Consider the following 57671-nt stretch of genomic DNA (forward strand, 5'->3'; position numbering starts at 1 on the left):
AACAGCGCCTCGCCGCCTTTCTGCTCGATCTGGCTGCCCGTTTCAAGGCGCGCGGCTACTCCGGCACGCAGTTCAACCTGAAGATGAGCCGCGAGGAGATTGGGTGCTTTCTCGGCATGAAGCTCGAAACGGTGAGCCGCATGTTCTCGCGCTTTCATCGCGAGGGTCTGGTGGAGCCGAGCGGCAAGCAGATCCGCATCGTCGATGCGGCGGGTCTCGAGTGCGTGTGAAGCGCAGGTGAAGCACGCCTCGCCAGAACGGGATTTTTAACGGTGTTGGCAGTGCGGGCCCGCTTGTTCGGGGCACGTGTGTTTTGCGGCGCTCGCGCTTTCTGCGGGCGCTTTTTTTCAGCGTAGGCGTCGCTCGGCATGCGTCTTTCCCGCGCACCTGTCCCTCTCGTGTACTGGTTGACTCACGTCAACGGGGCCATGCACGCCGGTGAGAGCATGACATGACTGAAGACCGATTCAGCCTTCGAGGAGAGGATTCATGCCCCGCCGACGCATCGCCGCCGTTTTCGTCCGCCCGCGCTTGCCGGGAGGCTTTTTGCCCGCACGGACCACCTCCCTGAGAACGGTCGCGGCGTTGCTGTTCGCTGTCCAGGCCACCGGCGTCCTGGCCCAGCTTCCGGAACCGACGGAACTGGTCGATCAGCAGCACTGCATGTTCTGCCACACCCTGGACGCGCCATTTCTCGCGCCGTCGTTCCACCAGATTGCCGATCGCTATCGCACCGTGCCCAACGCGAGCGCGATGCTCGAAGAGAAACTCGTCCACGGCGGCAAGGCACACTGGGGCGACATGGCCATGCCGCTGCCGGAAGACCGGGGCGGCCCGCTCTCGCCCAAAGATGCCCAGACGCTCGTTCAGTGGGTGTTAAGCCAGTAGATCCCGTAGATCCTCAACCTCAGCCACGGAGCTTCATCATGCGCGTCACAGTTCATCTCGACGGTTTCGAGCAGATCGCGCCCTGCTCTTATGCGATCGTCTGGATCGACAAGGAATCCGGGACGTGGTCGCGCGAAGGCCACGCCGGTGTCCGGCTGCCGCAGTGGGGACGCTGCCGCAGCATACAAGGTGCTGCTTTGCTCGTCTCGGAGCCGGAAGGGACGGCGATCTGCCAGCTCGACGGGCTCGACCTCACCTCCGACGTGGGGCCCTTCGAAGGCGAACACGGCGAAGCGCGCTGGCCATGCACCGGGCCGGTGCCGATCGCCGGACACTGGCACGTGCAATGCATCGACCCGAGCACCGCAGTGGCCGAAGATAGTCTCTTTGCGGATGACGACGCGTCGAGCCAGTTGGAGCGGCCGGGCGTCGCCTGACCCATTCAATGCCATTCAATGGTCGCGCCGGACGCGGCCGTCCATGCATCGGGTGCCCGGAGCCTCTGCCATCTGCAGTTCATGCTCCGCGGCATCGAATGCCTCGCGCATGGCGACCAGCGGATCGTCGCTCGTGCGATGCTCGACCGCCTTGAGTTCGCTCGATCCGGAGAACAGGTCCAGCCGCACGTCGTAAGCCTCGCTGCGGCGCCCGTCGTGCAATCGCTCGATGGCGAGATGGCAGCCCTTCAGCAGCCCGGCGAACCGCTCCAGTCGCAACAGTTGAATGCAGGCCTCCGCTTCGATGGCGCGCGAACCCGCGAACCCCAGATAGACAATCTGCATGCCAAGTCCCATCGCCGCTGCTCCCCTGCGGGTTCGTCCGCCTCGCCGGCGTGTTCTGATCCGGATGCCCGCGCTACACCTGAAAAACGTGGTCGTTCTTCAGTTCGATCCATTTCATGCCTGCACGCAAGCCATCCAGTATCGCCTCCGCTTCGGTTTCGAAGGTGCGATAGTGGACAAAGGAGTGGCCGAACTCCTGCTCCGGCGCGCTCTGCGCAATGCTGATCTGGCAGAGGTACCCGCCATGCGGTGCCGGCGACGTCATCGCCTCTACAGTCCATGTGCCGGAATCGACAGTACCCCTAAGTGTCATGATGCGGATCTCCCTCTGCTGCGTGGTACCAACGGCTCACTTGCCGTAAATGCGGAATACGCCGCTATGCAGCAAGACCGGTGCGCCCCGGGTCGCTTCGATCAGTGCGGCCGCGGTCTCCTCGATAACGCTGCGGTGGGCACAGAACGCTTCGACGAGATCCGCTTCGCGGATCGACGGGGCACCGAAGTGGTCTTCGAGCGCCTCGGCGGTAATGCCGCACTGCATGGCCTTGCCGTTCACGTGGGCGGGGAAGAGCAGCGTATAGCGTTCCGAGTCGAACTCGGGCGCCACGCGAGGAAACGCTATGTCCATGATCTCTGCCCCTGCCCATTCGGCGCCATGCGGTGTCGTTGGCCCGTCGATTCAGAATAAGGTTCGTCAGGGGCCAGCCGTTGACGCATATCAACTCAATGCACGCCCCCCGGCGCGGCGTAGCCCGGCCACGGCGAGTTTCGTGGCACGAGCAGCAGCGGCAGCGCCGTGCGGCGCGCCACGTCGGCGACGAGGCGGCCCTCGTGCTGTGGCGCACCGAGGCGCTCTCCATACGTTCCCAGGACCACGAGGTCGGGACGCCAGCGCTGCGTTGCTGCGGCAATGGCATGCGAGGCGTCCTCGTCGGCGCTTTGCGTCTGGAGGACCACCGCGCTGAAGTCCACGGGATGCCGTGCCGCCGCCGGGTCGCATGCCAGATACCCCACCCGGACTTGCGCCCCCGGCGCGGCGGCAATCCGCGCGGCCTCGCGAACCGCGTAGGCGGACATCGCGCTGCCGTCGCTCGCGACAAAGACGCGCCGCGGCGGTACGCGGCAGCGGCGCCCCAACGGCAAGGGAAACACAAGGAGGGGACAATCCACGGTGACGGCAAACGCCGCCGGGCCGGAAATCGCGCCGATCACCAGTTCGGCCAGCGCGGCGCGCGCGGCGCGGGCGAGCGCGTCGGTCGGTCCCGTGAGCGCATCCGTTTCGACCATCTCCTTGTTCACCTCGAATCCGTGCCTTTCGAGCGTCTCGCAGGCGGCATCGACGGTTGCAATCATCGCGATCCGCTGCAGCAGCGACGGCGCCCGCACCAGGGCCGCCTCGTCGGTCGACGGCACGCGAATCAGCCCGGCAACATGAATGCGCGCAGCCGGCCGCGCCCAGCCGGCCACATAGCCGAGCAGCGAAGCGACAGATTCGCTCCCGGTCAAAAAAACAAAAATGCGCGAGTACGGTGCGACGACTGGCGTATATGTGGATTGATCAGGCCAACGCCCCATTTTCGACTCCCCGGTGCGGCATCCCGTGGCTTGCCGCGCGCCCCTGGATCGCCCTCCGTTCCATGCAAAAAGGCGCAGGGCATGAGCCCTGCGCCATACGGGCGACACCCGTGCAGCCCCGTACGGGACGATACGCCCGCCTCCCTTTCACGTGCTTCGGCACCTATTCGATCTGCAGCCGCTTTTGTTCTGCCGGCGCCTTCTTCGGCAGCGTCAGGGAAAGCACGCCGTCCTGGTACTGGGCGCTCGCGCCGGCTTCGTCGATGTCGCTCGCCAGCGAGAAGGTGCGCGCAAAGGTCCCGCTGTAGCGTTCCCGGCGCACGATTCGCTCACCTTCCTTCAACTCGGTGTTGCGCTCGACCTTCGCATTGATCGACACCACATTGCCGTCGATCTTGACGTCGATGTCCTTCTTGTCCACGCCCGGCAGTTCGGCCTTCACCGCGTAGGCCCGGTCGCTTTCGGTCACGTCCAGCTTCATCGGCAACAGGTCACTGTCTTTGGCCGCGAGCAGACTGCGGATCGGCAGAACCAGACCCTGAAACAGATCGGAAACCGGTTCGACGGAAAACGGATCGTAACGCGTCAGATTGCTCATCTTGATTCCTCCTCGGAGCTTTGGCGGCCCCGCGATTGCCATTCGAACCGCACTGCCGCCCCGGGCACCTGCCCGTACATTGCGCGTCCGGCATGGCGGTGCGCGCTGTTTCCAATTTAAAAAGCCGCGCCGTTTCCCGATTGATCTGCCTCAATCCCTCCGCTTGCCCGATGCGGATCGTCGTTTTCGTGGCCCCGTGCAGAAGCTTGATTCAAATCAAGAGTGCAAGGACACGCATTCGTAGACTCGAATCACTTCGTCGCCCGGGCCCGGTTGGGCCGCGATCGCCCCGAATCCTCCCGCAGGAGATCCGTCGTGACGTACAAGACCTTGATGGTTCATCTGGACCCGAGCGCTCGCGCGAACGCGCGGTTTTCGCTCGCCCTGAAGCTGGCCCGTACTTACGGTGCGTATCTGGACGGAGTGTTCGGCGCCTTCGAGCCGCGCGCAGGCGACTTCTACGTCATGGCGGGCACGTCCGAATACTACGAAGCCCATACCCAACTCCGCGCCGAACAGCGCGGCGCCATGGAAAGGCTGTTTCACGCCGAACTCGCGCGCGCACAGGTCAAGGGGCACTGGCACGCCGCCGGCGCGAATCCGGTCGCAGCGTTGATGCAGCGCAGCCGCACCGCCGACCTGACGATAGTCGGGCAAGCCGACCTGGACGATCCCGAAGCCCACGTTGCCGACAATTTCCCCGAGACGCTCGTGCTCGGCGCCGGCGGCCCGGTGCTCGTGGTGCCGTACGCCGGCCAGTTCGATTCGGTCGGCACGCGCGTGCTGATCGCCTGGAACGGCAGCCGCGAGGCGGCGCGCGCGGTTCACGATGCGATGCCGTTCATCACGCGTGCCTCGCGCGTCTCGATCGCAGCCGCATCGACCACCTTTACGCCCTCGTCCTCGCAGGCTTCGTGCGACGACCTGGCTGCCATGCTTGGGCGCCATGGCGCGCCGGAGGTGGACATCGTCCGCTTCGACCGCAGTGCCTCCGAGAGCACCGGCGAGGCCCTGCTCAGCTACGCTGCGGACGGCGGATTCGACCTGCTCGTCATGGGGGCGTACGGCCACGCGCGCGTGCAGGAACTGGTGCTGGGCGGGGCAACGCACACGGTTCTCGGCAGCATGACGCTGCCGGTGCTGATGTCGCATTGAGCCGCGGTACAGGGCACAGGTACAGGGCACAGGTACAGGGCACAGGTACAGGGCACAGGTACAGGGCACAGGCACGTGGCACACTAACCGCTTTGGCACAACGATTACGGAGACCCACCATGTTTTCCCGCATTCTCGTCGCACTCGACGGCAGCAAAACCGCCTCCCTGGCGCTCGACGCCGCAATCCGGCTCGCACTCGACAATAACGCGGAGCTGCAGCCCCTCTACGTGATCGACGTGCCGGTGATGGCTTATGACGTGCCGGGCTTCGATCCGTCGATCGTGCGCGATGCGTATGTGGACGAGAGCCGCATCATTTGCGCCGATGCCGAGGCCCGCATGAAGCGGGAGGGCGTGAAGGGCGCGCCCCGCTCGGTCGAAGTCGAACTGGGCACGAACGACGTCGCGCAGTGCATCGAGCAGGCCGCCGCCGCGTGGCATGCCGACCTGATCGTCATGGGCACGCATGGACGCCGCGGGGTGCGGCGCATGGTCCTCGGCAGCGTGGCGGAGCATGTGCTGCGCAGCGCGTGCCGTCCCGTGCTTCTGGTTCCCGCCCGGGCTGGCGGGGCGGAAGCCGGAACACCGTCGACGCATTCCGCGAGCGTTTCCGCCTGAGGCCGGCCAGTCCCGTCGCACACCAACGTATCGCCGTTGTGCCGCCCCCGGGCGCGCAATGCACCGGATACGCAGGGGTACGCCGTGCAGCATCGCGACTGCGCGAACAGAACGGCAAACCGCCCACCGGCCATGGCGAGCACCTCTGCCTGCGGTGCATGGCAGGACAAGCCAGAAACGGCCAGGTCGAAGCGTGCATGCGCAATCCCGGTCGTGCCGCACGCGTGCTGTTCGTGTTGTGCGTCTGCAGACTCGTTCGCGAACTCCAGCGCCTCAGGCTCCGATGAATGCCGGCCCCCCGCCCTCTCGCCCGCCGCCCGACAGCGGGCCGCCTGCACGGCAAGCCACTGCGAGCCCAACCCCGGCGCCCCTCGCGCAACGTGCCGTGCGCGCGTTTTCGCAGGGGCTCGCCCCCGGGCGCCGGTGGCGCGGCCCACTGTCCTGGGCAATCGGTCTTGTTTTCCTGCTTGCGCTGATTTTCGTGGTCGTGCGCGCCAGTTCGCTGGAGCGCAGCCTCGCACTTGCGCGCGCCGCACGCCCCGGCTGGCTGCTGATCGCACTCGGCGCGCAGATGGCCACCTACGTGAGCGCGGCGCTCGTCTGGCGCGAGGCGCTGCAGGATTCGGGCTATCCGCTGCCCATGCGCGTGCTCGTACGACTTGGCATCGTGAAGGTCTTCACCGACCAGGCCTTGCCGAGCGGTGGACTGGGCGGCAGCCTCATGGCGATTCGCGGGCTTTTGCGCCGCGGCGTCCCCCGCTCGATTGCGCTGACGGCGCTGCTATCGAGCCTGCTTTCGCGCGACATCGCCTTTCTGATCGCGGTGCTCGCAAGCGCAGCGATACTGTGGCTGCATCACGCCGCGGGAACCACGCTATTCGTTAGCGTCGCGGTGTTCCTGGTGGTGCTCCTGTTCGTCCCCGCCCTGCTCGTCATGCTGCGCCGCTGGAATCGGGACCCGCGCGTCGCCGCACTCGGCAAATGGCTGCATCTCTCGCGCCTGATCGAATCGTTCAACGACATCCCGCTCGATCTGCTGCTGAACCGCCGCCTGCTCGCGAGAACGGTCGCGCTGCAGCTCGCCATCTTTCTTCTCGATGCCGGCACCCTGTGGCTTTCGCTCGGTGCCGTCGGCGCGCCCGCGCATTACTGGGCGGCCTTCGCGAGCTTCGCCGTAGCGTCGATGGTGGCGACCATCGGCCCCGTTCCGCTCGGCCTCGGTACGTTCGAAGCCACTTCGGTGGGCATGCTGCGCCTGCTCGGCGTGCCGATCGAAGCGGCCCTCGCAGCCACGCTGTTGTTGCGCGCGTTCACGTTCTGGCTGCCCATGCTGCCCGGCGTCTGGCTGGCCCGCATCGAGCTGCGCGCCGGCCGGCGCAAGGGGCGAGCGACAGGCGAAGCCGGCTGTGCAGCCGCGCCCGGGCGCGACGACCCGACCGACGAGGGCCCCTTGCCACGCGCCTGACACCGATCGCCGGCGTTTCCGGTCGCCGGGCAAAGATTGATATGCATCAACCACCATCGTCCGTCTTCCCGGACCATGAACCGTCGTGACTTTCGGGGGGCATCGTGGAGCACCATGCCGAGATACTGGGCGGCGGCAAATGGCGCCCGCGCCTGCCGGGCTGGCGCGACCTCGCAGCCGTTCTGCTCGTGCTGGGCCTTCTGCTCCTGCTCGGCACGGGCGCGCGGCAGATGAGCGGCCCGCTCGTGATCGCCCGTCAAGCGGAGATTTCATTGTCTCCGTGGGCGTTGCCGGCCTATACGCTGCGCACGGTCATGCGCATGCTTGCCGCGCTTGCCGCCTCTCTCGTTTTCACGCTGACTTATGCCACGCTTGCCGCCAGGAGCCGGCGCGCGGAGACGGTGCTCATCCCGTTGCTCGACGTACTCCAGTCGGTGCCGATTCTCGGATACCTCTCCTTCACGGTCGCGTTCTTTCTCTCGCTGTTTCCGGGGAATATCTTCGGCGCGGAGCTGGCCGCGATCTTTGCCATCTTCACGAGTCAGGCCTGGAACATGGCGTTCAGCTTCTATCAGGCGCTGCGCACCGTACCGCTCGATCTGGATGAAGCGAGCCGCAGTTTCCGTCTCTCGGGATGGCAGCGGTTCTGGCGGCTCGAAGTGCCGTTCGCCATGCCGGGGCTCGTCTGGAACACCATGATGTCGATGTCGGGCGGCTGGTTCTTCGTGGTGGCTTCGGAAGCGATCTCGGTGGGCCATCTGCAGGTCGCGCTGCCCGGCGTGGGTTCGTACGTCGCGCGCGCCATCGGGCAGCGCGACCTGGCCGCCGTGGGCTGGGCGATTCTCGCCATGACCGTGGCGATCGTCCTTTACGACCAGCTTCTGTTCCGGCCCATCGTTGCCTGGGCCGACCGTTTCCGCTTCGAGCAGACAGCCGTGCAGATCGCGCCGCATAGCTGGGTGCTCGATCTCGTGCATCGCTCCGCGTGGATGCAAAGCTCGGCAAGACCCATCGGCACCGCACTGCACCGCGCCGCGCGTGCGCGCGTCTCCATCGCCGGGGGGTGGCGCCGGCCGCGCCTCGGCATCGGGCAGCGGACCGGCGACGTGTTGTGGTTCGCGCTGTGGGCAGCGGTTGCGATCTATGCGGCGTGGGCGCTCGTGCACGTTGCGAGGAACACCCTGTCATGGACAGACGTGACGCGCGTGGCGAGCAACGGTTTGCTCACGCTGCTCCGCGTGATGGTGCTGATCGCGCTGGCGTCCCTCGTCTGGGTGCCGGTAGGCGTGTGGGTCGGGCTGCGCCCCGGGCTCACCCAGTTCGTACAGCCGATCGCGCAGTTTCTCGCGGCCTTCCCGGCCAACCTCCTGTTTCCGGTCGCGGTGTTTCTGGTCGTCCACAATAGACTCGCACCGGGGGTCTGGTTGAGCCCGCTGATGATACTCGGCACGCAGTGGTACATCCTCTTCAACGTCATCGCCGGCGCCATGGCGTTTCCGGGCGATCTGCGCGAAGCCGCCACGAGCTTCAGAGTCCGGCGGGCCTCGTGGTGGCGCAAGGTCATGCTCCCCGGCATCTTTCCGTACTACGTGACGGGCGCGATCACGGCGTCGGGGGGTGCGTGGAATGCGAGCATCGTTTCCGAAGCCGTGAGCTGGGGGCCGACCCATCTGAGCGCAGGCGGCCTGGGTGCCTATATCGCGCAGATGACCGATGCGGGCGACTATCCGCGCATTGCGCTCGGCATCGCCGCGATGTCCGTGATGGTGATCGCAATGAACCGGCTGCTGTGGCGGCCCCTCTATGCGTTTGCCGAGCGGCGCACGCGGCTGGACTGAAACGCACGCACCCGGGAGAACCTCATGTCGAGCCTCGCGCACACCGAAACGCAAGCCGGTGCCCCGCCCGTCGAGCAGATGGCGCCCCCCGTCACGTCGCTCGAAGGCGTGGGCATGTCGTTCGCCAAACCTTCCGGCGAACCGATGCCCGTGCTCGACCATATCGATCTGGAGGTGCGCGAAGGCGAGATCCTGGGCCTGCTGGGGCGCTCCGGCTCCGGCAAATCCACGCTGCTGCGCATTGCCGCCGGACTCGTCAAGCCGTCTGCGGGGCGCGTGCTCTACCGCGGCCAGCCGCTGCGCGGCCCCGAGGAGGGGATCGCGGTGGTCTTCCAGACCTTCGCGCTTTACCCATGGCTGAGCGTGCTCGAAAATGTCGAACTCGGTCTGGACGCCCTGCACGTGGCGACGGACGAGGCACGCAAGCGCGCGATGGCGGCCATCGACCTGATCGGTCTGGACGGCTTCGAATCGGCCTTTCCCCGCGAGCTTTCCGGCGGCATGCGCCAGCGGGTGGGATTTGCGCGCGCGCTCGTGAGCGAGCCCACCCTGCTGCTGATGGACGAGCCGTTCTCCGCACTCGACGTGCTGACGGCCGAAACGCTGCGCACCGACTTCCTCGATCTCTGGATCGAGCGACAGTTGCCGATCAAGGCCATGCTGCTCGTCACGCACAACATCGAGGAAGCGGTGCTGATGTGCGATCGTGTCCACGTGCTGGGCGGCAGCCCCGCGCGCGTCGTGGCGAGCATGAACGTGCCGCTGCCGCATCCGCGCAGCCGGCTTTCCCCCGCGTTTCGCTCGATCGTCAACGAGATCTATGCGGCGCTCACGGCGCGCCTCGTCGAATCGACCGACGCGTCCGGCAACGCCTCGCGCGGCCTCGCGCTGCGGTTGCCGAACGTTTCGAGCCATCGTCTGGACGGGTTCGTCGAGCCCCTCGCTGCGGTGCTGCATGGCGGCAACGTGGAGCTCGCAAAGCTCACGGAAATGCGCATGCTGAAAGGCGACGAGCTGTTTCCCGTCGCCAGTGCCCTGCATATCCTCGAATTCGCCGAACTGCGCGACGGCACGATACGGCTGACCGCGGCCGGACGCGCATTCGCGCAGGCGAGCGACGAGGAGCGCCAGCGTCTCTTTCGCGAGCACCTCCTGCAGTTCGTGCCGCTCGCGGCGCACATTCGCGAGGTGCTCGACGAGCGTGATGGACACCGGGCGCCGCGCGAGCGCTTCGAACTGGAGCTACAGGACCATTTGAATCAGGGCGACGCCGATAGCACCTTGCGTACCGTGATCGATTGGGGACGCTACGCGGGGCTGTTCGGCTACGACGACGATACGCGGACGTTCGGGGATTGAAGTGGCGTCCGCGTGACAGCCTTGCCCGCCGCGATTTTTGTTCAGTCACCTCGTGGCGGCGGCATTAGGCGGGGCTCGAATCCTTTGGGACTCTCGCAATTACGGGATCGGACATGGAATACGAGCGTCCCGCCATGCCAGTCAGGTCGTGGTCTGAGACTCCCGCGTCGCGAAAGGCAGTCCAACCCCCACTGCAATCCCGGCAGCGACCTGGACAGATGCCACCAGATACAGTCCCCATGTCATGTCGCCGGTCGCGTGCATCAGCACTCCGAGAATCCATGACGACAGGAGACCGGAGATCTGTCCGAGGCTACTGATGACGGCAATCCCCATTGCCGCGCTGCTACGTGGCAGGAACCCCGGTGGAATGCTCCAGAACACCGCAAAGGCACCCGACTGGCCTGCGCAAATAACCGACAGCAGCAATACCGAGGCGGCCCAGCCAGGATGACATGCCGCTAACAGCACCGAGCCGAAAGCGACGACGCCAACGCAGACTAAAAAGTGCAGACGTCTTTCCCGACGCCGATCCGAATGCCACCCGACGCAGAGCATGGAAATAGCACCGGCAATCCCGGGCAATGCGCCCAGCAAACCGATGAGACGGATGTCGGTGAGATTGCCCGCCTGCTTGATGATCGTGGGTCCCCAGAAGTTGAGTACGCTGAGCGCCCAGGGATTGAACGAGTAGCCAATTGACGCCAGATAGATCCTCGGATCGCGCAACACACGCCAGATCAGCTTGCGATGCTCGTGAGTCCCGGCACCCCTTGCGCGGTGGTCCTCTTCGAGTTTAGCCAGAACGATGGCCTTTTCCCGGGCCGAAAGCCACGTGACGGACGACGGCTCGTCGTCGAGGAAATAGAACGTTGCGATGCCGATCAGGACAGCGGGCAGACCTTCGAGCAGGAACATCCATTGCCACGATCTGAAACCGGCCACACCTTCCATCGAATGAAGAATCATGCCGGTCAGCGGACCGCCGACCACGCCGGCGATGCATAGCGAGACCATCAGCAACGACGTGACGCGGGCCCGCCGCGCCTCCGGGAACCAGTAGGTGAGGTACAACACGAGACCCGGGAAAAAGCCAGCCTCCGCAATCCCGAGCAAGGTACGTACGACATAGAACTGCATCGGGGATCTGACAAACGCGGTGGCGGTTGATACTACGCCCCAGAGAACCATGATCCTCAACAGCGTCTTTCGCGCACCGATTTTCTCCATCAGGAGATTGCTCGGTACTTCGAACAGAATATAGCCCACGAAAAATATGCCGGCACCGAACCCGTAGGTGGCGTCGGTCAAGCCCACGTCGTTCTTGAATCGCAGATAGGCATAGCTGACGTTCGAGCGGTCGATATAGCACAGAACGTAGGCGATGAAGAGAAGCGGAATCAGGTGCCACGCTATTTTCCGGTAGATTCGCGCCTCCTCCAATACGCCTCGGCTACCGTCGCCGTCGGCGACCAGCGGAATCGCGCGGCTTTCGGAAAAGTTATTCATGTTCGTCTCTTCGAATCGCGATGATGAACGTGGCGCAGGCGGCCACGCTAACGGGGACACGGGTAAGGCGTTGCCTGCCGGGGATGCGGGACCGCGCCACGGGCGGGCGACAGAGCAGGCAAGGCCGAAAAACAGATATCGCCGAGCGCTTACTGGCCGCCGGTTCGCAGGAATTGCTGGAGGCGTCTCATTCCGGCCTCAAGCTGTAGCGGCTGCCGCGCGATATTGATCCGGATGTAGGGCGACGCGCCACAATCCGCTCCCGGCAACACCAGCACGCCGGTTTCGTTGAGCAACGCATCGGCGAAGCCGCGATCGTCCTCTGAAAATCCGGAAACGTCGACAAACAGGTAGATGCCACCGGCACCGGCTGCTATCCGGAGCCCATCCATCGTGCCAATCATATCGATGGCCATCTGCCGGTTCTGGGCCACGCGTTGGACAAGCGCGTCCCGTGCCGGCGCACCCTCGACGAGCGCGGCAAGCGCTGCTGCCTGCCCAATGCTGGAAGGCGACGACGTGATCTGCGATTGAACCTTGGACATTTCGGCAATCAGCTCCGGTGCGCCGATGCCCCAGCCGATACGCCAGCCCATCATCGCGTAAGACTTGGAAACGCCGCCGACGGTTAGCACCCGGTCCTTGAGCGCCGGGGCAACTGCCGGCAACCCCGGATGTGAGCCGCCGTTGCAGACGAAAGCCTCGTAAAGCTCATCCCACATGATCAATACGTGGGGATGTCTGATCAGTACTCCGGCTAGCGCAAGTAGATCATCGGCACCGTACACCGCACCCACGGGACTGGATGGGCTATTCAGGATGAGCCAGCGCGTACGGGGCGAAATGGCGGATTCGAGAGCATCCGCGGTGAGCTTGTAGCCGCTGGCGGCGTCACACGAAACGATGACCGGAGTGCAACCCGCCATGACCGCCATGTCGATATACGACGACCAATAAGGCGCGGGGATAATGACTTCGTCCTCGGGTTCGGTGGTAACGAAGAGCCCGTTGTAAAGCGCCTGCTTTGATCCCGTCGAAACGATGATATTGCTGTCGTGAACCGGTACTCCGTGTGCCGTGCAGAATGCGTTGGCGATTGCCGCTTTGAGCTGCCCTTCACCATCAACGTTGGTGTAGCCAACGGTCCCCGAGCGCGCCGCCTTCAGTGCCGCCTCGATGGCGACTTCGGGGGTGGGAAAATCGATGTCGCCCGATGCAAAATTGATCACATTTTTGCCTTGCGCGCTCAACGCGCGAGCTTTCTTCGAAAGCATCGTGGCGGGGCTTTCTTTTACCTTCAACATCCGTGATGAAAGATGCACGCGTGTCTCCTCATGAAATAGGCATTGCTGCGCCCGTGTCCGTTCAACAGGTGGCGGACGCCGGCGCGGCTCGCTGGCCGCTGCCATCGAGAGCGAACCTCGCGCTGATTTCCACCGCTGCGCCTTTGGGCAATTGCGCGACACCCACGGCCGTTCTTGCGTGCCGCCCCGCGCTTCCGAAAGCCTTCTCCATCACATCGGATGCGGCATCCGCCACGCTGCTGTGGTCGGTGAAAGCTGCCCCGCTGTTCACGTAGACAGTGAGTTCGATAACCTGCTCCACGGCATCAAGCGAGCCGGCCGCCATCCTGACGATGGAAAGTATTCGCAGCGCACATATCGTTGCGGCATATCTTGCCCTCTCGATGCTGACGTCGTCGCCGACCTTGCCGACGACTGCGACGGCCCCGTCTGCGCGAGGCAACTGGCCGCTGATACAAAGCAGCTTGCCGGAACGCACGAACGGAACATATTGGGCGACCGCTTCCACTGTCTCCGGCAGAACCAGACCAGCGGCATGTAAATCGAGTTCACGTTTCGAGGTCATCGCCCAATGCACTCCATGAACGTATTCCGGTCGACATTGCCACCTGAAAGAATCGCCAGAACGCCTGAAGGTCGATGCCTGAACTTACGGGTGAGGAGCGCCGCCAGCGCCGCTGCGCCACCTGGTTCGAGTACCAGTTTTAGATGCTCGAAGGCAAAGCGCATGGCGCCCCTGATGTCGTCATCCGACACGCTCACGCCCTCGACACCGCAGCGGCGCATGACGTCAAACGTCATCGCTCCCGGCGTCTGTACGATGAGCGCGTCGCAGATTGTCCCGGACTTCTTCGCGTTGGACACGCGCACGCCCTGTTCGAGCGAGCGTGCGGTGTCATCGAAACCCTCGGGCTCCACGGCATATATCCGGCTTTCCGGGATGAGCGAGCGGACCGTCGTCGCCCAGCCCGAGGTCAGTCCGCCGCCGCTGCAGCACACCATTGCGGTGTCAATCCAGCCGTAATCGCCGATCTGTTCGAACGCTTCGAGCGCACCGGTGCCAGCGCCTGCCATTACGTCGTAGTCGTCGTATGGCGGAACGAGCGTCAGGCCTCGTTCCTTGATCAACGCCGTGCAGATCTGCTCGCGATCGTCTTTTTCGCGGTCATACAGCACGACCTCGGCACCGTTCGCTTTGGCACCTTGTATCTTGATGTTCGGGGCATCCCGCGGCATCAGTACCACCGCATGAATCGAGAACTGTCTGGCCGCGACCGCCACAGCCAGTGCATGATTGCCCGACGAATACGCGATCACGCCAGCATTCCGTTGTTCGGCGCCCAGCGTCAGGATCTTGTTTGCGGCGCCGCGAAACTTGAACGCCCCGGCTTTCTGCAGGTTCTCTGCTTTCAGGAGTACTTTGGTGCCGGCGATACGATCGAGTTCGGCTGACTCGATGAGCGGCGTGGCGAGCGCGATGCCACGGATTCTTGCAGCCGCTTCGCGCACACTCTGCATCGTGATCGACATGCTCAGCCCTCCTCGTTCGCCGGGACCGGCCCCAGCACCTGGGCTGCGCGCATCAGTGCAGTTTCGTAGCGCGCCTGCTCCTCGGCAATTTCCGCTTCGGTCCAACTGCGCATGCCGTGTCTGGTCTTCATGCCGAGGTGGCCCCGAGCGACCAGTTCGGCTAGTGTCCGGCTCGGCGCGGTATCGTTGCACAGGGACGGATAGATCACCGTCGCTGCGGCATGCTGGGTATCGAAGCCGGCGAACTCCTTGAGCAAGATCGGGCCGGCAGCCGCGTACCGGAAGCCAAAGCCGAACTGCACCGCAATATCGACATCGCCGGCACTCGCGAGTCCGCTGTCGATCACCGAAAAAACCTCGCGCATCAGCGCGTGCTGGATCCGGTTCGCGAGGAAGCCCGGCACATCCTTGTTGACGCGCACGGGCGCGCGGCCCAGTTCGCGGAAAATGGCATACAGCGCATCGATGGTTGCCCCCGCTGTTTTTTCCCCTTTGGCGATTTCGACGAGCGGGACCAGATGGGCTGGTTGAAAGAAATGCGTGTTGGCCATACGAAACGCGGTTTCGCAGCGCTGTGCAACGTCGCTGATTCGCATGCTCGAACTGTTGGACCCGATGGGAACACCGGGCGGAACCAGATGATCCAGTGACTCGAAGAGCGCGCGCTTCGCATCCAGATTCTCGACGATGGCTTCCAGAACGACGTCTGTATCTGCCCAGTCCACTTTGCCGAGCTCCGTTCTGAAAACCAGCCTGTCGCGCTCGAACGATGCGCCCAACTGCCGTACCGCCGTCTCAATCAGCCGTGCGGCTTCCGCCCATTTCGCCTCATTGGACTCAACGACCTGCACGGTCCAGCTTCCGGCCAGAAAAATCGCTGCGATGTCGCGGCCCATGATCCCGCAGCCAATAATTACACTCCGTCTCTCTTGCATACACCCGCCTTTGTTGACTATAAAATTGCATACACCAATCGCCGAACAATCCCTTGAGCGCAAACTCATTCGTCGTTCAATGATGGGAAGCGTAGTGGTCGAAAACTGCCGCCACAAGGAGCTGTATGGAGAACCATGTTGCAGTGTACGTAGCCAACCACATGAAGACTGGCTATGGAGCGGCCTACATTCGCATCGTCAAAGCACTGGCTAGTGGCATTGAGTCAGGGGAATTAAGGACCGGTCTGCCGATGCCGTCCCAGCGGGAACTCGCTCGCCACCTGGGCCTGCATTTCACGACCGTGACCCGGGCGTGGACCGAAGCGCGTAAAAGAGGATTGATCAGCACACAACCCGGGCTCGGCACTGTGATCGCCGCAAGCGGGCTACGGCCAGACCCTCGCAGAGATAGCCCGGATGAAGGCTCGGGGGTCATCGATCTCTCCTCGGTATGGTCACCGGTGCTGAAGATTCCCTTCGATCTGTCGAGCGCGCTGGTCGCGCTGGGCGGCGATCAAGGCATCGCCCTGTTCTCCGCGCGCACGGGACGCAAGAATAATCGCGTGCCGCTTGCGGCTATCGAATGGCTGCAGCCTCGATTCTCGAAAGCGATCGAAGCACGCGTGGTGGCCAGTGCTGGCGCACGGGCAGCATTGATCGCCATGATGCGACTCGTAGTTGGCAATGGCGGGACGCTTCTGACCGAGTCGATGACCTGGCCGACGATACGGAGTATGGCCGGCATGCTCAATATCCGGTTGTCCGGTGTGACCATGGACAATGAGGGACTCGTTCCTGCCGCCCTCGAGCAAGCGGCGCGCGAAACAGGAGCGCGGGCCTTATATTGCGTACCGACCTCCCAGAATCCTACGAACGCGGTGATGTCAATCGGCCGCCGAAAAGCACTTGCGGAGGTCGCTATCCGACTCGGCCTCACCCTATTCGAGGACGACGCCTATGGCCAACTGGTCGAACATCCGTTGCCACCGCTCGCCGAGTTTGCACCAGCGTCCACGTACTATATCGCTGGCCTCACCAAATGTTTGTCGCCGAGCATGCGTGTAGCGTATGTCGTCGCACCGAGCGTGCGGGCAGCCTCCCAACTCGACGATTTACTCCGTACCACCATGCTGTGTCCCGCGCCAATCGAAGAGGCGCTGGTGAACCAGACAATGGCCGATCACTCCGCCTTGCGGCATATCACCAAAGTACGCGCAGAAGCGCGTCTTCGGATGTCGATTTCCGAGTCGGCTTTCGCCGAGTTCCGCGATCTCGCGCACGTCGGGCCGCTCTTTATCTGGTTGAAGCTGCCGGCTTACTGGCATCGCGCTCAATTCGTTGAGGCTGCCAGAACTCGGGGCGTCATCGTTTCGCCAGCGGATATATTCGCTGTCGATGGCGAACGCAGTGAGAACGCTATACGGATCGCGACAGGGTCCGCGCCGAATCAGTCGCGATTGTTTGACGCGCTTCAGATTATTGCCGATATTGTTTCTGCGCCTGGGGCGCTTTCCGCTTGTAGCAGTTGAGCCGACGGGTTTGCATCTGCGCGGTGGCCAGGCCGTTTGAAGCGTCCGCTCTGAGATAGCATTGCTACGCGTAGCACCGGAGCTGGACAGACTCGAGGTCATTCAAGCCGTGACTGAGGCGCAGCGGGTGCTGGCATTGTCGAGACCGGAGAATCGGTGCTCGCCGAGAACTTCCAAAGTACTCCTAACGCCTCACCTCAACCGCCCCCTTGCGATGGCGCCCCTCCCGCACATCCCCCGTCAGCTTGCTGCGTGCCGCAAAACCCAGCACCGTCTCGCGAAACCGCTCCACAGCAGGAGCCTGCGCATCGTGCTTCGTCACCAGATGCAGCGGCGCGCGAAACGCCTCGTCGCCGGCAACCCGGCAATAATGCACGCTTTCCTGCTGGTAGCGCCGCATCGAGGCCGGCACGAGTGTCATACCGCCGCCCGCCGCCACGAGGTTGATGGCGGTGACCATGCGCGGCACCTCGTCCACCACGCGCAACTCCACGCCCCGCGCTTCGCAGGCACGGATGAAGTCCGCATACATGCCCGGCGCCCCGGGACGGCGCACGAACACGAACGGTTCGCCCGCAAGGCGCTCCAGCCCGACCCTGCGGGCGCCGGCGAGCCGGTGCCCAGCCGGCACCACGAGCAGCATCGGTTCGTCGGCAATCTGCTCGAAGCGCAGTTCGGCCGGCATCTCGATGGGTTTGCGCAGCATGGCGACGTCCACCTGATCGCGCAGCATCATTTCGATGATTTCGGCCGCGTTGATTTCGCTAAGCTCGATGGCGATATCGGGGTTGTTTTCGCGAAACGCGCGAATCGCCGTGGGCGCAAGCGGATGAAACGCCGCCGAACTCGTGAGCGCCACGCGCACCTTGCCCACCTGCCCCTGCGCCACGCGGCGCGCCTGGGTCACACCCTGTTCCAGCGTGCGCATCACGGCGCGCGCGCACGCCGCGAACGCCTCGCCTGCCGCGGTCGGTTCCACCCCTCGAGGCTGGCGCCTGAACAGGGCAAAACCCAGTTCATGTTCGAGTTCCTGGATCTGCTGCGAAAGCGGCGGCTGCTGCATGTGCAGCCGCACCGCCGCACGCGTGAACTGCCGCTCTTCGCAAACCGCGAGGAAATACCGCAGGTGACGCAATTCCATCGTCCACTCCGCCATATGCAATGGATATGGGAACCAATCCCGATATGTATTTTACATTTGACGGCACACTTTGTACGCTGTGAAAAAACAGCACAAAGGCTCATGGAGACATATGGATTCGATCCTTGAAAGCGACGCCGGCGTGCGCGACGCACAACACCTGCCCGCCGCGCAGGTCCGCCGCGCGGTCCTCGCCTCGGTGATCGGGAACGGGCTCGAGTGGTTCGACTTCCTGATCTACGGCTACTTCGCCAATACGATCGCCAAGGTTTTCTTCCCGGTCGCGAGCGGCGCGCTCTCGATTACGCTCACGCTCGCCACGTTCGCCATCGGCTTCGTCGTGCGGCCGCTCGGCGGCATCGTGATTGGCGCGTGCGCGGACCGCTACGGGCGGCGCAGGACCCTCGCTGCGCTGATTCTGTTGATGGCGGCGAGCACGCTGCTCATGGGTCTCACGCCGGGCTACGCGTCCATCGGCATTGCGGCGCCGCTGCTCGTGTTGCTCGCCCGCGTGCTGCAAGGGCTTTCGGTGGGCGGAGAATTCGCCACGGCCGCTTCGATGCTGACCGAGTACGCGCCGCCCGGGCGCAAGATGTTCTACGGCAGCTTCCAGATGACCTCGCAGGCCGTCGCCCTACTGCTCTCCTCGGTTTGCAGCTACCTGCTCTCCACGCGGCTCGCGCCCGCGTCGCTGGTCGCGTGGGGCTGGCGCGTGCCCTTCCTGCTCGGCGCGCTGGTCGGCCCCGTGGGCTTCTATATTCGCCACAAGGTCGCCGAATCGCCGGAGTTCGTGCAATTGCGCAAACGGCTCGGGCACGCGCCGCGCCAGTCGCTGCGCACGTTCCTGCGCGAGCGCGGCGACGCTGCGCTCTGCGCCATCGGCGTGATCGCCATTGGTGCCGCGACCAACTATCTCTGGCATTCGTACATGCCGCTCTATGTCGAGCGGCAACTGCATCTGCCGCTCAAGAGCGCGCTGCTGGGCACAGCCGCGTCAGGGCTGATCGGCATTGTCGGCTATCCGCTCGCGGGCCGGCTTGCTGACCGGTTCGGCGCCTATCGGCTGTTCATTCCCGTCTCGCTCGTCTGGATCCTCGCCGCATGGCCGCTGTTCGCGTGGGTGCTTGCAGCGCCTACGCCCGAGCGCGTCTTCGTCGCGCAAATGGTCGCGACCGTGGTGCTGAGCCTGATGTCGGGCGCGCACCCCGGCATGCTCACGCAACTCTTTCCGACTTCGACGCGCTCCACAGGCGTCGCGCTCTCCTACAACATCGCCGTTACGCTGTTCGGCGGCATGGCCCCGCTGACCGTCTCCACGCTGATCGACCTCACCGGCTCGCGCATCGTGCCCGCCTGGTATCTGATCGTGGCCGGCGTGATCTCGTTGCTGCTGGTAGGCTTTTCGGCCTCGGGGCGGCGCCTGCTGCGCGAGCCCGATACGTGGCCAATCGAATCGGAGTCCGTATGAATGGAGCGCACGCAGAGACACGGCCAGCAGCGCCGGCCGCCCGCCCGCGCAACGAAACTCCCGTGGCCGAGATCGGTAAGGCCCTGTTGCGCGTCGAAACCGCGGACGGCAGCGGCAACCTGCCTCTCTACACAGGTGGATGCACCGATCCCGCTGCGACATCGCGGGCGGTCATCATGTTGCACGGACGCCTGCGCGACGCATACGCCTATCTGCACACGACACTGCATGCGCGCGCCGTTTCGTCCGCGCACGAGGACGGCACGCTGATCGTGGTGCCGCAATTCCTCGCAAGCGCCGACGTGGAGCATCACCGGGCCGATGCCGACTGCCTGCACTGGGAGTGGACTGCATGGATGGCGGGACTCGATGCGCGCGGGCCTGCACCGCTCAGTTCCTTCGACGCACTCGATGCGCTGGTCGAGCAGCTTGCCCGCGGCACGCGTTACCCGGCAATCGAAGAGATCGTCATTGCGGGCCACTCGGGCGGCGCACAGGTGGCACAACGCTATGCCATCCTGAGCAGTGCGCCCGAGCGGTGCGCAGCGCACGGCATTGCAATGCGCTTCGTCATTGCCAACCCTTCGTCGTACGCCTGGTTCGACGGTCTTCGTCCCCGCGCGGACGGCAGTCTGCATCTCGCGGATCGCGAGGCGTGCCCTGGCCTCGACGAATGGAAGTACGGCATGCACGGTCTCCCGCGCTACGCTGTCCTCCGTGACGCCGCCGCGCTTGAGCACCGCTACGTCGAGCGCGATGTGGCGTATCTGGCGGGCGAACTCGACTGCGATCCGGCGCACCCGGCACTGGACCGCTCATGCGCCGCCAACGCGCAGGGGCCGCATCGACTCGCGCGCGCGCGAGCCTACTACGCGTACCTGCGCGGACGGCATGCCGCGTTGCGCCACACCTGGCACGAAGTGCCCGGCGCGGGCCATAGCGCCGAAGCCATGTTTACGTCGATACAGGGCATACGCGCGCTGTTCGGCGACGACGCCTCGATCGCTTCGCAAAGGCCGTTCGTGGCCGCCGCGGGTGGGGCGAGCGAGTAGGCAGCCGACACCTCGGTGCGGTCAGTGAGTGCCCCTGGGTTTGCCGTGAATCGCATCGAGCGGCTTATGCTGCTCGTCGCCGAGCCCGGGAAAGAACGCGTTCCACACTGCACGTACGCCCACCGCTGCCGTCGCCGCGGCGTCAATCGTTTCGGCGTCGGCGGATTTTGCGGGATCCGAACTCAGGCCGCGCCAGTGGGAAAAGACGAGCGGCGGCTTTTCGGTCCACTCGCCTGAGGCAAAGTTCGCAAATGCCGTGTCCCCGCTCACCAGCCGGACCTCATACCAGCCCTCGCGCACGGGGTCATACCGCTTCACCGGAAACCACTTGGTCGATTGAACTCCCATGATGCCCTCCCAGATCCGGTAGATCGCCGGGAATCGACGCGCATTCGCCGTGCCCGAATCAGGCGTCGCCGGCTTCCCGAAGGTGAGAGGAAGCAAAGAACGAATACAACACGGGGCACAGCCCTTCAAGCCCGCTCCAGCGCCGCCATCGCCCGCACGATCACCAGCAGCACCGCAAGACTCACGCCGCTGGTCGCGCGCAATTCCGCAAGCAGATGCCCGTATCGTTCGAGCGCGGCTTCGTGCTGCGCGCACCACGCATCCACCAGCATCCGTGCGTCGGCGGTGTCGCTCGCTTCAGCGAGCGCGTTCGTCGTCAGCGCGCGCTTGAGGCGCGCCACTTCCGCAAGCGCCGCCGCGCGCGCCATCGTGTCCCAGTGCGTGGGCGTCGGCAGCGCCGCGGCTCGCTCGCCGATCCAGCCGAAATTCAGCCGCGTGTCCAGCGCGAAATACGCCGCCGCCACGTCTTCGAGCGGCCGGCCGCTGGCCGCGGCGACATCTGCAATGTCGAGCAACGCGATGGAGAGATCGCCGCTTGCCACGCGCACCGCCAGGGCACTTTCGACACCGGCGTTCACCAGCGCCGCCTGGCGCGCGGACAGCGCTTCGAGGTCGGCCGTCGGCAGCAGTGCCGGCAGTTGCGGGGCCAGCCGCTGCGCCGCATCGCGGCAACGTGCGAGCAGCGTGCCGCCGCCATCCACGGCGCCCGCCTGCAGGTGTCTCAGGAACCATAGCGCGGCCCGTTCGAGCAGCCGCGCAACATCGACGAACATGCGCGCCTGCACGTCGTCGGGCACGCGGTTGTCGAGCGCGTCGATATCGCGCCAGACGGCGTCCAGATCGAACACGTCACGCGCCATGATGCACGCGCGCACGATTTCGTCGGGTTGCGCGTCGGCTTCTTCCATCAGCAGGTGCACGAACGCGCAGCCCACCCGGTTCACGAGTGCGTTCGTCAGATGCGTCGCCAGAATCTCGCGGCGCAGCGGATGCCGTTGCATCGGTTCGAGAAAACGCTCCTGCAAAGGCTTCGGGAAATAGTCGATCAACATGCCGGTGACGAGCGGATCTTCCGGCACCGCCGATTCCAGCAGCGCGTCGTAGAGCCACATCTTGCTGTACGCAAGAAGCACGGCACGCTCGGGCGACGTGAGGCCGGTCTTTCTCGACGCGCGCCCGGTGATTTCCTCGTCGGTGGGCAGGAATTCGATGGCGCGGTTCAGGCGTCCGGCGCGTTCGAGCGAGCGCATGAGACGTGTCTCCGCCTCCAGCAGTTCCGCGCTGTAGCGGCCCGCGATCGAGAGCGCCTGCGTCTGGTAATAGTTGTCGCGCAGCACGAGCAGCCCCACTTCGTCCGTCATTTCCGCGAGCAGCGTGTTGCGCTGTTTCGTTGTCATCTCGCCGTCCGCCACCACGATGCCCAGCAGAATCTTGATGTTCACTTCGTGATCCGAACAATCCACCCCGGCGGAATTGTCGATGGCGTCGGTGTTGATGCGCCCGCCGTGTTGCGCGAACTCGATGCGGCCGAACTGCGTGACGCCGAGGTTCCCGCCCTCGCCCACCACTTTGCAGCGTAACTCGGCGCCGTTCACGCGTACGGCGTCGTTCGCCTTGTCGCCGACCTGCGCATGGGTCTCGTGCGACGCCTTCACATAGGTGCCGATGCCGCCGTTGTAAAGCAGATCCACGGGCGCGAGCAAAATCGCGCGAACGAGTTCAGCCGGCGTGAGCGCGGCCGAGTCGATGCCGAGCGCCCGCTGCACGGCGCCCGAGAGCGGAATCGTCTTCACGGTGCGGGGGAATACGCCGCCTCCCGCAGAAATCGCCGCGGGATCGTAGTCGGCCCAACTCGAGCGTTCGAGCGCGAAGAGCCGGCTGCGCTCCGCAAAGCTCGCGGCCGGATCGGGATCGGGGTCGAGAAAGATATGCCGGTGATCGAAGGCGGCCACCAGCTTGATATGCGGCGAGAGCAGCATGCCGTTGCCGAACACGTCGCCCGACATGTCGCCGATGCCCACCACGGTAAAGTCGGTCGCCTGCGTATCGACACCCATCTCGCGGAAATGCCGCTTGACCGACTCCCATGCGCCGCGCGCCGTGATGGCCATTTTCTTGTGGTCGTAGCCAACCGAGCCGCCGGACGCGAACGCGTCGTCGAGCCAGAAGCCGTACTCCTGCGAGATCGCGTTCGCGTAGTCCGAGAAGGTGGCGGTGCCCTTGTCCGCCGCGACCACGAGGTAAGGATCGTCGGGGTCGTGGCGCACCACGTCCGGCGGCGGCACGACGGCGTTGCTCACGAGGTTGTCGGTGAGGTCGAGCAGGCCGCGCAAAAAGGTCTGGTAGCACGCCACGCCTTCGCGCATCCATGCTTCGCGATCGGTGGGAGGCGGCGGATTTTTCACCACGAAGCCGCCCTTCGATCCCACCGGCACGATCACCACGTTCTTCACCATCTGCGCTTTCATGAGCCCCAGCACTTCGGTGCGGAAGTCCTCGCGCCGGTCCGACCAGCGCAAGCCGCCGCGCGCGACCCGCCCGCCGCGCAGGTGCACGCCCTCCACGCGCGGCGAATAGACCCAGATCTCGAACATCGGTTTGGGTTCGGGCAGCCCCGGCACTTTCGCCGGGTTGAACTTGAACGAGAGCGATGGCAGCAGCCCCCCGTCCGCGGCACGCCGAAAGTAGTTGGTGCGCTGCGTCGCCATGATGACGCCGAGGAACTGCCTGAGAATGCGGTCTTCGTCGAGATTGGGCACCTGGTCGAGCGCGGCTTCCACGGCCATCAGGGTGCGCGCTTCGCGCTCTTCTCTGCCCTCGCCGAGTTCGCCCGTCGCGGGATCGAAACGAATCAGGAAGAGTTCGACCAGTTGGCGCGCGATGGCCGGATTGCCGGTCACGGCGCGCTCGATATAGGCGTCGCTGAAGGTCGATCCGACCTGGCGCAGGTACTTCGCATACGCTCGCAGGATCGTCACCTCGCGCGCGCTCAGGTAGGCGCGCAGCACGAGGCGGTTGAAGTTGTCGTTTTCGATGCGCGCGCGCCATACGCCCTCGAACGCGTCTTCGAAGAGATCTTTCACGCGTTCGATATCGAATTCCGCGTCGTCGGCAAGCTCGAGCCCGAAGTCGTGCACCCAGGCAGGCTCGCAACCGGCCGTCTGGATCACGTAGGGCCGCTCTTCGTCCACCCGTACGCCGAGATGCTCCAGCATCGGCAGGCTGCGCGAAAGCGCGATGGCTTCGCCCGTGCAATACACCTTGAAGCGAAACGTGCGCGGCCCCGCTTCGATAGGCCGGTAAAGATTCATCGCGATGCGCCGCGTGCCCTGCACCCGCTCGATCAGTTCGATGTCGCGTACCGCCGTGCGCGCCGGATAGTCGTCCCGATAAGCCGCGGGGAATGACTCGGCATAGCGATGCAGAAGCCGTGTGCCCTGCTCTTCGCCGAATGCGTCGAGCAGCGCGTCGGCGAGATCGTCCTGCCAGCGACGCGTGACCTGCACGAGCCGTTCTTCCAGCTCGCGGGTATCGACGTCCGGCATCTCGCCGGATTTAGCATGGACAACGAAATGAATGCGCGCGATGGTGGACTCGGAAAGCAGCGGCGTGAATTCCACCGATGCCCCGTTGAACGCCTCCGTTAGCAGATTCGCGATCCGGCGGCGCAGATCGGTGTTGTACTTGTCGCGCGACACGTAAACGAGGCACGAGACGAAGCGCCCAAAGCGGTCGCGCCGCACGAAGAGCCGCGTGCGCTGATGTTCCTGCAACCGCAGCACGCCCATCGCGAAATCGAAGAGTTCGTCTTCGCCGGCCTGAAACAGTTCGTCGCGCGGCCAGGTTTCGAGCACCGTGACGAGCGATTTGCCGAGATGGCCTTTCGGCAGGAAGCCCGCTCGCCGCACGATGTTGGCGCACTTGCGGCGCACGATGGGGATTTCCGCGCTCGACACCCTGTAGGCCGTCGACGTGTACAGCCCGACGAAGCGCCGCTCGCCCGCAATCTGGCCGTCCGGCCCGACGAGCTTGACGCCCGCATAATCGAGGTAACCGGGGCGATGCACGGTCGCGCGCGAGTTCGCCTTGGTCAGGAAGATGGGCCATGCGCCGCCGATGATCTCGCCCGCTGCCGCCGGCAAGGGCGTGACCTCGGGCGTGCCGGATGCGCGCAGCGACTCGCGCAGGATGCCGAGGCCCGTGCCCTCCACGCCGCGCAGGCCAAAGCCGCCGTCGTGGGGCACGAGTGCATAGTCTCGCTGGCCGAGAAAGGTGAAGTGATCGGCCAGCATCCATTCGAGGAAAGCGCGCGATTCGACGTCTTCGGCACTGCTTTCGCGCGCCTTCATCGCCTTGACCGTGGCGCGCGCCACGTCGAGCATCTTGGGCCAGTCTTCCACCGAGGCGCGCACGTCGCCGAGCACCCTGGCGATCTCGCTGCGCAATGCTTCGAGCTTTGCTGCGTCGCCGCAGCGATCGACTTCGAAGTGAATGAACGAGGCGAGCTGCGACTGGCCGTCGTCGCTCCCCGCCTCGCCCACGTCCACGCGCGCAATCGCGCCGTCCTGGCCGCGCCAGATGCGAAAGACCGGGTGAATGACCGAGTGCAGCGCGAGCCCCAGCTTGTTCACGGCCATGGAAACGGAATCGACGAGGAACGGCATGTCGTCGTTCACGATCTCGATGGCGGTGTGGTCCGAATGCCAGCCGTGCTGCTCGAGAATCGGGTTGTAGACGCGCATGCGCTCGGCGCCCGGCACGAAGCGCTGCGCCGTTTGCCAGTGCGCCATGGCGGCGCCGTAGAGATCGGGAATGCTGCGGCTGCGCAGGTCCTCGGCGTCGACGAAATCGTAGTAGCGCCGCAAAAACGGCTCGACGATCTGGAAGGTGGGCTCGGGTAAACGTGTGCGCGCGAATGCCACGACATCGGAGAGCAGATGGGCAGCGTACTCTTCGTTCCTCACTTGCATGGCGAACTCCTGGAAGGATGGCCATCGAGTGCGTCGGCGGGCGTTCATTATGCACCGGCATGGTGACGGGACGGTGGCTGCGTGCGCGCCTCGGCGGCGTGGCCCGGTCTGCACTGCAACATGCGCCGTGCCGTCGATTTGCGGTGCGAAATGACTTTATCTCCGGCGATGGATCTGGTCATTGGCGTCGTAAAGTCGGGACCACTGGGGGCGCGTGGAAAGTGCGCCCGGGTTTCGGGAGCCAGAGGGTGGATTCGGTGAAGAAGACGATGAATCGGGCAGCGCCCCGGCGCGTACACGCAGCGCTACTGTGCGCCGCGCTGCTGGGCACCCCGTTCGCGCAGGCGCAGCAAGCCCCCGCCCCGGCCAGTGTGCCGGCCAGCATGTTCTTCAACGAAGCCAGCCTCGCCGCCCGGGCCGCCCCCGGTGTTGCGGGCAACGTCAGGACTGGCCGCAATTTCCTCCCGGCTCTTGCACCCGGCTCCGCCGACACCGTGTCGCCGCCCCGCGTAGTGCCTTTCTTTGAGGGCAGCTACGGACACCATCCGGCTGTCGGCGTCAATTTCCTGTTCGATCTCGGGTGACGGGCGAACCCTGCGCACGGCACACGATTTCAACCGCCGCGCCGACCAGGCAATCGCGAAGAGACGGCGGTCCGCATGGCATCGCAAGTCCGCCACGGCGCCCATTTCATCGAAAAGCAGAGTCACCCGAACGGGACGGCCCTCTATGCTATTGATTTCCCTGAATTTTAATTTCCAACTCTTATATAAGATATAAGACATTTGACAATACAGGCCGCTGGAACTAGAATCGCGTCCAAAGCCGCGCCCGGGACATCGCCGTCCCGGCGTGCGGGGAACGCCCCTCAAACCCATTTCCAGCAGGTCCCCCCATGCTTGAAAACTTTCGTGCTCACGTTGCTGCCCGTGCCGCGCTCGGCATTCCTCCCCTCCCGCTGACCGCCCAGCAGACCGCCGAACTGGTGGAGTTGCTGACGAATCCGCCCGCGGGCGAAGAGCAAGCGCTGCTCGACCTGATCACCCACCGCGTGCCCGCCGGCGTGGACGAAGCCGCTCGCGTGAAGGCCGGCTTCCTCGCCGCCGTGGCCAAGGGCGAAACGCCCTGCGCGCTGATCTCGCGTGCGCGCGCCACCGAACTGCTGGGCACGATGCTGGGCGGCTACAACATCGCCCCGTTGATCGAACTGCTCTCCGACGCCGAAGTGGGCACCGTGGCCGCCGACGCGCTGAAGAACACCCTTCTGATGTTCGACCAGTTCCACGACGTCAAGGAACTGGCCGACAAGGGCAACGCCAACGCGCGCGCCGTGCTGCAAAGCTGGGCCGACGCCGAGTGGTTCACGAGCCGTCCGGAAGTGCCGCAGAGCCTGACCATCACCGTCTTCAAGGTGACGGGCGAAACCAACACCGACGACCTCTCGCCGGCCCCGGACGCCACCACGCGCCCGGACATCCCGCTGCACGCACTGGCGATGCTGAAGAACGCCCGCCCCGGCATCACGCCGGAAGAAGACGGCAAGCGCGGCCCGGTCAAGTTCATCGAGTCGCTGAAGGAAAAGGGCCATCTGGTGGCCTACGTGGGCGACGTGGTCGGCACCGGCTCTTCGCGCAAGTCGGCAACCAACTCGGTGCTGTGGTTCACGGGTGAAGACATCCCCTTCATTCCGAACAAGCGCTTCGGCGGCGTGTGCCTCGGCAGCAAGATCGCCCCGATCTTCTACAACACGATGGAAGACGCAGGCGCGCTGCCGATCGAACTCGACGTGTCGAAAATGGAAATGGGCGACGTGGTCGAACTGCGCCCATACGACGGCAAGGCGCTCAAGAACGGCGAAGTCATCGCCGAGTTCAAGGTCAAGTCCGACGTGCTGTTCGACGAAGTGCGCGCCGGCGGCCGTATTCCCCTCATCATCGGCCGCGGCCTGACCGCCAAGGCGCGTGAAGCGCTGGGCCTCGCGCCTTCGACGCTGTTCCGCCTGCCGCAGCAGCCGGCCGACAGCGGCAAGGGCTTCTCGCTCGCCCAGAAGATGGTCGGCCGCGCGTGCGGCCTGCCGGAAGGCCAGGGCGTGCGCCCTGGTACGTACTGCGAACCGAAAATGACTTCGGTGGGCTCGCAGGACACCACGGGCCCGATGACGCGCGACGAGCTGAAGGATCTGGCCTGCCTCGGCTTCTCGGCCGATCTCGTCATGCAGTCGTTCTGCCACACCGCCGCTTATCCGAAGCCGGTGGACGTGAAGACGCACCAGACGCTGCCGAACTTCATCAGCACGCGCGGCGGTATCGCGCTGCGCCCGGGCGACGGCGTGATCCACTCGTGGCTGAACCGCATGCTGCTGCCCGACACCGTGGGCACCGGCGGCGACTCGCATACGCGCTTCCCCATCGGCATCAGTTTCCCGGCCGGTTCGGGTCTCGTGGCCTTCGCGGCCGCCACCGGCACGATGCCGCTGGACATGCCGGAATCGGTGCTGGTGCGCTTCAAGGGCAAGATGCAGCCTGGCGTCACGCTGCGCGATCTCGTCAACGCGATCCCGCTCTACGCCATCAAGCAAGGCATGCTGACCGTGGCCAAGCAAGGCAAGAAGAACATCTTCTCGGGCCGCATTCTCGAAATCGAAGGTCTGCCCGACCTGAAGGTCGAGCAGGCGTTCGAACTCTCGGATGCTTCGGCCGAGCGCTCGGCCGCCGGTTGCACGGTGCACCTGAACAAGGAACCGATCATCGAATACCTCAACAGCAACGTCACGCTGCTGAAGTGGATGATCGCCCAGGGCTACCAGGACCCGCGCAGCCTGCAGCGCCGCATCAAGGCCATGGAAGCGTGGCTGGCCGATCCGCAACTGCTGCAGCCGGATGCGGACGCCGATTACGCCGCCGTGATCGAAATCGATCTGGCCGACATCCACGAACCGATCGTGGCCTGCCCGAACGATCCGGACGACGTGAAGACGCTGTCCGACGTGGCCGGTGCGAAAATCGACGAAGTGTTCATCGGCTCGTGCATGACCAACATCGGTCACTTCCGTGCGGCGTCGAAGCTGCTGGAAGGCAAGCGCGACATCCCCGTGAAGCTGTGGGTTGCGCCGCCGACCAAGATGGACCAGAAGCAACTGACCGAAGAAGGTCACTATGGCGTGTTCGGCACGGCCGGTGCCCGCACCGAAATGCCGGGCTGCTCGCTGTGCATGGGCAACCAGGCACAGGTGCGTGAAGGCGCAACGGTCATGTCGACTTCGACCCGCAACTTCCCGAACCGTCTGGGCAAGAACACGAACGTGTATCTCGGCTCGGCGGAACTGGCGGCGATCTGCTCGCGTCTGGGCAAGATCCCGAGCAAGGAAGAGTACATGGCCGACATGGGCGTGCTCAACGCCAACGGCGACAAGATCTATCAGTACATGAACTTCGACCAGATCGAGGACTTCAAGGAAGTGGCCGACACCGTGACGGTGTAAGCGTGGTGTCGGGCTACGGCGCGACGTTTTTGCTGCTGTAGATTCGCGTCGTAGCACTATGGAATGGCGCCGCAGGCTGAATGCCTGCGGCGCCATTTTTTTTCGCGGCAACGAATACGCCGGCAGCCGTTCGGTTCCGGTTCATCAGCGGCCGGACTCCCGCCCTGGACCCTATACAGGCCATACATCAGCAGGCCATACATCAGCGCCCGGCTTGCGGCGGAAAGCAATTAACATTTCATGTCTTACAACCATCAGGTTTTCCCTTATAGAAGCAGACCGCAACAGCGGCTCATTTTTGCCCCCGAATGTCTTTTATCCTTTGTGGGCGGGCTTCTCCGGGAAGGCGGCGCCATCGCGCGCGTCAAATTTATTGTTTTACCTGTCAGTATGTTGTTTGACAAAAATTTTGAGGGAATCCTATGATTTGCAACCGAAGGTCGGTGTTGGGCACGCAATGCCAGGGGTACGGCCGTGACGTTCATAGAAAGATTTCAATTGGAGATGGGGATGATAGGGGTCCGTCATAAACTTTGTGCAGCCGGCCTCATGGCCCTGCTGCTTGCCGCGTGCAGCGGCGGAGGGTCGAATTCAGCGGGCGGCTCGACTGCCACGGCTGGTGGGTCGACTGCCGGCTATCAGGTCGGTCTGAATCCGGCCGATCCGAATCTGCCCGCGGCACCGGTTGCGCCGAGCGGGGCAACTGCGGTGAGCGCGTACGGTGCGGCGACCTATGGCATGGCTACGGCGTATAGCGGTCCCGCAGGCACGACGACAACGCAGAATCCGCCGGTGACGACATGCAAGATTCCCGCGAACTACTTCTCGTCCGGTTCCCCGGCGATTCCGACGCTGACCGCTAACGGGACCGAGAACGTCGATCAGGCGCTGGCGGCGAACTGGACGGGCCCGTCACCGATCGTCCCGGGCATGTCGTCGAAGGTCAATATGAACGGGAACGGCCTCAACGTACCGGACGGTTATCCGACGGCACCCGACACGAACCGCATTCAGGCCGCGCTGTTCGCCTGCGCAAACGCGAACAGCGCCTACGACTCGAACAACGATATCGCGAGCAACGGCGTGGTCGAACTCACGGCGGGCACGGGTGGGCAAACGGCATTCGTGTCCGGTCCGCTGTCGATGCCGGGCGGCGTGACGCTGTTGATCGACAAGGGCATAACGCTTTTTGCTTCGCGTGACCCGGTGCTATATGAATCGGCCACGACGGGCGCGCCGACCGGCACCTACTATGGCACACCGACCACGGCATCCACCGGTGCAATGCTGAGCACGGCCCCGAATCCGTCGACTGTGGCCACGGGTACTTACTACTGCGGCCAGATCTCGCCGAACGACGACGGCTGTAATCCGCTGATCAGCAACCTCGTTTATACCGGAACGTCACTGAAGCCCTCGACGATCCAGACCAGCAACAACGCGGTGATGGGACCGGGCACGATCGACGGCCAGGGCGGGCAGCCGCTCTATTCGCTGATGGCCGGCAAGGCCATGGCGGTCGGTTCGGGCAGTTCCGCGACCACGTGGACGCCCCCGTCGCTGATCATGCGTCCGACGGGTAACGTGGCGATGAGTTGGTGGGATCTCGGCTGGGAGGGCAACGAAGCGCTCTCGGGCGAAGACCAGAACAATCCGCGTCTGATCTACCCGCAGTACGGCTACAACTTCACGCTGTTCAACCTCACGCTGCAGAACGCACCGAAGATTCACGTCTCGCCGGCGGCCATTCCCGGTTTCACGGCCTGGAGCCTGCGTATCTTCACGCCGACCAAGGCGTACCAGAGCATGACGAACTACTGGGGCGCGAATTATGACTACGGCTCGGTGAAGAACACGGACGGCTTCGACCCGGAACTCAAGGGTTCGAAGAGCAGCCTGACGACGCCCGTAGCACCCGCGTTCGTTCCCGCTGCGGGCGCACCCTACCCGTCGTCGCCCTACATCGGTGACATGAGCAACATCGTGCTTGCGTACTCGTACATCAGTGACAGCGACGACAACATCGCGGTGAAGGGCGAGAGCGGCAATCCCACCTCGATCGCCAATGATGGTGCGCTGTACAACATGACCGTGGCGCACGATCACTTCTTCTACGGTCACGGCATGTCGATCGGCAGCCAGACCTCGGGCGGCACGGCAGTCGGCAAAAATAGCGCAGGAGTGCTTGCCAACACGACGCCGCTCTACTACACCGCGACCAACACGTCGGGCAATGCACTGCTGTATCCGGCCGTGTCCAACATCAACGTCTATGACCTGGTGCTGGACTACACGGACAACGGCGTGCGTATCAAGACAAACTGGAGCGAAGGCGGTCTCGTGTCGAACATCAACTACACGAACATCTGCCTGCAGGCCAACCCGTCGCCGAGCCCGGAAGATACGGCACCGCAGTCGCCGATCTATATCTACCCGTACTATTCGGCCACTAGCGACACCGGCCTGTATCCGAGCTACCAGAACATCACGGTCAACGGCATGCACGACGTCGGTTATCCAGGCGGCGGCACGGGTCCGGGCAATGGGCCCCTGACCTTCTACTTCGAAGGCTTCAATTCGGGCAGCTCACAGATGTCGGGTTCGGGCTGGGGCTCGCCGCTCGCTGCAAACGTGGTGAACCCGCTCGGTCTGACGCTGAACAACGTGGTCTCGGATACGCCGGGGACGGTAAGCGCGAGCGTCGCGAACATCGCACTGGGCTCAAATGTGAGCCTGAATAGCACTGCGCCGCTAGCGTCGTCGACGGCCAACAGCGTGACGGTCACGCAGAACGCGCCGGCCGTGGGGACTGCAACCGTCGATTGCAGCCAGGCGTTTGCGAATATTCCGGGCAACACGGACGCCAACGGCACCGCGATCAACTCGCCGTTCCCGGGTCAGCAGTTCCCCTGACGAGCAAGGCACTCGCTGCACCGGCGGCAAGCACCACTGCGGATGCAGTGGTGCTTGCCGACCCGAGACGGAACACCACATGCCGAACCTGGACCATTGAAAAATTCCACCATGAAATCGATAAAAAACCCGCGTGGGTTTGCTCGCCTTCTCGCGAGCAGCATGCTGTCGGTTGGCCTGGCTGCTTGCGGCGGCAGTAGCACGACTCCGTCGGGCGCCCCCCAAGCCGCAGCGCTCAATGTCAACGAAACCGTCTCCACCTCCGCCGTGACGGTCGGCAGTCCTGTGACCTGGACGGTGGCGATGAGCAACAGCGGCAATGCCGCGACGACCAGCGCGGCAACGCTGCTCATCAACGTGCCGACGGCCCTGTCCGGTTTGTCGGTCGTGCCGGCTGGCGCGAGTTGCAACGCCGCCGGCGGTACGATGACCTGTACGATCCCGGCCGGCTTCGCGGCAGGCGCGTCAGCGAGCGTAACGTTCTCGGGCACGACGACCGCCACCGGGACGCTGACCAGTTCGGTGCAGCCCTCGGGTGATGCTGCGGCGGCCTGCGACTCGACGGCCGACTGCAGTACGACGACCACTGTCAACGCGCTGCCGAACGTGACCATCAACTCTGCCGTCAATTCAACTAACGTACTCGTCGGCACGCCCGTCAACTGGACAATCACTGCGACGAACTCCGGCGGCCCGACGACCTCGCCGATCACGGTGACCGACACCTGGCCCGCGAGTGGTATCGGCATCGTCACGGTCACGCCGGCTGGTGCGAGTTGCGCCCCCATCGTCAATGGCAACACGCTGAATTGCACCATTTCACCCGGTCTGACTTCGACGAACGGCCCGGCGACGATTGCAATCGCGACGACGGCAAGTAGCGCCGGAAGCCTGGTCAACACGGTCAGCCCGGGCACCGGCGCAACCTGCTCGTCTGGAGCAGCATGCACGACAACCACCTCGGCCTCCGTCCCGGTGGCGCCCAATGTCACGGTTAGCAGTAGCGTCAACGAAACAAGCGGCCTCGTCGGCAGCGCGATCGCATGGACTCTGACGGCGACGAACTCGGGCGCCGGCGCTTCGACCGCGCCGATCACGCTGACCGACATCTTGCCCGCCGCGGACATTGGCAGCATCACGGTTACGCCGGCGGGTGCGACCTGTACCTCGATCACCGGCAACACGCTGACCTGCACGATCCCGGCCGGCCTTGCGGCCAACGGCGGTACGGCCAGCGTGGTCGTCGCGACGACGGCGACCGCTGTGGGTACGCTCGTCAATACGGTTGCGCCCGGTTCCGGCGCAAGCTGCACTAGCACCGCGAACTGCACGTCGACGACGACCATCAGTTCGGGCAGCCAGATCGCAGGGAGTTGTGGCCTGATGACCAACGCCACCACGCTAAACAACGACTTCGGCGGTTCGACGGGTGCGATGGTGGGCCTGACTGGCCTTGGCACGACTTCGTCTGCTGGTCCCGACAGCAGTAACTATCTGGTCGGCATGGGAACGTCGGGCGACCCGGTCACGATCGAAAGCTGGCCCGGTACGTATAACGGCCCCGCCAGCGGCACGATGGTCGTGGCACAAAGCGGGCAGTTCATTTGCGCAAGCCAGAACGCCACTAGCGCGTCGTTGACCGGAGCGAGCTCGACGGTCAAGTACACATCGGACCTGACGAACCCAACGTCCGGCTCGCCGACCAGCCTTGCCGGCAATATCCAGATATCCAAGGCTCAAAATAACCCTGGTTTTGTGATGTTCAATCTTCCCAGTCTGAGCAACTTCAGCTTCGAGTTCTTCCGCGCGGGATCGAACGGCTATCGGCTCGACTACTCGACCGACGGTACGACGTGGAACAACATCGTAACAACCTCGACTTCGCGCGCGGCGTGCACGAGCGATGTCTGCGATGAGACCGATCTCTTGACGACTTCACCATCAGGCGCGACGTCGTTTACGGCGACTACGCCAATTACAGTACCGGTGCTGTTGCGCCTCGAGAATATCAACACAAGCGGCACGATGGTCATCCAGAAACTCATGATCCAGCCGTAAGATGCCTTGGGGGCGATTGCCCCTTTCCCGGCCCCCTCTCGCTACCGACCCGCATGCCGGGCGATGTGGAAAGGGGGCAGTCTGATTACTGGAGTGCACCCCTCATCCAATACAAGTCTGAGTACTAGTTCGGAAGCAGTCCGGAGTCGATATGCAAGCCGACGATCTGCCACTTCCCGCGGTAACGCATCACGATTTCAACTTGCGCTGGACCGCCTGTTGCGAATTGCGCGTTGAATACGTAGCGCTGAATCATCCCGTCATGGGGTTCAGGCACCGTAACCGGAGCGGGATTCGCCATCGGGTTCTTGCCTGGGAGCGGCGGCCCATTGTCGCTGACCGGTGCGCTCAGCGTCTTGAGCTTGCCGAGCTTCGCATTAAGGCGCGCATAGCTGTTCGGCAATTCCTGGCGCACGAACGGCGTCAGGATTTCAGGCGCCGCCCGCTTCATCATCTCGCGCGCGTCCCACGTTCCGGCGATGGCGCGCACGCTGGCGGCGGCAAAGGCCGGTGCATTTTGATCGAGCGTGGCTTCCTTGTCCGAGACAGGCGTTTGCGTCAACGCTTCGGCAGTTGCGGGAACAACGACGGCTAGCGTCAGGGCCAGCAATGCGCCCGGAGCGGAGAGAAAAAACTGCTTCATGAAGGCATGCCCTGGAGTCGGGGTATCGGTTTGAACAAGCCTTTATTTTCCAATAAGCAGCGCTGCGTGGCGAGTGTTTCCGCGTTTCGAACGACAAGGCAAACCGATGCCGGAAACGGTCAGAACACAAGGCGGAGCAAAGCCGCGCTACTGTTCTGCAAAACTCGCTGCAACTCTATCTACATAGCCAGGCGCATGTATAAGGAGCGACACTGATTTTTTCGCTATTGCCGCTGACACTTTGCGCGAAAGCCCCCCCGGAGGGCTCGTAGTTCGGCCAGACTGAACATCCTGACGTGCGTGCAGCAGACGAAGTTTTGAGTACCCACTGGCGAGCAACGCACTGGCTATGGCCGCGCAACTTCCGGATCGTCACTCCGGGACGGCGAAGCCCGCCCCTTCCTGCTCGCGAACGCATCGTCGCAACAAGCCCTTCCCGCAGATCGCCTGACCGATCCCATCAGCGCCGGTGGTAACCACGGCCGTGCCGCTCTCCACCTGATCGCTCACTGCTCCCACGTACACCCGGCGCACCGCGATGCAAACGGTCGTTTAAATCTTGTTATAATTGGTAATAAGTTCCAGAGCAAAAGTTTGACTAATGATCAAACCGGCGGTCGAACACGCGGCGTAACGGCTTGCGCCTTCAGATATCGGAAGCTAAAGCTTTCGTTTTCCTTGCCGTTAGCTGTATGTAGGATTTCGAGCGCACCCTTTTTGATAAGCGGAGCACCCGCCCGTCCCGGTGCGAACCAGATCGCGTTCAGACAGGCCAACCATTACGCGGAGTTTTCATGGCAACCATCGGTGGAACCTCTTCCGTCACCAGCGGCTTGACCGCCCAGCAGGCGGCCGATCAGGCGAAGGCGGCAGCACAGAGCGCACTTCAACAGGCGGCGCAGTCCATCATCGGCGGATCGACGGGCAATAGCTCGATGAACGTGCAGGCGCTGGTCTCCGCGCTCGTGACCGCCAAGGTTGCCGGCCAGACAGCCACGCTGACCGCGAGAACCACCGCTGCCAACGCGCAGATTTCCGCCTTCGGCCAGTTGTCCGCTTCGCTTTCGGGCTTGCAGGTCGCGCTCGCCCCGCTCTTCAACGGTTCGATGCTCACGTCGTTTACGGCCACCACGAGCGGCACCGGCATCACGGCCAGCGCCGGCAACGGCGCCGTGGCCGGCACCTACGCGCTCGACGTGACGCAGATCGCGAGCGCGCACAGCCTCACGTCGAGCGCGTTCGACGCGAAGAGCGCCGCTTCGCTGGGAACGGGGGCGCTCACGATCCAGGTGGGTTCGCAGTCCATGACGATCAACGTCAACGCATCGAACAACAGCCTGAGCGGGATCGCTTCGGCCATCAATTCGGCGAACGACAACCCCGGGCTCAAGGCATCGGTCATCAACGGCTCGAACGGCCAGCACCTCGTGCTGACCGCCACGGCCACGGGCGCGGCCAACACGATCAGCGTCACGCCGAACGACACGTCGAGCGATGCGCTCAAGAGCCTCGCCGTCAAGACGACACCGGCGAGCAACACGACGCCCGACAGCAAGTCGACGCTCACGCAGCCCGGCTCCCTGTGGAGCCAGACGTCCTATGCGCTCGACGCGCAATTCACGGTGAACGGCGCCGCGGCAACGAGTGCCAGCAACAACGTGACGGGTGTCATCAATGGCCTGACGTTGAGCCTGACCTCGGCGGCGGTGGATACGAGCGGCAAGGGCACAAGCGCGCAGACGATCACGGTTGCAGCCGACACGGCGACGCAAGTCTCGAACATCAGCAGCTTCGTCACCGCCTACAACTCGCTGGTGGGCACCGTGAGCACGCTGACCGCATTCAACAAGGGCGCGGCGGCCGGCCAGCAGGGTTCCACGTTGCTGGGCGACCCGCTTGTGAACAACCTGCGGGAGGCGCTGGGCAATATCGTCGGCGGCTCGGTGGCCAGTTCCGGTGTGCGCAGCACGCTGGGCGCGCTCGGCATTACGCTGGGAGACAACGGCAAGCTATCGCTCGATTCGGCCAAGCTCACGAGTGCGGTGCAGAACAATCCGTCGCAGGTGGGCGCGGTATTCAACCTGACGAACGGCATCGGCAAGCAGCTCAATTCGGCCATCAAGCCGTATACGCAAACGGGCGGCCTGATCGATTCCCGCACTAACGCGGCGACGGCGAACCTGAACGACGTCACGAGCCAGAGCAAGGCGTTGACCACCTACAGCAACCAGTTGACCGCGCGTTATAACGCCGAATTTACGGCCTTGAACACGCTGATGTCGACGACGAACAACAACACCCAGTACCTGACGGCATTGTTTGGCGGTGCGAATAATTCCGGCACGTTCAACAAGTCCAGGTAACCTGTTCAGCCAGGTTCGCTCAGGCTTGCGGACGCATGCCCACGCGGGCCATCAGCGTCGGATTGCCGCCCATACGCGGGACATTTCCGCCATCGGCACGAGCGGTGCGAGCGCATAGTGGTGGTAGTGCAGCGCACACTGCCCCGCGCCATTTCCATCGGCAGACTGCCGTCGTCCCGAATGTCGTTCACGCCTTTCTGGTAGAGGGTCTGCGCGGCTTCGAGCAGCGCGTCCTCGTCGATCACGGAATGCGCCGGGTCGGGCCGCTTCAGCCTCCCGCTCAAAGCCCCCATCCCCGCCTCGATTTTTGTATCCCAACGTATCGGCGAGGGACTACGATACAAGCGGACTCGCCGGCGCCCTTTCCTGACAAATGCCGAATACTTCGCGGCGTTCAAATACGGCTGACGCTCACTCACGGAGGTATCGCCATGTTGAACCGACTCAGGATTGCAACCGTCACCGCAAGCGCAGCGGCAGCCGCCTTGCTGGCCGCCCTCGCTTTCGCCGGTGTTTCATCACAGGAAACTCAGGATAGCCAGGAAAGCGCGGCGCTCTCGCTCGGCGCGCCCGCCCCGGAGTTCAGAGGCATCGATCACTGGCTCAACGGCGCGCCGCTGAGCCTTGCGCAACTGCGCGGCAAAGTCGTGCTGGTGGACTTCTGGACCTTCGACTGCATCAACTGTGCGCATACGCTGCCGCACGTGCAGGGCTGGTACGACAAATACCGCGACAAGGGCCTGGTGGTGATCGGTGTCCATACGCCCGAATACGCGTCCGAGCGCGATACGGGCAACGTGGCGCAGGCCATCAAGCGCGACGGCATTACTTACCCCGTCGCGCAGGACAACCAGTACGCCACATGGAACGCCTACGGCAACCAGTACTGGCCCGCCTTCTATCTGCTCGACCAGAAGGGCAACCTCGTCTATACGCACTTTGGCGAGGGAAGCTATGCGCAGACGGAGCAACGCATCCGTGCCCTGCTCGGACTGTCGTGATCAACGCATGGAAACCGCCGCGGGCGCATGCCCGCGGCGCGTCGAAACCTCATGGGCTTGCGTAGTGTTCCCGCGCAGCACGTTCGCGCTTCGGCTCGGCTCCCTTGAGCGTCAGCACGGCCTCCAGCCCCCCGCCGCTGCGATTGCGCAGAACGAGCGTGGCATCCATCGAAAGCGCGAGTTGCCGGCAGATCGCGAGCCCGAGGCCCGTGCCGCCGCTGCTGCGGTTGCGCGACGTTTCGAGGCGGTAGAACGGTTCGAACACGGCTTCGAGCGACGCCTCGGGAATACCGGGGCCACGGTCGCCCACGCAGATGATCGCGCCGCCATCCGCGGCCAGCGTCACGCCCAGTGTTGCGGAGCCGCCGAATTTCAGCGCATTGTCCACGAGGTTGCCGATCACGCGGCGCAGCGCCCGCGGCCGGGCGACAACGGCCACGGCCACGCGCTCCGTCCACGCGACGTCCTTGCCCGCGTCCAGGTAGTCGTACACGAGGCTGTCGAGCAACGCATCGAGATCGATCCGGCAAGCCGGTTCGTTGGCGCCGTGCAGGGTCCGCGCATACGTCACGCCTTCCTTCACGAGGTTTTCCATCTCCAGCAGGTCCTGGCGCAGTTTCGCGCTTTGCTCGTTGTCGTCCATGACGTCCACCCGCAACCGCATGCGCGTAATCGGCGTTTGCAGATCGTGTGAAATGGCCGCAAGTATCTGCACGCGCTCGGCCGTGTAGGCCGCAATGCGGTCCTGCATGGCGTTGAACGCGCGCGCCGCGAGCGTCACTTCGGAAGGGCCGGTTTCGGGCAGACGCGTGCCCTTGAGATCGGGGCCGAGCGTGTCGGCCGCACGCGCGAGCTGCGCCAGCGGCCGGGTTGCCAGACGCACCACCAGCCAGCAGCAGCCGATCATCACCGCAAGCTGCACCACCAGCACGATCGGCAGCCAGCGCGAAAGCGGGACGCTCGACATCGGATGAAAATCGATGGTGAGCGGCGTGCCGTCCGTAAGTTTAAGGTGCGCCTGGAAGTGTTCGCTGCTGTCCGGAATCGCGTTGGTCGCGACCGTGTAGGTGCGTCCGATGCCATCGGTGATCGAACGCGCGAAGCGTTGGGAAAGCGCTTCGTCCACCGGGCGGCCGGGCTCGCCGGGGCCGAGTATGAACGTGTAGCTGCGGCGTGAGAGCCGCGGCAGCCAGCGCTCGCGTTCTGCGGGAGAAAGACGGTCGAGCAGCGCCACCGAACTGGCAACCTCGCGCTCCACGTAGCCTGTCATGACGTTGACCGTCGCCTCGTCGCGCTCGGTCATCGTGATCCAGAACGACATCAGTTGCGCGAGCGCGAGGCCCACGCAAAAAATCACGGCAAGGCGCACGAACAGGCTGCGCGGCCAGTGCCAGCCCGAAGGCGCCCTCATTGCGGCACCTCGACAACGGTGACGGCCGAAGAGAACACATAGCCTTCGTTGCGCAGCGTCTTGATGTAGCGCGGCTCGCGCGCCACGTCCTGCAGGCGCTGCCGCAGCCGGCTCACGAGCAGATCGATCGAGCGGTCGAAGACATCGGCCTGGCGGCCCTGGGTGAGGTTGAGCAACTGATCGCGCGTCAGCACGCGCTGCGGATGATCGAGAAACACGCGCAGCAAGCGGTATTCGGCACCGCTCAGCGCGACCATCGTGCCTTCGGCGTCCAGCAGATGGCGCGCGGTCGTGTCGAGCCGCCAGTCGCCGAAAGCCAGCATCTGCGCCACTTCCGTGACCTGCATGCCCGGCGGCAGCATGCGCGCGCGGCGCAGCACCGAACGGATGCGCGCGAACAGCTCGCGCACGGCGAAAGGCTTGGGGATGTAGTCGTCCGCACCCATCTCGAGGCCGACGATCCGGTCGGTTTCGTCGCCGCGCGCGGTCAGCATGACGACCGGCACCGTGCGGAACTTGCCGGCGCGCAGCTCGCGGCAGAGCACGAGCCCGTCGTCGCCCGGCATCATCAGGTCGAGCACGATCAGGTCCGGCGCGCCGAATTCCAGCGCGGCCCGCATCTCGCGGCCATTGGCGGCCAGCGTGACGCGCATGCCGTTCTTCTCCAGCCAGGCGCCCACGAGTTCCCGGATACCGCGATCGTCATCGACAATCAATATGTGGTCGGTCTTCCCGGTCATGGACGTCTACCCTCCCGGCGTTTGCCCGCTAATCCGCTCGACGCGATCAACGAGCAATAAGCGGGATGCGCGATCTCCGCCATGAGGCCCCCGGCGGCAAGGGCGAGTATGGCGATCAGGCGCCTCATGCGTCCTCGACGACCGAAAGACTTTGCCCGTCCGATACCGAAAATTCGAGTGCATACGGATCGACGCCTTCGAGGCAGCCGATATTCGCACGCCAGAGCCCGGGGTCCTTGCGGGTCTGATGGAAGGGATAAATTCCGCAGTGCTTGCAGAAAAAATGCTTCGCCACGCCGGTATTGAACTGATAAAGCGTGAGCGCCTCCTTGCCCGAGACGATGGTCAGATCGTCGGCGGCAAAAGCGGCGGTCATGAGCGCCCCTTTGCGGCGGCACAGACTGCAGTTGCAGCGAGTCGCGGGCAGCAGCGGCGTGCGGATTTCGAACTTCACGGCCCCGCAATGGCAAGAGCCTTTCAATAAACCGGCGTTCATCGGATTTCCTCAATCGAAACAGGCGATAACCGGTTTATATCCCAAAGCGCTGCCCCCTATGTATCCCAATGTATCTGGGCGCAGGGCCGACAAGAAACATTGCAAATGCCGCTAGAAGCGGCGATCCGGCATGCGATTACGTAGGGGTAGTGGACACGCCGCCATCGAGCAACGAAGCCGCTCAACCAGCCCATGCTCGTGCCGGCGGGGCAAAAGGCGTCCGGAGCGTTTCTGATCGAGCAGGCACGGCTGATCGACACCGATGTGCGGGGCGTCATCGTCAAAGGCTCGGGACACGGGTTGATGCCGGAAGCGCCTGGGCAGACTATTCCGGCAATCGTCAACTTCATCGATAGCGTGGGGGGAACGTCGAGAGAAGCGAATGCCGCGCCCCGGATACGGACGGCGCGGCATCTCGCACTGCCCTTACTTCGCCACCGGCATCGTGAACTCGGCACCCTTCTCGGTGCTTTCCGGCCAGCGCTGCATGATCGACTTCTGCTTCGTATAGAAGCGCACGCCCTCTTCGCCATATGCGTGCATGTCGCCAAAGAGGCTGCGCTTCCAGCCGCCGAAGCCGTGCCAGGCCATCGGCACCGGAATCGGCACGTTGATGCCCACCATGCCCACTTCGATCTGGCGGCCGAACTCGCGGGCCACGTTGCCGTCGCGCGTGAAGCAGGCCACGCCGTTGCCGAATTCGTGGTCGTTGATCAGTTGCACGGCTTCCGAAAAATCCTTCACGCGCACGCAGGCCAGCACCGGCCCGAAGATTTCCTCGCGATAGATGCGCATGTCGGGCGTGACGTTGTCGAAGAGCGTGCCGCCGGTAAAGAAGCCTTCTTCATGCCCGGGGACCTTGAGGCCGCGTCCGTCCACCACCAGCGTCGCGCCTTCTTCCACGCCATTGGCGATGTAGCCCTCGATGCGCTCCAGCGCCTGGCGCGTGACGATCGGGCCCATTTCGGCATCCGCTTCCATGCCGTTCTTCACGATCAGGTTCTTCGCACGCTCGGCGAGGCGCGGCACGATCTTGTCCGCCACGTCGCCCACCAGCACCGCAACCGAGATCGCCATGCAGCGCTCGCCCGCCGAACCGTAACCGGCGCCGATCAGCGCATCCACGGCCTGGTCGAGGTCGGCGTCGGGCATGACGACCATATGGTTCTTGGCGCCGCCCAGCGCCTGCACGCGCTTGCCGTGCTTCGCACCCGTTTCGTAGATGTAGTTGGCGATGGGCGTGGAGCCCACGAAGCTCACGGCCTTCACGTCGCGGTGCGCGAGCAGCGCATCGACCACGGTCTTGTCGCCCTGCACGACGTTGAACACGCCGTCCGGCAGGCCGGCTTCCTTGAGCAGACGGGCCATGAACAGCGCCGCCGAAGGATCGCGCTCGCTCGGCTTGAGCACGAACGTGCAGCCCGCCGCGAGCGCCACCGGGAACATCCAGCACGGCACCATGCACGGGAAGTTGAACGGCGTGATGCCCGCGACCACGCCCAGCGGCTGGCGCACGGTCCAGTTGTCCATACCCGTGGACACCTGCTCCGTATAGTCGCCCTTGAGCAGTTGCGGGATGCCACAGGCGAATTCGATCACGTCGATGCCGCGCGCGACTTCGCCCTGGGCGTCGGCGAACACCTTGCCGTGCTCCGCGGTGATGATCGCCGCGAGTTCGTCCTTGTGGCGGTTCATCAGTTCCAGGAAGCGCAGCATGACGCGCGCCCGGCGGATGGGCGGCGTGTCGCGCCAGGCCGGGAACGCGGCTTTCGCGGCCGCCACGGCTGCATCCACGTCTGCGGCCTCGCCCAGCACGAGACGGCGCGCCACGGCGCCCGTCGCCGGGTTGTAGACCGCCTGGGTACGGTCGCCCGTGCCCCGTTCGGCGTTGCCGCCAATGAAATGAACCACGTCCGCGGAATCGGTGTAAGCCTGCATGTCATCTCCTTGCCACTTGGTTTGATGACGACAGTGTAAGGAGGCCTTTCGGGCCTGCAAAGACGCTGCGGCTGAATTGATTGTTTTCCATGGCAAACAATCAAGGTAACTCACGATGAAAGATGCGGGAGCGCGGTGCTATCATCGGACTCATGGATACGCAGAAAGTCGAAGCGCTCTGGAGCCATCTGCACTGGCTCAACGTGCTCGCGGAGCAAGGCAGCTACACCGCCGCGGCCACGCGCCTCGGCGTGAGCAAGGCGGCCATGAGCCAGCGCATTGCCGAACTGGAACGGGTAGCCGGCGTCGCGCTGGTGCAGCGCACCACGCGCAGCGTGCGCTTTACCGAGGCGGGGCGGCAGCTCGTGGAAGAAACGCGCGCGCAATTCGAGCACATCGCGGCGAGCTTCGCGAGCGTGCGCGAGATGGCCGAGGTCGTGCGCGGCACGGTGCGGGTGACGGCGCCCGTGGCGTTCGCGCGCCAGCAGCTCGTCCCGCGGCTCGGGCAGTTCGCGCGCGCGAATCCGGAGGTGCGCGTGCAGCTCGATCTGTCCGACCGCCTCACTTCGATTGCGAGCGAAGGTTTTGATCTCGCCATCCGCCATAGCGTGCAGGTGCCCGAAACGCACGTGGCGTGGAAGCTGTGCGACACGCGCTCCGTGATCGCCGCCACGCCCGCCTACCTCAAACGGCGCGGCACGCCGCAGGCGCCTGCCGATCTCGCGGCCCACGACTGTCTGTTCTATCCGCGCATGCCGGGCTCGGCGGTCTGGTCGTTCGAAAAAGCAGCGCGCCGCGCGGACCCCGCCCGCGCGAACGTGAGCGTGAACGGCCCGGTCTCGGCCAACAACAGCGAGGCGCTGCGCGACGCCGCACTGGAGCATCTGGGCATTGCGCTCTTGCCCGACTTCAGCGCCCAGACCGCGCTACAGGCCGGCAAGCTGGTTCTGTTGCTCCCGGCCTGGCGCCCCGTAGGCGCGTTTGCCCCGGAACTGCACGTGCTGCGCCCCTATGGCGCCCATGTGCCGCGGGCCGTCACGCGCTTCACCGAATTCCTTCGGGAGTCCTTTGCAGGTGGCTTTCCCCTCGAATGAGGGCGAACGCAAAGCTATTCGCCTGCCCCTCCGCGTGAATGCGGTGTCGCTGGGGTACGTCGCTGGGGTACATCGATACGCCGCTGCTCGACACGTTTTTCGGCGACGGCAAGCATGACACGCTCGCCGCCCCTGTCCACCGGACGCATCGGCCAGCCCGGGATGTCGCGCAGGCCGTACGCCTGTTGCTCACGGGCGGCTTCATTGCTGCGGGCGAAGTGCTGCATCGCCACGGCGGCGCGCGCTGGGCCTAGTCAGCCGCGAGCCGGGTCGCAAGCCGAGTCGCAAACCGGCTTTCACCCCTGCCCCTCGGCATTGAGCAGGTCCTGCACAAGCTGGTTCGACACATAGTGCGGGCCGTCGAAAATCCAGGTCTTGTAGTTGCGGTAAGCCAGCAATTGCGGCAGCAACTCGGCCGCCGTGGCCGGGCGAAAGCCGCTGCCGCTCTGAGCCGGCCGGAAGGCTTCGGCGATGATCCGCACGCGGTTGCCGCCCAGCCGGGCCGCGAGCGCATCGGCATAACCGCGCGCCGCGTCCGGGGCGCGCGCCGAGGCGCCGCAGCCGTCCTGGAAGAACACGCCCACGTCGCGCGGCAGGCAGCCATCGAGGAACGCGGCGAGCGCCGGGCCGCCTACGTTCGAGTTGTCATACGCGCTCACCCAGAGCGGTCGCGGCAGTTCGTCGAGCAGCGGTGCAAGCGCCGAGACACCCTGCCACGTGGGATCGATTTCGACGGGAAAGTAGTAGCCGGCGACATGCACCGGCGGCTGCGCCGCGACCAGTTGAAGCGACCACTCCGCCAGTTGCGCCAGATTCGTGCGCGCCGCGGTCTCGTCGAAATAGCCGGCCAGCCCGACGATCACGTTGCGCGCCCACGGCGCCTGCGCAATGCCGGTCCAGTCCGGCAGCGGGCTGGACGGTTGCAGGCCGCTCGCGGTGTCGGCGACCGGCAGGAACGACGTACCGTCCACGGCGGTCCATTGCACCAGCAAGTCCGTCACGCCAAGGCGGTCCCAGTCGCCCTGCGGGTTCAGATGGTCCGCATCGGGTTGCCAGACGATGCCTTGCGCGAGGCTTTGCGGACTGTCCGAGCCGGGTGCCGAGCACGCGCCGGCAAGGAGCGCGCCCACGCCCGCCGCCAACAGGGCGCGGCGGCGCGGCGATTGCAGCGTGCGCGCAGCCGGGATCGGCCGCTTCGCATTGCGAGGATCGACTGGCTCAGGCATCGGTCCGACGTTCTGTACGGGCATGAAATTCACGGTAGTCGTTGGCAAGCTGCGCGCGGTCGATCTTCGAGTTGACGGTGAGCGGCAAGGAGCGGCAGGTCAGCAGTTCGGATGGAATCATGTAGGGCGGCAGGTGTTGGCCCAATTGCGATTTCCAGTTGGGCGAAGCATCGGGTAGGTGTTCGTTATCGTCCTGGTCACGGGCGCTGTCCCCGGTCGCGACATACGCCACGATCCGCACCACCGAACCGTCCGCACGACGCAGCGGCACCGCCGCCCCGCCCTCCACGCCGGGCAGCGTCCGCAGGGCTGCGTCGATCTCCGCCAGTTCGATCCGGTAACCGCCCAGCTTGATCTGTTCGTCGATCCGGCCGTGGCAAAAGAGAAGCCCGTCGCCTTCCACCGAACCGAGATCGCCCGTCCGGAAAGCGCGCTGCCCGCTATGCGTGAACATGCGCGAAGCGTTCAGGTCGTCGCGATTCAGGTAGCCGCGCATCACGTGCGCGCCCGCAATGCACAGCTCGCCGTTCTCCACGAAGACTTCCGCATCGCGCTTCGCGTAGCCGATGGGCAGACGCGCGTGCTGCGCGAGCACCGCGTCGTCCACCACGATCCAGGTGGTGGCCACCGTCGCTTCGGTCGGTCCATAGGTGTTGATGATGCGCGCGTTCGGGAAGCGTCGCCGCAGTTGCCGCGCAAGCGGCACCGGCAGCACTTCACCGCAGAACAGAAACGTCCTGAGCGACGGCAACCCCGCCGCGGAGAACTGCGCGCTCAGCAATTGCTGCTGGGCGAAAGACGGCGTGGATACCCACGTGGTCAGGCCGTTGCGCGCGAGGATGGCGCGAAAGAGGTTGCCCTGGGCGGTCAGCGAGCGCGAGGCAAGCACGATGGTGCCGCCCATGGCCAGCGTGCCGAATACTTCGTACATCGAAAGATCGAAGCTGAACGGCGCCTGGCTCAGGAACACCGGCGCCTCGCCGAGTGCGAAATCTTCCATCCAGGCGGCCAGCGCCGCCACGCTCTCGCGGCCGATCTGCACGCCCTTGGGTTCGCCCGTCGTGCCGGACGTGAAAAGTACGTAGGCAAGACCGGACTCGCGCAACGGCGGCGGTGCCGATGCCGGGTCAGCCACGGCAAGCCCCTCGCTTTCGAGTGCGGCGAAGCAGCCCGCGCTCGCGTCGAAGCAGGTCGTCGCGCCAAGCACCGCGGCAATGCGCTGCATGCGCTCCTCGGGATAGATCGTATCGACGGGCACGAACGGCGCGCGCAGCAGCAGCGCCCCCGCCATCGCCACGAAAAACGCCGCTTCCTTGTGGCCACGCACGATCACGGGCACGTCCGCCCCGAAGCCGTACTCCTGCGCCTCGGCGGCCCACGCCTGCGCTTCGGCGGCCAGTTCGCGCCAACGCAAGCTGCGATCGGCGCCGATGACGGCCCATGCGTCGGCGCGCACGTCGTCATCGACAAAGCGGTTTTCAGTCAGGTCGAAGCGCATCTCATTGCCCGCGCCGGGCGGCCACGTACGCGCTCAGCGCATCGACGGAGGCCAGATGCTCGGCGATCTCGGTGGGCGGTATCTGCACGCCGAACTGCGCTTCCACGCCCATCACGATCTCGACGGCCAGCACCGAATCGACCAGGCCGCTTTCCAGCAGCGCTTCGTCGTGGCTCACGGGGCGCACCACGACGGATTCCACGAGACTCGCCACTTCGGCACTCAGTTTTTCGTTTTGATTCATGGTGATCGTCCTCACAAAGAGCGTTCCGGGTGTCAGAACTGGAAATAGAGAAAGCGCACTTCGCCGTGCAACTGCGCGACGCAGAAGGCCAGCACCCCCACCATCGCAGCGGTCCAGCCGAGCGACGGGCGCCAGCGCGTCAGCTTCGGGCCACCTTCGGCCGGCCGCTCCAGCGCCGGCGAAAAGCGGCCCATTAACTGATGTGAATTGGGCAGGCACCACGCGATCGCGAGGAGCACGGCAATACGCAGCGCCAGCATCGAGCGGCCCGTCACCAGATGGAGCCAGCTTCCGGCGTCCAGATTCGCGGCATGCCAGGCCGGCCAGCCGAGCGGCTCGATGCCGCGCAGGCCCGCCATGCCTTCGAGAAGCGCCAGCGCATCGCCCACGCCGTGCGCACGAAAGAACGCGAAGGCGACGAGTGCTGCCACAAAAGTCAGGAGTACGTTGCAGATATGGCGGATGCGTGCGCGCCAGCCGGTGGCGGCAGCAGCAGCCGCGGCCCCGGGCCGCAGCCGCCAGGCATGATTCACAGTCAGATAGCCGGCATGCAGCAGGCCGTAGATCAGATACTGCAAACCCGCGCCGTGCCAGATGCCGGCCAGCGCCATCGTATAGAGCGTGGGCGTGGCCACGGTGGCGACGAAGCCGCCTGTCGAGCGCTGCGCAAGACGCCCGATGGGCAGGCCACGCCGGGCCCGCTGCCGGTTGATGCGCATCGCCAGCGGGTAATACAGGTACGCGGTCAGATAGCGCGTGAGCGTCATGTGCCAGCGCTGCCAGAAGTCGATGATGCTGGCGGCCTTGAACGGCGAGTTGAAGTTCAGCGGGAAGCGCACGCCGAACATCTTCGCGAGGCCCATGGCCATGTCCGAGTAGCCGGAAAAGTCGAAATACAGTTGCAGCGCGTATGCGAGACAGGTGCCCCACGCGGCCAGCCACTGCAAATCGTGCGGCGCGGCAAAGCCCGCATCGGCATACGGCGCAATCGTATCGGCAAGCAGCACCTTTTTCGCGAGCCCGATCGTGAACACAAAGGCGCCAATCGAGAGATTCTCGGCGCGCAGCCGGTAGGTGCCCGGCTGCGCGAACTGCGTCATCATCTCCTTGTGATGCAGGATCGGACCCGCGATCAGATGCGGAAAGAAGGTGACGAACTGCACGTAGCCCAGCACGTCGCGCTCCTTCACGATGCCTGCGTTGCAGTCGAGCAGATAGCCGATCTGCGTGAAGGTGAAGAACGACACGCCCAGCGGCAGGATCACTTCGTGCATGCCCTGCGCGAGCCAGCCGGCCGGCGCCACACCGCTTGCGTGCACGAGCGCGGTGAGCAGCGTTGCCAGATATTTGTAGCGCACGAGCACGGCGAGATCGGCCGCAATCGCAAGCCCGAGCAGCCAGCGGCGGCACCGCGACTGCGCCGGCGCGGCGACGATGGCGCAACTCATCGCGTAGTTGAAGGCAATCGAGATCGTCAGTAATGCTACGAAAGCGGGATTCCACCAGCCGTAGAACACGACCGACGCGCCACACAGCCATGCCGCCGCCGCGCGCGGCAGACGCGCGCCGAGCAGGTAGTAACCCGCCAGCGCGAGCGGCAGAAACAGTGTGAGGAAAATGAACGAGTTGAATAGCATCGACGTCAGTCCTGGCGGGCGGCGGGCATTTCGTGCGCAGCACCGGCAACGGGAAGATTCGCGCCTGCCTGTGGCGCAACCCTGGGCTGCCCGGCGGCAACGGGCAAAGAAAGCGCGTCCTCCGACATTTCCCAGATCACCACGCGCACGCTCGCGGGCCACGAGGCACGCTTCGTCCACATGGCCTGCAGGGCGCGGTCGAACTGGCCGTCGTCGAGGCTCACGTTCCAGACCTCGCGCCCGAGGCGCTCGCCCAGACGGTCGGCAAACGCGCTGCGGCGCGAGAACGAGCTGCCGGCCAGCATGACTTCTGCGCTCGGGCCCGCGTCGAGGAGGCCGCCCGCGCGCACGGGCGTCAGCGTTTCCCCGGCCTCGACGTCGGGCGCGGGGCGCCAGCCATCCGGCACATCGGCGAGACCTGCGAGCTGAAGCAGATCGCCCACGCGCGGCGCAACCGGCGCCTGCGCATGCACGAAGCGCGTATCGCCGCGCGTGCCGAGAAACGGCAGCACGGCGTTCGCCACGACCTGAGCCGCCGCTTCGGCGCCGCGCGCGTTCCAATGCACGTCGGTGCGATAGAACGATGGCCGCGCCTGCTGCAAAGCAGGCAGCAGATCGACATGGGCAACGCCCGCTTCCTGGAGCGCATGCTGCCAGCGCGCGAGGCGTCGCGTCATGACGGGGGCCTGTTCGAGGCCGCATAGCGCATCGTTCTCCACGCGCGCCTTGTCCGGCACCGTGGCCACCACGAGTGCGATACCCGAGGCACGCAGCGCGCTCGCGTAGGTGTTGAGCGTCGCGATGCGCGCATCGATCAAGGCATCGGTCGCGCTCTTGCCGCCATCGTCGCCAACGGGCTTCAGGCCATCCCGGTAGAACAGCCAGCCGGGGCATCCTTCGCTGACCTGCGGACCCAGATCGCCGAACAGGCGGTAACGCACGGCGGCCTCCCAGCCATGCAGACCGCGCGCGTAAGGCACGTCGATCGCACGGTCGATCTGGCGGCCCAGCGTGCCGTCACGCCAGCCTTGCAGATCGAACGTCGCGCCATCGTTGCGCGCGGCCACGAGAGCGACCAGCGCGCCCGCGAAACCGAGCGCGAGCAGCCCCGCCACGAGCCAGGCCGCCGGCGCGTGGTTCGCGGGCGGACCCGCTGGCGCCCCGGCCGCTGCCCGCTTCGCGCCATGGGCGGCCTCCGGCTTTGGCGGGGCGACCTGCGATCCGGCAGCCTCGCCGGTCTCCTGCGCGCTCATGCGCCCGCCGATCCCACAGCCTTTTCCACGCGCGCGAGCCAGGCGTCTTCGGCCATGACCGAAGACGCATCCCACTGCCCGGCCGCCGCGGGTCCGTTCATCATCTGGCCTTCGTTGAACTGCCAGACAATGGCGTAAGGCGGATTGGACTTGAAGGCCGGCCCTTCGAGGTAGTTGAGCAGCGTCTTCCACGGCCCCGTGTCGCCGAAGGTCCAGGTGAGACCCACGGGCCGGTCGAGCGCATTCGAGAGCTTCTGCGTGAAGCCCAGATACGGCTGCACCATGCTGTTGCCCACCACCTGCACCACGTCCGGTGCGTTGTCGAGCAGCGCGCTCTGTTGCGCCACCATCCGCACGATGAAGTGGTCCTTGCCGATCTCCTTCTTCTGCTGCGGAGCAAGCAGTTCGGCCAGATCGCCATAGTGGACCTCTTCCGTCCACGCACCCAGCTTCGCGCCCGTGCCTGCCGTGCCGGGCAGCGGCCCCGCCTCGGCAATCCGCGTGGCCGCGCGCGCGGCCACGGCTTCGGCGCCATGGCCGCTCCAGTGGTAATCGGCGCGCACGAAGCTGTCCACGTCCGGCGCGAGCGTGGCGAAAGCCGCCTCCGAATCGACGATGGGCAGACCAATCGCGTTGCCGTGCGCGTGCATGGCCGCGAAGCGCTTTTGCATGGGCGCCGGGAGCGTCACGCCGGCAGGCAGGTTCGCGGCGCACGCCCGCGCCTTGAGCGGCGCAATGGCGACCACGCAAAGGATCTTGCGCGCGGCAAGCTTCTGCGCGGCGCTGTGGATGAGATCGACGTTCTTCAGGCACGCGTCGGTGGCGTCGTCCGTGAGGCTTTCCCAGCCGGGGTAAAGCCAGCCGTCGCGCCCCTCGATGACGGTCCCGCCCGTCGCGGCGCGCGCGCTGCGCGGCAGCGCAAGCAACGTGCCGAACCCCGCGGCAAGCGGAATCGCACCGAGCGCGGCCAGCATGCGCCGGCGCCGCAGATCGATCGCGTGGATCGGCGCGTGGCTTTTGCCCGAGGGAGTGCCGGGCGTGCGGTTGAAATCGGTCATGGACTGATACCTTTTTTCTTTATCGTGGTTGTCGTTCGAACTGGCCCGCGGGGCGCATGGTCTCGTCGCGCCTGCGTCTTGCTGCACGCCGATGCCTTCTACGGATTCGCCTGGCGCGCGCCGGGCGGCCAGGCCAGCGCGTCGCGCGCGCCGGCGAGCATGGGGTTCGCCGCATCCCCGAGCACGAACAGGCTGTAGCCCTCTCCCGCGGCAAGCTGCGGGAGCGCCACGGCGGCCGAGGTCGCGCTGCCGCACTGGCCGACCAGGCTGGCCGTCACCGGGTTGATTGCGCGGGCTGCCGTGTTGCCTTCGGCGAGATTGCCGAACACGGTGGTCCCCGCCCCCGCAATGCCGATGTTCGCGCCGCAGTTCGCGGCGAAGTTATAGGCGTGCAGCGTGGCCTTCAGGCCGTCGATGCGGTCCCCGCGCGCCGCGATGGCGCTGGCATGCCAGCCGTGGGCGTCATGCAGCACGGCCACGGTGACGTAATCGCCCGCTACGGCCTTCGCGCTGCCGCTATCGCTGCGCGGCAGAGAATGGCCGTCGAGGTTCACCGAGAGCGGTTCGCCAGGACGCAGCACCGCATAGCGCGTGACCGCGCGCGGCGCGAGCGTTTGCACAGGGCCACCGCCGGTGTAGACCACCTTGACCGGCTGCGTGGAAGCGTTGAGCACGCGCAGGTAAGCCGCGTCGGCGGGCGGTTGCGGACCGTAGAGGCTCGCGACGTCCGCGGCCGCCTGCGCCATGGCGGCCGGCCCAACACCCGCGAGCGCCACGCCTGCCATCACCGAGGCCAAGGTTGTGCGCAAAGATCGGTTCTTCATTTCGTTGCTCCAGAATCAATACGAAAACACCGTGCCGAAGAAAACGCCGCGCGCGCGCGAGTCCCCCGCGAGACGCCAGCGGTACTGCACGGAGACATCGACATACGAGCGCGGCGCGTCGTACTTGCTGTCGCGGAACCAGTAGCGGGTGGAGATGCCCACGCCCGCTCCGGTCGGGATGCTGTGGTCGATGCTCGAGTCGTAATCGGCGCCGGCCACCAGATACGGAAACACCGTCCAGCGCGGGCTGATGCGATCCATGCGGTAGGTCCGGCCCGCTTCGATCCAGGTCGTGCCGTAGGTCTCGCCGCTATTGAGGTAGCGTCCGGTTTCGGCGTAGATCTGCGTGGTCCACCACGACGGCACGTCGATGCGCCGCCCGGTGCCGAAGCCGCCCGAGTACGCGAGACGCGCGAGCCAGTCGGGATTGGCCGAGGCGCCGATGGGAATGATGCGTTCGAAGGCGAAGATCGCATCGATCTGCGAGAACGGCTTGACGCGCGCGCCCAGCGAAAGCTGGAGCGTGCTGGCCCCGGTCGGGCCACCGCCCTGCACGCCGAAGTTTTCGTAGCCGCGCGCATAGACTTCGAACATGCGGTCGCCGAGGCTGCCGAAAGGCCGCCAGTACGCTTCCACGCCGGCCTGCCAGTTGTTCGAGATGCCGGGCGTGGGCACCGTGGCGAAGCCCGGTTGCAGGCCCGCGCCGCGATAGTTGAGCGAGGCGTCGAAGCCCCAGTTGCGCGTGACGTCGGCGTGGGCGTTGCGCATGTCGTAGACCTGCTGCGCCGTGGGCACCGGGTCGTCGCCCGCGGGGCCGGTGGCGGCGTCGATGGCGCGCTCGAAATACGCGGCCGCCTCGGCATTGCGATGCGCCTGCTCGGCGGCGAAGGCGGCGTCGGCCGTTGCGTTAGGCGAGAGCTTGCGGGACTGATCGGCTGCCTTGAAGTAGTCGGACGCCAGCCGGCTCTCTCCGGCGTGCTGGGCCACGTAGGCAGCCGTCAACGGCGGCATGGCCGGAAGCAGGCCGTCGTCGATCGCCTTGCGCGCCTCGCGCGTGGCGCCGCGCTCGTCGCCGGCATTGGTGAGCGCGTCGATCAGTTCGACGCGGTGCTGCGCCATCTGCGGCGCCGCTTCGACGGCCTTGCGGGCAGCCGCGACGGCTGCGGCATTGTCGGCCTTGGCGGCTTTCTTCGCTTCGTCGGCCTTCGCGGCGTTTTGGGCGTTCTGGTTGTTTGCGGCCGCAACGGTCTTGCTGCCCTTGCCGGTCTTTTCGGCGGCGAGTGCCTTGACGGTCTTGTCGTCGTCATCGGACTTTTCGGCCGCGCTCGCGTACTCACGCGCGGCGGCGAAGCCGGCGTCCGCCGCATAGACGTAGCAGGTCGCGCCGAACTGATCGCTGGTGCAGTCGAAGATCGGGCGGTTCGCGGGGTCGAGCGCCGTGGGGGCGGCAGCGCGCTTACCCTGCGCGGCCTGCGCAAGCTGCTGGTGCGCCGTGTAGCGGCGCTGCGCGATGGGCGGATCGGTGTCGTCGCCGCGCATGCGCAGCGGCGCGAGCATGTCGAGCGCGCGTTGCGCCTCGCCGTCTGCGATCCAGACATCGGCGATGATCACGCGCGCCACGCGCTGATTGCGCTCGGTCGCGTCTTTCGCCTTGAGCGCGCGTGCGAAGTCCGCGTCTGCTGCGTCCCGCTTCCCTTGCGCCGCGAGCACGTAGCCGCGCAGGACGAGCGGCATGATTTCGGTGTCGTCGTTCGCAATCGCCGCGCCCGCCGCCGCTTCCACCGCGCCCAGATCGCCGGTGGCGAAGAGCGTGGAGATCAACTGGATGCGATAGTCCACCTGATCCGGCGCGTACTGCACGGTCTGCTGCGCGAGCGCCACAGCCGTATCCAGATCGCCGCGCCGGAAGGCGGCAAACGACGCGGCAGACGACTTCGGCGCCAGCCGGTTGCCGATGAAGGTGCGGCGCAGGCGCAGGTCGTCGTTGTCGCCGAAACGCTTCACCGCGTCGAGATCGGCCTGCCAGGCGTCCTCGTCCAGCCCGGCCGCGCTCGCCGCGTCGATGTAGAGGAGCCGCAGGCGCAGCAGGTCCGGACGCAGCGCGATGGTCTGGCGCGCGTAGTCCGCGCTCGCCTTGAAGTCCTTGCTCGCGTAGGCCGCGTACGCCTCTTTGCCGAGCGTGAGCGCGTCCCCCGTCAACGTATCCGGGTCGGCCGGGCGGGCGCGTTCCGCCTGCACCTTGCGAAGCGCCGCGCGCAGCGTGTCGATCTGGCGGCGGCGCGTCACGAGCGAGGGCTCGGGGCCGAGCTGCGCAATGGCCTCCGAAAGCGCCTGGCTTGCGGGACCGAGGCGCCGCTCGGCCGCGAGCGAATTGGCGAGCAGAAGGCGCAGCGAGACCACGTCGGGGCGCTGCCGGATCGCTTCGCGCGCCTGTGCAGCGGCGGCTTCGTAATCGCCGCGGCCATAGTCCGCGTAGGCTTGCTGCGCAACGCGGTAGGCCGCGCCGCTGAGAGGGAGGTCGATGCGGGTCATGGTGGGGGAGCCTGGCGTGCCAGGGGTGACGGCGGGTAACGCCTGGGCGCGGGCAGCGCCGGGGGCGCCGAGCGCGAACACAAGAAGCGTTGCCGCGCACGAGGCTTTTAGCGAGGTTCGAAGCGAGCGGCCCGCGGCGCGCGTGGAGGAGAAATAGGTCATCGTGAGGCTGGCAACTCGCCGCGCAGGCGCTGCTGTTGCTCAATAACGGTCTCTAACGCCGCGCGCGAGATCACCTCGCGCGCCACCATGAAGTCGCCGATGCGGCCGTCCCGGTCGGGACGGTATTGCTGCAGGGCCGCTTCGAAAGCCTCGCGGCGCACGAAGCCCTGCTCGATCAGCAGATCGCCGATGAGCGGCACGCTGCGCGCGTGCTCCGCGCCGGCCCCATGCCCCGCCTCCCCGTTCCCGGCCAGCGCGACTTCCACGCCGCGCAGCACGCGCAAGCCCGTGACGATCTCGCCTTCGCGCACGATCTCCTGCACCACCGGCCCCGCGATGAGCGCGCTCAACTCCGCGAGTGCCGGTGCGGCAAGCAGGCTCGCGGTGAGCAGCACGGTGCGCCCGTGTTCGGGATCGGCCTGCGGCAGCACGCGGTGGCGCACGATGGCGTCGAGCGGCAGCAGCGCCGCATCCGCGCGCAGCCTCTGCGCGTGCAGGCTGCCGCGTGGCAGATCGGCCTGGAAGGCGAGCGCTTCGGCCAGCGTCTCCTCGTCGAGCCAGCCCTTGGCCATCAGCACGTGGCCCAGCGGAATTTCGCCATCCTGACTTTCTCCGAGTGCCGCTTCGAGCTTGCCCGCGTCGATGGCCTGCCAGGACAGCAGCAACTCGCCCAGACGCTGGCGCCGGTCCTTGAGCCCGTCCGCCGAGGGGAAGTCGTGCATGGTCTTGTCCCAGGCAAGGCGCTTGCCCGTGACCACGTGCATGAGAAACATCTTCCAGGCGCGCGCCACGGCCATGAAATTGATGAAGTTCCCCACGACCATGCGCGGCACCGAAAGCACGCCATGCTCCCACCCGTACAGACGGGTGACGAAGTACACGCGCTGCACGATCCGCAGCAGGAACGCGCAGCCGTTGGCCCACAACACGGCACGCAGCCAGAACGAATCGGCGAACGGCGAGGCGATCAGCGTCGGCATCGCGCCCAGCAAACCCGCGAGCGCAAACAGCAGGAACTGGATCACGAGTACGTAGGCGAGAATGCCCACGAAGGCCGTGACGATGCCCTTGCGGTCGCGGAGCAACAGATAGCGGTTGGCGAGCGACCCGGTCCAGCCGGTCTGCCTCCAGCCCTGCAGGCCGATGCCGAGCGTCCAGCGCGCGCGCTGGCGGTAAGCGGTGCGAAAGGTGTCCGGGAAAAACTCGCGCACGCACAGCGGCATGGTGACGGTCAGCTCGCGCTCCTTGCCGAAACCGAACCAGGCCTTGCGGCGCGTGGAGAACTGCACGGGAAAACGGGCGAAGATCGAGCGCATGCCCATCTTGCCGAGCCGCGCGCCCACGTCGTAGTCCTCGGTCAGGCTCTCGGTGTTGAACGGCTGATTGTCGGTTTCGGCGCTGAGCGCCAGCAGCGCGCGGCGCGAGAAACACGTGCCCACGCCCGCCGAGGGCACCGCGTTCACGAGGCTCTCGCGCACCACGAGGTCTTTCGCGTGCCATTCCGCGAACTCGTCCATATAGGTGCCGGCCACGAGTTCGAACCAGTTGCGCTCGAGCGACGCCACCGGCAACTGGATCATGTCCTTGCGCGGCAGCAAATAGTTGAAGAAACGCAGTTCGACCGGATGCAGCACGTCTTCGCTGTCGTGCAGCACCACGCCGGCGAACTCGATTCCTGCCGTGTGCTCGTGCTTGAAGATTGCGGCAATCACCCAGTTCAGGCAGTCGGCCTTGCAGGTGGGGCCATCGTGGGGCACCTCCACGCGGCGCAACTGCTTGTAGCGGCGGCGCATGCGCTCCACTTCGGCAATCGTCTGCGGATCGTTCGGATAGGTGCCCACGAAGATCACGTAGTTGCGGTAGTCCAGCACGCGCACCATGTCCTCGATCATCGCCGCGACGACGTCGTACTCGTGCCAGGCGGGCACCATGATCGCGATGGGCTGCTCGTCGCGCTCGTAGAGCTGGGCGCGCGTGAGCGGCCGGTAGCGGCGCTGCACCGTGAAGCGCCGGTAGAGCGTGCGGCTCCAGTACCAGATGTCGATGAACAGGTCGTCGAGGCTCGATAGCAGGATGACGATTGCGATCGGCGCCGCCGCATATTCGAGCCACTGGTAGTAGTGGGCTACGGCGTAGCCCACGTACCACTTGATCGAAGCGGAGATCACGGCTGGTCCCGGTTCCGGCGGCGCACCGCGTTGGCGACCAGCACGAGCACGACCAGGAAGCAGACGATACCCGCCGGTATGCCCCACCACACCCAGCTGCGCGTGCTCCACGGACTGTCGCTTTCTTCGGTATTGTCGGCATCGACCACCTGCCCCGGATGACGCGTGTCGAACTGGCGCAGCACGCCGCTGCCGTCGACGATCGCCACGTCGCCGCGCGTGAGTTGCAGCGTAGCGGGCAGGATCGCCGGCGTATCGCCGACCGTGGTATAGGCAATGCCCGGCACGCTGCCCGACTTGACCGCTTCGATCACGCTGGTGCGGTTCAGCCCCGAGATGTCGGCGAGCATCGTGCCCGACGAATCGGTGAGCGAGAGCCGGTCCTTCGAAAGATGCACGACGCTCTTCTCGTCCGCGAGCGGCACGTCCACGGCAAGGAACGCGCCCTTCGGGCTTGCCGACGTGCCGGCCGGCACGACGCTCAGGTCGGCGCGCAGCGGCGCGATGCCGCTCGCGTTGGCGAGGCGCGCCACGCGCGGCAGGGTCGCGACGGCGTTCTGCAGGTAGGCGGCCGGCACAATCAGGTTCGCGTTTGTGGCGAAGCGCGCCACCATGCCCGTGAAGTCGTCGTCGACTTTAGCGTCGGTCAGCGTGAGATGGCTGCCCGGCAGCACCGCAATGGGATGCCCGAGGCCGCGCGACTGGCAGCCGCCTTCGGGCTGACGCTCGAACACCACGCGCAGCAGGTTGACGGGCGCCAGCGCATAGCGCGGCACGCGCGCCGTGATGCGCTGCGGCTTGCCATTTGCATTGAGCAGTTGCGAGCCGATCAGCACGTCGTTGAAGTAGATCGAGGCGCTTTGCG

The 57671-nt window shown here is 65.3% G+C and carries 47 protein-coding genes and 1 pseudogene (1 of these 48 running past the window's edge); 20 read left to right on the forward strand and 28 right to left on the reverse strand.

Going from position 1 to position 57671, the window contains the following annotated elements; genetic code table 11:
- The 3 genes from BFE01S_RS38210 to BFE01S_RS38215 form a co-directional block, all read left to right on the forward strand.
- A partial coding sequence (locus tag BFE01S_RS38210; RefSeq protein ID WP_042337477.1) for a helix-turn-helix domain-containing protein occupies nucleotides 1–230 on the forward strand: 230 nt, incomplete at its 5' end.
- A gap of 259 nt (nucleotides 231–489) precedes the next feature.
- A complete protein-coding gene (locus BFE01S_RS10585; RefSeq protein ID WP_042337478.1) occupies nucleotides 490–888 on the forward strand; it encodes a c-type cytochrome in 399 nt (132 codons plus the stop codon).
- A gap of 38 nt (nucleotides 889–926) precedes the next feature.
- Nucleotides 927–1325, forward strand: coding sequence for a DUF3564 family protein (locus BFE01S_RS38215; RefSeq protein ID WP_042337479.1), 399 nt, complete (start codon nucleotides 927–929; stop codon nucleotides 1323–1325).
- A 15-nt stretch (nucleotides 1326–1340) separates the two neighbouring features.
- Here the strand turns inward: BFE01S_RS38215 and BFE01S_RS38220 are convergent, their stop codons facing one another.
- The 5 genes from BFE01S_RS38220 to BFE01S_RS10615 form a co-directional block, all read right to left on the reverse strand.
- Nucleotides 1341–1682 carry a hypothetical protein gene (locus BFE01S_RS38220; protein WP_156966973.1) on the reverse strand — a complete coding sequence of 114 codons (342 nt, stop codon included), beginning with the start codon at nucleotides 1680–1682 and terminating at the stop codon, nucleotides 1341–1343.
- 61 nt (nucleotides 1683–1743) lie between these two features.
- Complete coding sequence (locus BFE01S_RS10600; RefSeq protein ID WP_028225463.1) at nucleotides 1744–1983, reverse strand: hypothetical protein; 240 nt, start codon at nucleotides 1981–1983, stop codon at nucleotides 1744–1746.
- Between the two features lie 36 nt (nucleotides 1984–2019).
- Nucleotides 2020–2298: a DUF1488 family protein gene (locus BFE01S_RS10605; protein ID WP_028225464.1), complete on the reverse strand. Its 279-nt coding sequence runs from the start codon at nucleotides 2296–2298 to the stop codon at nucleotides 2020–2022.
- A gap of 95 nt (nucleotides 2299–2393) precedes the next feature.
- On the reverse strand, nucleotides 2394–3176 hold the full coding sequence (locus BFE01S_RS10610) for a hypothetical protein (RefSeq protein ID WP_028225465.1): 783 nt from the start codon (nucleotides 3174–3176) through the stop codon (nucleotides 2394–2396).
- Nucleotides 3177–3408: 232 nt separating this feature from the next.
- Nucleotides 3409–3843, reverse strand: coding sequence for an Hsp20/alpha crystallin family protein (locus BFE01S_RS10615; RefSeq protein WP_028225466.1), 435 nt, complete (start codon nucleotides 3841–3843; stop codon nucleotides 3409–3411).
- A 315-nt stretch (nucleotides 3844–4158) separates the two neighbouring features.
- On the opposite strand from BFE01S_RS10615, the gene BFE01S_RS10620 reads away from it, so the two are divergent.
- From BFE01S_RS10620 to BFE01S_RS10640, 5 genes are all read left to right on the forward strand, one after another.
- Nucleotides 4159–4998, forward strand: a complete 840-nt coding sequence (locus BFE01S_RS10620; protein WP_028225467.1) for a universal stress protein — start codon at nucleotides 4159–4161, stop codon at nucleotides 4996–4998.
- A 119-nt stretch (nucleotides 4999–5117) separates the two neighbouring features.
- Nucleotides 5118–5618 (forward strand): universal stress protein, encoded by a 501-nt coding sequence (locus BFE01S_RS10625; RefSeq protein WP_028225468.1) that lies wholly within the window; start codon nucleotides 5118–5120, stop codon nucleotides 5616–5618.
- Nucleotides 5619–6003: 385 nt separating this feature from the next.
- The gene (locus BFE01S_RS38225) at nucleotides 6004–7083 is read left to right on the forward strand and encodes a lysylphosphatidylglycerol synthase transmembrane domain-containing protein (protein ID WP_052420850.1); all 1080 of its coding nucleotides are present in this window, start codon (nucleotides 6004–6006) and stop codon (nucleotides 7081–7083) included.
- Between the two features lie 104 nt (nucleotides 7084–7187).
- Nucleotides 7188–8921: an ABC transporter permease gene (locus BFE01S_RS10635; RefSeq protein WP_028225469.1), complete on the forward strand. Its 1734-nt coding sequence runs from the start codon at nucleotides 7188–7190 to the stop codon at nucleotides 8919–8921.
- Between the two features lie 78 nt (nucleotides 8922–8999).
- Nucleotides 9000–10280, forward strand: coding sequence for an ABC transporter ATP-binding protein (locus BFE01S_RS10640; RefSeq protein ID WP_028225470.1), 1281 nt, complete (start codon nucleotides 9000–9002; stop codon nucleotides 10278–10280).
- Between the two features lie 141 nt (nucleotides 10281–10421).
- Here the strand turns inward: BFE01S_RS10640 and BFE01S_RS10645 are convergent, their stop codons facing one another.
- The 5 genes from BFE01S_RS10645 to BFE01S_RS10665 all read right to left on the reverse strand — a co-directional run bounded on the left by BFE01S_RS10645 (nucleotide 10422) and on the right by BFE01S_RS10665 (nucleotide 15627).
- Nucleotides 10422–11789 (reverse strand): MFS transporter, encoded by a 1368-nt coding sequence (locus BFE01S_RS10645; RefSeq protein ID WP_052420851.1) that lies wholly within the window; start codon nucleotides 11787–11789, stop codon nucleotides 10422–10424.
- A gap of 149 nt (nucleotides 11790–11938) precedes the next feature.
- The gene (locus BFE01S_RS10650) at nucleotides 11939–13111 is read right to left on the reverse strand and encodes a pyridoxal phosphate-dependent aminotransferase (protein ID WP_169742617.1); all 1173 of its coding nucleotides are present in this window, start codon (nucleotides 13109–13111) and stop codon (nucleotides 11939–11941) included.
- 43 nt (nucleotides 13112–13154) lie between these two features.
- Nucleotides 13155–13658, reverse strand: a complete 504-nt coding sequence (locus tag BFE01S_RS38230) for a RidA family protein (RefSeq protein ID WP_042337481.1) — start codon at nucleotides 13656–13658, stop codon at nucleotides 13155–13157.
- Nucleotides 13655–14623 carry a threonine ammonia-lyase gene (locus BFE01S_RS10660; protein ID WP_052420852.1) on the reverse strand — a complete coding sequence of 323 codons (969 nt, stop codon included), beginning with the start codon at nucleotides 14621–14623 and terminating at the stop codon, nucleotides 13655–13657. The genes BFE01S_RS38230 and BFE01S_RS10660 overlap by 4 nt, the downstream gene beginning before the upstream one ends.
- A gap of 2 nt (nucleotides 14624–14625) precedes the next feature.
- Nucleotides 14626–15627, reverse strand: a complete 1002-nt coding sequence (locus BFE01S_RS10665) for a 3-hydroxyacyl-CoA dehydrogenase NAD-binding domain-containing protein (RefSeq protein ID WP_322787821.1) — start codon at nucleotides 15625–15627, stop codon at nucleotides 14626–14628.
- A gap of 56 nt (nucleotides 15628–15683) precedes the next feature.
- Here BFE01S_RS10665 and BFE01S_RS10670 point away from each other — a divergent pair, with 56 nt between their 5' ends.
- On the forward strand, nucleotides 15684–17087 hold the full coding sequence (locus tag BFE01S_RS10670) for an aminotransferase-like domain-containing protein (protein WP_028225475.1): 1404 nt from the start codon (nucleotides 15684–15686) through the stop codon (nucleotides 17085–17087).
- Between the two features lie 184 nt (nucleotides 17088–17271).
- On the opposite strand, the gene BFE01S_RS10675 is transcribed toward BFE01S_RS10670, so the two are convergent.
- A complete protein-coding gene (locus BFE01S_RS10675; protein ID WP_028225476.1) occupies nucleotides 17272–18228 on the reverse strand; it encodes a LysR family transcriptional regulator in 957 nt (318 codons plus the stop codon).
- A 112-nt stretch (nucleotides 18229–18340) separates the two neighbouring features.
- Between BFE01S_RS10675 and BFE01S_RS10680 the strand changes: the two genes are divergently transcribed.
- Nucleotides 18341–19696 carry an MFS transporter gene (locus BFE01S_RS10680; RefSeq protein WP_028225477.1) on the forward strand — a complete coding sequence of 452 codons (1356 nt, stop codon included), beginning with the start codon at nucleotides 18341–18343 and terminating at the stop codon, nucleotides 19694–19696.
- A 62-nt stretch (nucleotides 19697–19758) separates the two neighbouring features.
- Nucleotides 19759–20748, forward strand: a complete 990-nt coding sequence (locus BFE01S_RS38235; protein WP_174464445.1) for a hypothetical protein — start codon at nucleotides 19759–19761, stop codon at nucleotides 20746–20748.
- Between the two features lie 21 nt (nucleotides 20749–20769).
- Here the strand turns inward: BFE01S_RS38235 and BFE01S_RS10690 are convergent, their stop codons facing one another.
- Nucleotides 20770–21096, reverse strand: a complete 327-nt coding sequence (locus tag BFE01S_RS10690) for a hypothetical protein (protein ID WP_028225478.1) — start codon at nucleotides 21094–21096, stop codon at nucleotides 20770–20772.
- A gap of 125 nt (nucleotides 21097–21221) precedes the next feature.
- Nucleotides 21222–26066 carry an NAD-glutamate dehydrogenase gene (locus BFE01S_RS10695; protein WP_028225479.1) on the reverse strand — a complete coding sequence of 1615 codons (4845 nt, stop codon included), beginning with the start codon at nucleotides 26064–26066 and terminating at the stop codon, nucleotides 21222–21224.
- 248 nt (nucleotides 26067–26314) lie between these two features.
- Between BFE01S_RS10695 and BFE01S_RS10700 the strand changes: the two genes are divergently transcribed.
- The 5 genes and pseudogenes from BFE01S_RS10700 (at nucleotide 26315) to BFE01S_RS45770 (ending at nucleotide 34518) form a co-directional block, all read left to right on the forward strand.
- Nucleotides 26315–26650: a hypothetical protein gene (locus tag BFE01S_RS10700; RefSeq protein WP_028225480.1), complete on the forward strand. Its 336-nt coding sequence runs from the start codon at nucleotides 26315–26317 to the stop codon at nucleotides 26648–26650.
- Between the two features lie 311 nt (nucleotides 26651–26961).
- Complete coding sequence (gene acnB, locus BFE01S_RS10705) at nucleotides 26962–29547, forward strand: bifunctional aconitate hydratase 2/2-methylisocitrate dehydratase (RefSeq protein WP_028225481.1); 2586 nt, start codon at nucleotides 26962–26964, stop codon at nucleotides 29545–29547.
- 549 nt (nucleotides 29548–30096) lie between these two features.
- The gene (locus BFE01S_RS10710; RefSeq protein WP_028225482.1) at nucleotides 30097–32460 is read left to right on the forward strand and encodes a glycosyl hydrolase family 28 protein; all 2364 of its coding nucleotides are present in this window, start codon (nucleotides 30097–30099) and stop codon (nucleotides 32458–32460) included.
- Between the two features lie 162 nt (nucleotides 32461–32622).
- A pseudogene (locus BFE01S_RS46535) lies at nucleotides 32623–33726 on the forward strand (hypothetical protein); the annotation flags it as partial.
- 117 nt (nucleotides 33727–33843) lie between these two features.
- Entirely contained in the window at nucleotides 33844–34518 is a 675-nt protein-coding gene (locus BFE01S_RS45770) for a hypothetical protein (RefSeq protein WP_245621080.1), read from the forward strand.
- A gap of 124 nt (nucleotides 34519–34642) precedes the next feature.
- Here the strand turns inward: BFE01S_RS45770 and BFE01S_RS10730 are convergent, their stop codons facing one another.
- Nucleotides 34643–35161, reverse strand: a complete 519-nt coding sequence (locus tag BFE01S_RS10730) for a hypothetical protein (protein WP_028225486.1) — start codon at nucleotides 35159–35161, stop codon at nucleotides 34643–34645.
- Nucleotides 35162–35955: 794 nt separating this feature from the next.
- Here BFE01S_RS10730 and fliD point away from each other — a divergent pair.
- Both fliD and BFE01S_RS10750 read left to right on the forward strand, forming a co-directional pair.
- Nucleotides 35956–37524, forward strand: coding sequence for a flagellar filament capping protein FliD (fliD, locus tag BFE01S_RS10740; protein ID WP_042337483.1), 1569 nt, complete (start codon nucleotides 35956–35958; stop codon nucleotides 37522–37524).
- Between the two features lie 431 nt (nucleotides 37525–37955).
- Nucleotides 37956–38525 carry a thioredoxin family protein gene (locus tag BFE01S_RS10750; protein ID WP_028225489.1) on the forward strand — a complete coding sequence of 190 codons (570 nt, stop codon included), beginning with the start codon at nucleotides 37956–37958 and terminating at the stop codon, nucleotides 38523–38525.
- 49 nt (nucleotides 38526–38574) lie between these two features.
- Here BFE01S_RS10750 and BFE01S_RS38240 read toward each other — a convergent pair whose 3' ends face one another.
- From BFE01S_RS38240 to BFE01S_RS10770, 4 genes are all read right to left on the reverse strand, one after another.
- Nucleotides 38575–39936 (reverse strand): ATP-binding protein, encoded by a 1362-nt coding sequence (locus BFE01S_RS38240; protein WP_042337484.1) that lies wholly within the window; start codon nucleotides 39934–39936, stop codon nucleotides 38575–38577.
- Nucleotides 39933–40676: a response regulator gene (locus tag BFE01S_RS10760; protein ID WP_028225490.1), complete on the reverse strand. Its 744-nt coding sequence runs from the start codon at nucleotides 40674–40676 to the stop codon at nucleotides 39933–39935. The genes BFE01S_RS38240 and BFE01S_RS10760 overlap by 4 nt, the downstream gene beginning before the upstream one ends.
- Nucleotides 40677–40800: 124 nt before the next feature.
- Complete coding sequence (locus BFE01S_RS10765; protein ID WP_028225491.1) at nucleotides 40801–41172, reverse strand: GFA family protein; 372 nt, start codon at nucleotides 41170–41172, stop codon at nucleotides 40801–40803.
- A gap of 426 nt (nucleotides 41173–41598) precedes the next feature.
- Nucleotides 41599–43110, reverse strand: a complete 1512-nt coding sequence (locus BFE01S_RS10770; RefSeq protein ID WP_028225492.1) for a CoA-acylating methylmalonate-semialdehyde dehydrogenase — start codon at nucleotides 43108–43110, stop codon at nucleotides 41599–41601.
- A 152-nt stretch (nucleotides 43111–43262) separates the two neighbouring features.
- Here BFE01S_RS10770 and BFE01S_RS10775 point away from each other — a divergent pair, with 152 nt between their 5' ends.
- Complete coding sequence (locus tag BFE01S_RS10775) at nucleotides 43263–44204, forward strand: LysR family transcriptional regulator (protein ID WP_028225493.1); 942 nt, start codon at nucleotides 43263–43265, stop codon at nucleotides 44202–44204.
- A gap of 38 nt (nucleotides 44205–44242) precedes the next feature.
- A complete protein-coding gene (locus BFE01S_RS10780) occupies nucleotides 44243–44458 on the forward strand; it encodes an SDR family oxidoreductase (RefSeq protein ID WP_028225494.1) in 216 nt (71 codons plus the stop codon).
- A gap of 42 nt (nucleotides 44459–44500) precedes the next feature.
- Here the strand turns inward: BFE01S_RS10780 and BFE01S_RS10785 are convergent, their stop codons facing one another.
- The 10 genes from BFE01S_RS10785 to BFE01S_RS10830 all read right to left on the reverse strand — a co-directional run.
- A complete protein-coding gene (locus BFE01S_RS10785) occupies nucleotides 44501–45454 on the reverse strand; it encodes an alpha-amylase family protein (RefSeq protein WP_245621081.1) in 954 nt (317 codons plus the stop codon).
- Nucleotides 45423–46928 carry an AMP-binding protein gene (locus tag BFE01S_RS10790; protein WP_028225496.1) on the reverse strand — a complete coding sequence of 502 codons (1506 nt, stop codon included), beginning with the start codon at nucleotides 46926–46928 and terminating at the stop codon, nucleotides 45423–45425. The genes BFE01S_RS10785 and BFE01S_RS10790 overlap by 32 nt, the downstream gene beginning before the upstream one ends.
- A 1-nt stretch (nucleotide 46929) precedes the next feature.
- Complete coding sequence (locus BFE01S_RS10795) at nucleotides 46930–47172, reverse strand: acyl carrier protein (RefSeq protein WP_028225497.1); 243 nt, start codon at nucleotides 47170–47172, stop codon at nucleotides 46930–46932.
- A 32-nt stretch (nucleotides 47173–47204) separates the two neighbouring features.
- Nucleotides 47205–48809, reverse strand: coding sequence for an MBOAT family O-acyltransferase (locus BFE01S_RS10800; protein ID WP_028225498.1), 1605 nt, complete (start codon nucleotides 48807–48809; stop codon nucleotides 47205–47207).
- A gap of 5 nt (nucleotides 48810–48814) precedes the next feature.
- Nucleotides 48815–50062: an alginate O-acetyltransferase AlgX-related protein gene (locus BFE01S_RS38245; protein ID WP_084169722.1), complete on the reverse strand. Its 1248-nt coding sequence runs from the start codon at nucleotides 50060–50062 to the stop codon at nucleotides 48815–48817.
- A complete protein-coding gene (locus tag BFE01S_RS10810) occupies nucleotides 50059–51120 on the reverse strand; it encodes an alginate O-acetyltransferase AlgX-related protein (RefSeq protein WP_052420853.1) in 1062 nt (353 codons plus the stop codon). Before BFE01S_RS10810 ends, BFE01S_RS38245 begins: the two co-directional genes overlap by 4 nt.
- A gap of 98 nt (nucleotides 51121–51218) precedes the next feature.
- Nucleotides 51219–51944: an alginate O-acetyltransferase AlgF gene (locus BFE01S_RS41865; RefSeq protein WP_084169724.1), complete on the reverse strand. Its 726-nt coding sequence runs from the start codon at nucleotides 51942–51944 to the stop codon at nucleotides 51219–51221.
- Nucleotides 51945–51959: 15 nt separating this feature from the next.
- Nucleotides 51960–54476 carry a bacteriophage N4 adsorption protein A gene (locus BFE01S_RS38255; RefSeq protein WP_052420855.1) on the reverse strand — a complete coding sequence of 839 codons (2517 nt, stop codon included), beginning with the start codon at nucleotides 54474–54476 and terminating at the stop codon, nucleotides 51960–51962.
- 158 nt (nucleotides 54477–54634) lie between these two features.
- Complete coding sequence (locus BFE01S_RS10825) at nucleotides 54635–56806, reverse strand: glycosyl transferase family protein (protein ID WP_028225500.1); 2172 nt, start codon at nucleotides 56804–56806, stop codon at nucleotides 54635–54637.
- A protein-coding gene (locus BFE01S_RS10830) for a cellulose biosynthesis cyclic di-GMP-binding regulatory protein BcsB (RefSeq protein ID WP_042337542.1) crosses the window boundary here: on the reverse strand, nucleotides 56803–57671 show its end. 1345 nt of this gene lie beyond the right edge of the window; 869 of the gene's 2214 nt are visible here — the last part of the coding sequence; its start codon lies off the right edge, out of view; it ends in the stop codon at nucleotides 56803–56805. The genes BFE01S_RS10825 and BFE01S_RS10830 overlap by 4 nt, the downstream gene beginning before the upstream one ends.

It is taken from the genome of Paraburkholderia ferrariae NBRC 106233 (assembly GCF_000685035.1).
GTDB classification, from domain to species: Bacteria; Pseudomonadota; Gammaproteobacteria; order Burkholderiales; family Burkholderiaceae; genus Paraburkholderia; species Paraburkholderia ferrariae.

Bases quoted from the DNA above. Each gene is read 5' to 3' on its own strand.
- BFE01S_RS10585 (WP_042337478.1), top strand. From the start codon at position 490: ATGCCCCGCCGACGCATCGCCGCCGTTTTCGTCCGCCCGCGCTTGCCG.
- BFE01S_RS38215 (WP_042337479.1), top strand. From the start codon at position 927: ATGCGCGTCACAGTTCATCTCGACGGTTTCGAGCAGATCGCGCCCTGC.
- BFE01S_RS38220 (WP_156966973.1), bottom strand. From the start codon at position 1,682: ATGGGACTTGGCATGCAGATTGTCTATCTGGGGTTCGCGGGTTCGCGC.
- BFE01S_RS10600 (WP_028225463.1), bottom strand. From the start codon at position 1,983: ATGACACTTAGGGGTACTGTCGATTCCGGCACATGGACTGTAGAGGCG.
- BFE01S_RS10605 (WP_028225464.1), bottom strand. From the start codon at position 2,298: ATGGACATAGCGTTTCCTCGCGTGGCGCCCGAGTTCGACTCGGAACGC.
- BFE01S_RS10615 (WP_028225466.1), bottom strand. From the start codon at position 3,843: ATGAGCAATCTGACGCGTTACGATCCGTTTTCCGTCGAACCGGTTTCC.
- BFE01S_RS10625 (WP_028225468.1), top strand. From the start codon at position 5,118: ATGTTTTCCCGCATTCTCGTCGCACTCGACGGCAGCAAAACCGCCTCC.
- BFE01S_RS10640 (WP_028225470.1), top strand. From the start codon at position 9,000: ATGGCGCCCCCCGTCACGTCGCTCGAAGGCGTGGGCATGTCGTTCGCC.
- BFE01S_RS10645 (WP_052420851.1), bottom strand. From the start codon at position 11,789: ATGAATAACTTTTCCGAAAGCCGCGCGATTCCGCTGGTCGCCGACGGC.
- BFE01S_RS38230 (WP_042337481.1), bottom strand. From the start codon at position 13,658: ATGACCTCGAAACGTGAACTCGATTTACATGCCGCTGGTCTGGTTCTG.
- BFE01S_RS10660 (WP_052420852.1), bottom strand. From the start codon at position 14,623: ATGTCGATCACGATGCAGAGTGTGCGCGAAGCGGCTGCAAGAATCCGT.
- BFE01S_RS10665 (WP_322787821.1), bottom strand. From the start codon at position 15,627: ATGAGTTTGCGCTCAAGGGATTGTTCGGCGATTGGTGTATGCAATTTT.
- BFE01S_RS10670 (WP_028225475.1), top strand. From the start codon at position 15,684: ATGGAGAACCATGTTGCAGTGTACGTAGCCAACCACATGAAGACTGGC.
- BFE01S_RS10675 (WP_028225476.1), bottom strand. From the start codon at position 18,228: ATGGAATTGCGTCACCTGCGGTATTTCCTCGCGGTTTGCGAAGAGCGG.
- BFE01S_RS10680 (WP_028225477.1), top strand. From the start codon at position 18,341: ATGGATTCGATCCTTGAAAGCGACGCCGGCGTGCGCGACGCACAACAC.
- BFE01S_RS10690 (WP_028225478.1), bottom strand. From the start codon at position 21,096: ATGGGAGTTCAATCGACCAAGTGGTTTCCGGTGAAGCGGTATGACCCC.
- BFE01S_RS10695 (WP_028225479.1), bottom strand. From the start codon at position 26,066: ATGCAAGTGAGGAACGAAGAGTACGCTGCCCATCTGCTCTCCGATGTC.
- acnB (WP_028225481.1), top strand. From the start codon at position 26,962: ATGCTTGAAAACTTTCGTGCTCACGTTGCTGCCCGTGCCGCGCTCGGC.
- BFE01S_RS10710 (WP_028225482.1), top strand. From the start codon at position 30,097: ATGGCCCTGCTGCTTGCCGCGTGCAGCGGCGGAGGGTCGAATTCAGCG.
- BFE01S_RS45770 (WP_245621080.1), top strand. From the start codon at position 33,844: ATGACCAACGCCACCACGCTAAACAACGACTTCGGCGGTTCGACGGGT.
- BFE01S_RS10730 (WP_028225486.1), bottom strand. From the start codon at position 35,161: ATGAAGCAGTTTTTTCTCTCCGCTCCGGGCGCATTGCTGGCCCTGACG.
- fliD (WP_042337483.1), top strand. From the start codon at position 35,956: ATGGCAACCATCGGTGGAACCTCTTCCGTCACCAGCGGCTTGACCGCC.
- BFE01S_RS10750 (WP_028225489.1), top strand. From the start codon at position 37,956: ATGTTGAACCGACTCAGGATTGCAACCGTCACCGCAAGCGCAGCGGCA.
- BFE01S_RS38240 (WP_042337484.1), bottom strand. From the start codon at position 39,936: ATGAGGGCGCCTTCGGGCTGGCACTGGCCGCGCAGCCTGTTCGTGCGC.
- BFE01S_RS10760 (WP_028225490.1), bottom strand. From the start codon at position 40,676: ATGACCGGGAAGACCGACCACATATTGATTGTCGATGACGATCGCGGT.
- BFE01S_RS10765 (WP_028225491.1), bottom strand. From the start codon at position 41,172: ATGAACGCCGGTTTATTGAAAGGCTCTTGCCATTGCGGGGCCGTGAAG.
- BFE01S_RS10770 (WP_028225492.1), bottom strand. From the start codon at position 43,110: ATGCAGGCTTACACCGATTCCGCGGACGTGGTTCATTTCATTGGCGGC.
- BFE01S_RS10775 (WP_028225493.1), top strand. From the start codon at position 43,263: ATGGATACGCAGAAAGTCGAAGCGCTCTGGAGCCATCTGCACTGGCTC.
- BFE01S_RS10780 (WP_028225494.1), top strand. From the start codon at position 44,243: ATGCGGTGTCGCTGGGGTACGTCGCTGGGGTACATCGATACGCCGCTG.
- BFE01S_RS10785 (WP_245621081.1), bottom strand. From the start codon at position 45,454: ATGCCCGTACAGAACGTCGGACCGATGCCTGAGCCAGTCGATCCTCGC.
- BFE01S_RS10790 (WP_028225496.1), bottom strand. From the start codon at position 46,928: ATGCGCTTCGACCTGACTGAAAACCGCTTTGTCGATGACGACGTGCGC.
- BFE01S_RS10795 (WP_028225497.1), bottom strand. From the start codon at position 47,172: ATGAATCAAAACGAAAAACTGAGTGCCGAAGTGGCGAGTCTCGTGGAA.
- BFE01S_RS10800 (WP_028225498.1), bottom strand. From the start codon at position 48,809: ATGCTATTCAACTCGTTCATTTTCCTCACACTGTTTCTGCCGCTCGCG.
- BFE01S_RS38245 (WP_084169722.1), bottom strand. From the start codon at position 50,062: ATGAGCGCGCAGGAGACCGGCGAGGCTGCCGGATCGCAGGTCGCCCCG.
- BFE01S_RS10810 (WP_052420853.1), bottom strand. From the start codon at position 51,120: ATGACCGATTTCAACCGCACGCCCGGCACTCCCTCGGGCAAAAGCCAC.
- BFE01S_RS41865 (WP_084169724.1), bottom strand. From the start codon at position 51,944: ATGAAGAACCGATCTTTGCGCACAACCTTGGCCTCGGTGATGGCAGGC.
- BFE01S_RS38255 (WP_052420855.1), bottom strand. From the start codon at position 54,476: ATGACCCGCATCGACCTCCCTCTCAGCGGCGCGGCCTACCGCGTTGCG.